Consider the following 57,671-nt stretch of genomic DNA (forward strand, 5'->3'; position numbering starts at 1 on the left):
ACGGATAAAAGGTACTCCGGGGATAACAGGCTGATACCGCCCAAGAGTTCATATCGACGGCGGTGTTTGGCACCTCGATGTCGGCTCATCACATCCTGGGGCTGAAGCCGGTCCCAAGGGTATGGCTGTTCGCCATTTAAAGTGGTACGCGAGCTGGGTTTAGAACGTCGTGAGACAGTTCGGTCCCTATCTGCCGTGGACGTTTGAGATTTGAGAGGGGCTGCTCCTAGTACGAGAGGACCGGAGTGGACGAACCTCTGGTGTTCCGGTTGTCACGCCAGTGGCATTGCCGGGTAGCTATGTTCGGAATAGATAACCGCTGAAAGCATCTAAGCGGGAAACTAGCCTCAAGATGAGATCTCACTGGGACCTTGAGTCCCCTGAAGGGCCGTCGAAGACTACGACGTTGATAGGTTGGGTGTGTAAGCGCTGTGAGGCGTTGAGCTAACCAATACTAATTGCCCGTGAGGCTTGACCATATAACACCCAAGCAATTTGACTACTCGAAAGAGCATCAGATTGCGGTGTGTGAAGACGAAACGAACCGAAAGTTCGACTCTCACAAAACACCGAAAGCTATCACATACCCAATTTGCTGAAGCGAGGCCAGCTGGCCACGACTCAGTACCCGAATTTCTTGACGACCATAGAGCATTGGAACCACCTGATCCCATCCCGAACTCAGTAGTGAAACGATGCATCGCCGATGGTAGTGTGGGGTTTCCCCATGTGAGAGTAGGTCATCGTCAAGATTAAATTCCAGAACCCCTGTTTGCTTACGCAGACAGGGGTTTTGTTTTAGTAGAAGTCCACGAATTTCACTGGGACGTTGCCAACGCAACGGTCTGGTACACAGAATTTCTTGACGACCATAGAGCATTGGAACCACCTGATCCCATCCCGAACTCAGCAGTGAAACGATGCATCGCCGATGGTAGTGTGGGGTTTCCCCATGTGAGAGTAGGTCATCGTCAAGATTGAATTCCGAAACCCCTGTCTGCTAGCGCAGACAGGGGTTTTGTCGTTTAAGGCGTTTGCTTTGGCCACACATCCGCTCAGATAACCCGCGGCCTATGATCAATGGCCACCCTTCTTGAAAGACCGCAAGACTTTGCAGTTTCGGGCGCCTTACTGGGACCACTGGTCGGTTTCCCACTCAAAAAGAGGATCTTTCTCACAAAACCTTAAGATTCCACTTCATTTGGCCGAAAGCCTGATGAGCCATGCGTGCACCGATTTAGGGCGACCCAAGCGTCCACCTATGCGTTACATGGAATGTTCCACCCAGCACGCTCCCCCCCTTTGGCAAAAGAAGTCGATGAAATGAATCTAAAGTTCAGTCATAAAATTCTGTTGGCCGCGTCAGGCGTCGTCGTCCTGGCTTTCGCGTTATTCACGCTGTACAACGATTATCTGCAACGCACCACCATCAAGCAAAACCTGGAGTCGTCCATCCAGCAATCCGGTGAGCTCACCGCAAGCAGTGTGCAGAACTGGCTCAGTGGCCGTGTGTTGGTACTCGAAAACCTCGCGCAAAACGTGGCTCATCAGGGGAGCGCTGCAGACCTTCCTGGCTTGGTGGATCAACCCGCGCTCACCTCGAACTTCCAGTTCACTTACGTTGGCCAAACCAGCGGCGTGTTCACCCAACGCCCCGACGCAAAAATGCCCGACGGTTATGATCCGCGCCAGCGCCCGTGGTACAAGCAAGCCGTGGCTGCTGACAAAACCATGCTGACCCCGCCTTACATGGCTGCTGTTGGCGGGCAGATCGTGACCATCGCCATGCCGGTGAAAAAGAATGGCGAGTTGCTGGGCGTGGTCGGCGGTGACCTGAGCCTGCAAACGCTGGTGAAGATCATCAACTCGGTAGACTTCGGCGGCATCGGCCATGCGTTCCTGGTCAGCGGCGACGGCCAAGTCATCGTCAGTCCTGATCAGGACCAGGTGATGAAGAACCTCAAGGACATCTACCCAGGCACCCGCGTAAGCATCGAGAAGCTAAACCAGGATGTTGTCCTCAACGGCCAGGATCGCATTCTGTCCTTCACCCCTATCAGCGGTTTGCCGGGCGCAGACTGGTACATCGGCTTGTCGATCGATAAAGATAAAGCCTACGCCCCCCTGGGTAAATTCCGCACGTCCGCGCTGATTGCCATGCTGATTGCCGTGGTGGCGATTGCAGTGCTCTTGAGCTTGCTGATCCAAGTGCTGCTACGGCCGCTGACAACCATGGGCGTTGCCATGCAGGACATCGCCCAGGGCGAGGGTGACCTGACCCGCCGCCTGAATGTGACCAGCAAAGATGAGTTTGGCGAGGTAGGCAGCGCGTTCAACCAGTTCGTCGAGCGTATCCACGCCTCCATTTCCGAGGTGTCCTCGGCAACGCGCCAGGTGCATGACCTGTCCCAGCGCGTAATGGCGTCGTCCAACGCCTCGATCATCGGTTCTGACGAGCAGAGTGCGCGCACCAACAGCGTCGCGGCGGCAATCAACGAACTGGGCGCCGCTACCCAGGAAATCGCGCGTAACGCAGCCGATGCCTCCCAGCACGCCAGCGGTGCCAGCGAGCAGGCTGACGATGGGCGCAAAGTGGTGGAGCAAACCATCCTGGCGATGTCGGAACTGTCGCAAAAGATCAGCCTGTCCTGTACCCAAATCGAGACTCTGAATGCCAGCACCGATAACATCGGCCACATTCTTGATGTAATCAAAGGCATCTCCCAGCAGACCAACCTGCTCGCGCTCAACGCCGCGATCGAGGCCGCCCGTGCTGGGGAGGCTGGCCGTGGGTTTGCCGTGGTCGCCGATGAAGTACGCAACCTGGCTCACCGTACCCAGGAATCGGCCGAAGAAATCCACAAAATGATTACTTCGCTGCAAGTGGGTTCGCGGGAGGCGGTGACCACCATGAACGCCAGCCAGACCTCCAGCGAAGAGAGCGTCGTCGTCGCCAACCAGGCCGGCGAGCGCCTGATCAGCGTGACGCAACGGATTGTTGAAATCGACGGCATGAACCAATCGGTCGCCGCAGCCACCGAGGAGCAGACCGCCGTAGTGGAAACCCTCAACGTCGATATCAACCAGATCAACCTGTTGAACCAGCAAGGCGTGGTCAACCTCAACGAAACGTTGAAAGACTGCGACGCACTGTCCCAACAGGCCAACCGTTTGAAACAACTGGTCGACAGTTTCAAGATCTGACCCCGATGGCAGAGGAGTGAGGCCTCTCGCTCCTACTGCTTAGCCAAGCATCTGTCGGACATTATCCAATGCGCCGTCGGCGAAGCTCTGCATAAAGTGTTCGAACCCTTCCTGCGCGGTATCGACCGGTTCGCCGATGAGCGTCCAGGTCGCCCTGGAACAGCCTGAATCCAGTGCTTCCACACGCATTGCCGCCCACAAGCGGGCCACGCCCAAGGTGTTGTAGACGGTGGTCCAGGTCATGTACATGGCCTCTTCGTCACGACTATTGAGTTGCTCCACCGCACAATGGCCATCGTGGAAATACTTCGTGCGCAAAGCGCCTACACCGGCGCCGATTATTTCAATGTGCGACAAGGCGGGAATGAACGCATCAAAGCCTGCAAATTCCCCCACCAAGCCCCACAGCCGGGCGGCCTCGCAGTCGACTACGACGGAGGCCACCACTGGCGTGCCCTGGGGGTTGCGGATCAATGTATCGGGTTGCAACGGTTTCATGAGGTTGTCCTGAAGCGGTTCAAAGAAAGCCGATGGCCTTGAGGTAGTCGCAGCCTTTGCCTAACAGCGCGGGGCATTTCTCGGGGTACGTTGTGCCCATTTCTTCCACGCCCCGGCGTGCATTGTCGTGACGGATCATCGACGTATCGCCGATGTCTTCACCCAACCCGTCCAGGTAAAACCCCAGCACGCCAAACAGTGCGTTTTCGCGGCCCACTGTTCGCAGTTGCCGTTGCCATTGCGCAACACTGACCCGGTCGAATGTGTAGCCGGCGTCGCTGAATGCATCGAGGTACTGCTCCCAGCTCAAGGGTTGTGGGTTATGCAGGTTGTACACGCTGCGCCCGGCTGCGAAATGGGTGCAGTGGCGCGCGAGAAAACGCGCAAAAAAGTCCACCGGCATCAGGTCGAAGTTCACCTCTAAACGGGGAACCAGGCCCAATTGCAGCGAGCCCTTGAGCATCAGCATCAGGCGATTTTTCTGTGGTTGGCAAACACCGCTTTGGCTGTTGAAGCTGATATTGCCCGGACGATAGATATTCACCCAGGCGCCTTGCTCCAGCGCGCGGCCCGATAGCCGTTCGGCCACCCATTTGGAGAGGTTGTAACCATTCTTGATGTAGATCGGCAGCGTTGCCGCAGCCGGCGACTCCAGGACCTGTCCCGTGGCGTCGATGGCGCTGCATGCCGACAGTGTCGAGATGAAGTTGAAGACCTTTTTGCTGTGGGTTTCACACAGGCGCAGGCATTCCAGTACAGGGTCGACGTTGTCTTTCACCAGCGCCGCGTAGTCCATCACATGATTGACCCGCGCCGCGTTATGCACCAGCACGCCAAAGTCCCTGGCGAGGCGCTCGTACACCTCACCTGCCAAGCCCAGGCCAGGCTGGCTGATATCGGCGGCGTACACCCGCACCCGGCTCTGGTCCAGATGTTCCAGGCGGTATTCATGCAACGCCTGGGTGAACCGTACCGTTGCCGACTGGTTCGGCAGTTCCCGCACCAGACATGCCACTTCCGTAGCACCGCCGGCCAGCAAGGCTTCGACGATGTGTACCCCGATAAAACTGTTGGCTCCCGTCACGATCACTTTGCGGCGGTCACCGGCGCAGGCCTCGGGTAGCACCTCAAGCGCCGGTATGCGCTGTGCGTCTTGAACCGCCTGGCCGGAGGGTGCATCGGCACGCGGGCCGCCCTCCAGCAGCGTCGAGAGTGTACGAATGGTCGGCATATCAAAAAAACTGTTCAGGGGCAGACTGCGACCAAATTGTTCGCGAACCCGTAGCAGCAGGCTCGACAGCAGAATGGAGTGGCCGCCGACGTTAAAGAAGCTGTCATCGATGGACAACGTCCCTGCGGGAAGCTGCAACAACTCACTCCACAGCCGCACCAGTTCAACCTGCAGCGGCGTTTGCGCGGCCTCTGCGGTGCGATTCGACGCGGGTTGCGCCGGCAGTTGCAACAAGGCCTGGCGATCGACTTTACCGTTGCCCGCGTAAGGCATGCCGGCTAATTCGATCCACCGCTCGGGTTGCAGGTAGTCAGGCAGCCACTGGCGTGCATACTGCTTGAGGGCGTCTATCGTGGCGCCAGGTTCCGGTTGGGCGACCACACCGCTAATCCTGCGATCACCGTCGATCACCACCGCCACCTGACGAAACAGCCGGCTGGCGCGCAGGCATTGTTCGATCTCCTGGGGCTCGACTCGAAACCCCCGAATCTTCACCTGCTCGTCCCGACGCCCGCCCAACTCGATGCCGTCGCGGGTCCACTTGGCGCAATCACCGCTGCGGTAGGCACGCAAGGGCTGGCCGCCCGGCAATGCCAGTTCGACAAAAGGGTCGTCGTGCCGTTGTGTTGCGTTCAAGTACCCCAGGCTCACGCCGGGCCCGACGATGTACAACTCGCCCATCACCTGCTCGTCCACCGGCTGCAAGTGCTCATCGAGTATCAGCACCTGGCTGTTGGCGATGGGGCGGCCGACGTTGCGATTGCTGTCCCCTGGCCGCAACGTCCGATGGGTGACCAGTACCGTGGCTTCGGTGGGGCCATAGAGATTGTGCAACTGGCACTGGCCGGCCAGTCGTTCGATCACGTAGGGCTCACAGGCGTCGCCGCCGGTCAGCAGGTGCGCCAGGCCCAGCGGTTGATCCAGCGGCAGGATGCTGAGCAGCGCCGGCGGCAGGAAGGCATGGGTGATACGTTGCTGGCGGATCAGTTCCAGCAGTTGCTGCGGGTCGCGTCGTTGCGCCTCGCTCGGGACGATCAACTCGGCGCCGGCAATCAGGCTGGGGAAGATATCCATCACCGAGGCATCGAAGCTCAACGCAGCGAACTGCAACACCCGGCTCTGCTCGTTCAGCTCCATGCAACCGCCGAACCAGGCGGTGAAATGGGCCAGGTTGCCCTGGCTCAGCAGCACGCCTTTGGGGCGGCCGGTGGTGCCCGAGGTGAAGAGCGCCATGCACGGTGCATCGGGGTTGGGGCGATGCCGCAGCAGCGGCGGCAACGTATCGCGCTGATCGATTGCACTGACATCCAATGAAACGAAGCAATCGCGCAGTGGGTGGCGACCATCATCCAGCAACACCCTGGCTCCTGCGCTGTCCAGCATGGCCTGTTGGCGTTGCGGTGGATGGTCAGGGGCCAGTGGCAGGTAAACCGCGCCGCAGCCCAGCACCGCAAGAATACTGGCGTACAACGCGGTTGTTTTTTCCAGGCACACCCCGACCACCGGCGGTGCCCCGACGCCTTCCAGCAGTGGAGCGAGCCGTTGCTGGATTGCCCGTGCTTGAGTGTGCAATTGCCGATAGGTCAGCGCACGGCCGGCAATGTTCAGCGCCGGCCGTGTGGCGAAGGTGAGCAGGCTGGCCTGCAATCGTTCGATCATTGGCACCTGTGCCGCCTGCAGCAGGTGTACATCGGTCGTGTGATTGAACCGATGCACAAACGCCAACGCCTCCAGCCTTTGCAAACCGTGTTCGGGCCAGGCATTGGCGCCGGCCCCTGTGGGAAAATACTCAGGGTCGCGGGCGAAGCCGCTCACCAGTGCAGCGAGCCATTCCACCAGCGCAGTTATCGCTCGCAGGCGCAGTCGCTGGCCATTACCGCTGGGCTCTTCGGCAAGGTCCAACACGACCCCCCAGCGTTGGCCAGCGTCATACGCGCGCAACTGTAGCTGCGGCAACCCGTACTCCGTCAGCGGGCCGACGCCCAGGCGCAGGTTGATGCGTGGGGCGGTGGCCAGGTATGTCGGCAGTGACGCGCTACCGTCCTCAATCACCAGGTCGGCAGCGTCATGACCCGACAGATGACCATATTGCTCCAGCTCCAGCCTCAGCGCATCGAGGGCATGGCTGATACCGAACCATCCAATTGTCAGTCGTCTCATGCCGCTCTCCCTGCCACTGGCAGATAGTCGGCCAGTGCCTGGGCTACGCTCGGTGTCTGCAGCAAGCCGCTGTGCTGCAGAAAGCCCATGATGTTGCCGATCAGCGGGTGGTGGCGGGTGATGGGGAAATCCAGTGCCGCCATGTCGGCCCTCAGTGCATGGCGAACGTCAGTGCTCACGTCCAACTGATCGATCAGTTGCAGGTCGAAGGATTTTTGCAGCTCGTTGGTCAGGTAGTGCTGCAGGAAGATGGGCAAGACAGGGGCAATGCTGTCGCGCTCATCCGGGCTTGCCGCCTGCCAATAGAGGCGCACCAGGCGCGTCCAGAACTGCCCATGGCGCCCTTCGTCGAACAGGTGATCGGCCATCAAGCCACGGATGGAGGCCTTGACGCTGTGGTCCTTGGAAAACGCCGCCACGTCATGGGTCACGGTGTTCTCGGCGATGGCCACGCCAATCAATTCCACCGCATCGCGCAGGTGCGCCGGGACCTGTGCCTGCGCCACCGGCAGGGCGTGGCTGAGTTCGATTTGCAGGGGCAGGTCCAGTGGCGGTATGCCGGTCATCTCCACGGTCTGTTGCAGGAAGTCCAGCGCGACCAGGGCGTGATAATCCTCGTCCACCACGACGGTCATCGCGTCGTAGCGACACACAAGGGGGAAGGGCAGGGCGAAACGGTTTTTGGCAATGTTGCGCGCGGTTTTGTCGACGATCTCGGTTTCGAAAATCACCACGTCATTGATGAACTTGTAGAAGCTTTGCAGCAGCACGAAGTCGCGCCACTGCCGGCAATGCTCAAGAAAGGTCGTGCTGAGGACCAGGGGCTGGCGGCACAGCGGATAGATCAGCTTGTCGTCGTTTTCCAGCAGGCGGCGAGGGCGCGTGCGGATGGTGGCGCGGCGTTCCCAGTCTTCGGCGATGGAGCGGTAGTCGGCGACGTTCATGGGCGCACCTGTTGCAGCGAGGTACGCACGTCGTCCCAGAGCTTGATGCGGTTTTCCACGGCGTTGATCGCGGTTTCAACGGCTTGTTGCTGGTACTCGGGAGCGCTGAGGGTCAGGCCTTGGAGCATTCTCTGTGCCGCTGGCTCATGGCCTTGGGTGTCCAGTTCGATATGGCGGTTGAGGTAGTAGCCCAATGTAGGCGCCTGGCGATCGATGATTTCACTGCCCTGCAACAGCCGTTCGAACATGCTCGGGATAATACTTTCGCGGCCGTGCAGGAAGGCGGCGGCCACACAGTGGGTGGGCGCATTCAACGCAATGTGCAACGTGCTCGCGACGAAGCGGGCCACGCTGGGCAGGATATCGACCTGACCCAAGGCGGCATTGGCCTCGACGCCCCGCCGTTGCAGCGTGATGAAGGTATCGATGGCGTGGGTACTGGCGCCCACTTCGAGCATGGCCTCCCGGTACAGCTCGAAGTGACTGCAATGACCACGCCTGGGATGTTGGTCCGACTCCTCGCCCAGCACGATTTCGTTGATCAGGCGGGCGGCTTGCGGGTCGCTCGGTGGGAGCCAGGGCAACTGCGTACACGTCAGGTCCCGTTGCAGGCGTTTGGTGAGGGTCATGAAGTCCCAAACGGCAAATACATGGTTTTCCATAAAAAGTTGTAACTTGCCAAGTGAAGTTATTTCTTCAAATAACGGGTGACTGCATAACTGCAGCTTTTTTTGTTTAAGTAGAACTTGATACATGGTTGATGCCTATAAGTTGTTGCGACTGCTCTGAAAACAGTGATGGGCTTTTGCAGCCAAAAAGCAGACAGGTAACGGTTTAGCCAAGACACGCGCGCAGCACTGCCCAAATAGGGGGTCGTGCAGGCGGTTGAGGTGTTTGGTTTGTTGAATAATGATAATAAGCCGATTAAACGTTTGGGCGAGCTTATAAATGTATTAGATGTTTTTTCGAAAAGATTCCGGTTGTGAGTAAGTTGTATTATTAAATGTGGGAAGTTTCCCGGGCATTAGCAGGCATTACGCAGTCGAATAGTTTTAACCGGGGCATCTTGACGCGGGGCTTTCCCAGGAGGGAAGGCAGCCCCGCAATACTTAAAGGGTGAATCCAGTGGAAAACCTTACTTGCCGGCCGCCTCAAGGCCCTTTAGGTAAGTGCTGATGACCTCCATGCCTCGCATCAGGTGATTGCGCAGCGTCAGGATGCTTTCGGCGACCTTCTTCTGCGCCACCAGGCTCAGCAGTTCGCGGTGATCTTCCTGGGACGTCTCGCCCAATCCCATCGCCTCAAGGTTGAAGCGCAGGAAGCGCTCCTCTTCATTCAAACCGTGTTCGACCAACGTGAGTAGTCGCCGGTTGGGCGCCTTGCCATACAGCGCCATGTGGAACAGGCGGTTGAGCCGGCCAATCTCGGTATAGTCTTTCTCCTGCTCCAGCGCCGTGATGAAGGCATCCGCCTGGGCAATGTCGTCTGCGGTGAGCAACGGAATCGACAACCGCAGCGCTTCGGATTCCAGCAGCATGCGCAAGGCGTAGGTTTCGGCTGAATTGTCTTCGATCAGCGGTGCAACCACCGCACCCTTGTGCGTCACGACATGCAGCAACGACTGGGCTTCCAACTGCCGAAGGGCTTCACGCACGGGCATGCGGCTGACGCCGAACAGGCTGGCCAGCTCTTGCTGGCGCATGGCGGTACCACAAGGCAACCGGCCATCGAGGATGGCATTGCGCAAGGTTTCTTCGATTACGGAACGAGCAAGATGGGCGGGAATAGGCCCGCTGACCTTGATACTACTCAAAGGGCTCGGCTTTTGCGTCACGGCTACGCTAGCCTCCTTATAGAATGGGTATGGCTTATTGGATCCAATGCACACTAGAGATTGCCTACAGGCTTGTCAAACACGCAAGGTTTTCGGCTTGTAAGCGGCTAAACACGCGACTCTGAGCGCCCACAACATGCTTTGCGGTGTCTTACACACCGGTGTCAGATTGCGCTGAATTGAACACTTCACCGCCCTCGTTTACTCCATTGCCAGCGCCCGGCGCAGGTGATCGGCGCTACATTCCCATCTATGCATATTCACTAACGGTATTTAAAATGCCGTTCTTATGCCTATAAAGTCACTCTCCTGTCCGACCGGGAGTGAATTCATGTCCGCCACCTCTACTGTTCCAACCGCGACCTCTAACGCCCAAACCTTCGAGATTCGTCCGCTCCCCGGCAGCGTGGGGGCCGAGATCATCGGCCTGGATGTGTCCCGCCCGGTCAATGATGAGGATTTCGCCCGCATTCACCGCGCGCACCTGGCTCAGCATGTGGTGATCTTTCGCGACCAACGCATCACCCCCCAACAGCAAATCGCCTTCAGCCGCCGCTTTGGCGTGCTGCAGATCCATGTGCTCAAGCAGTTCCTGCTGGCCAACCACCCGGAAATCCTGATCGTCTCCAACATCATCGAAAACGGCCAATCCATCGGCCTGGGCGATGCGGGCAAATTCTGGCATTCGGATCTGTCCTATAAAGAACTGCCCAGCCTGGGCTCGATGCTGCACGCCCAGGAACTGCCAGCCGAAGGCGGCGACACCTTGTTTGCCGACATGCACAAGGCCTGGGACCAACTGCCCGCGCACCTACGCAAAGCCGTACACGGCCGCAGCGCCGCGCACTCCTACACCGCGCGTTACAGCGAAAGCAAATTCGAAGGCAACTGGCGCCCGACGCTGACCCCCGAGCAGCTCGCCCAAGTTGCCGAAGTGGTCCACCCGATTGTGCGCACCCATCCGGAAAACGGCCGCAAGGCGCTGTTCGTCAGTGAAGGCTTTACCACCCGCATCATCGGCCTGCCGGAAGACGAAAGCCGCGACCTGCTGGCCCAGCTCTACGCCCACAGCGTGCTGCCGGAAAATATCTACCGCCATCAATGGCAGCCCCACGACCTGGTGTTCTGGGACAACCGCTCGCTGATCCACCTGGCGGCCGGTTGCCCGAGCCATCTGCGCCGCAAGCTGTACCGCACCACCATCCAGGGCGACGCGCCTTTCTGATTCGGAGCATGACCATGTCCAGGAACATTCCATTTGCACGGCTGGCCGCAACGCTCGGCCTGGGTATCAGCCTGTTGGCCGGCAGCCTCGTCGCCCCAGCGGTTGCGCAGGCTGAAGGTGAGATTCGCATCGCCGAACAGTTCGGCATCGTCTACCTGTTGCTCAACGTGGTGCGCGACCAGCACCTCATCGAAAAATACGGTAAACAAGAAGGCCTCGATATCAAGGTCGACTGGACCCAACTCTCCGGCGGCGCGGCCGTCAATGATGCGCTGCTCTCCGGCTCCATCGACATCGCCGGTGCCGGCGTCGGCCCGCTGCTGACCATCTGGGACCGCACCCACGGCAAGCAGAACGTCAAGGCCGTCGCCTCCCTCGGTAACTTTCCCTACTACCTGGTGAGCAACAACCCCAAGGTCAAGACCATCGCCGATTTCACCGATAAAGACCGCATCGCGGTGCCGGCGGTGGGTGTGTCGGTGCAGTCGCGCTTCCTGCAATACGCGGCCGCCAAGCAGTGGGGCGACAAGGAATTCAATCGCCTCGATCAGTACACCGTCGCCGTCCCGCACCCTGACGCCACGGCAGCGCTGATCGCCGGCGGCACCGAGCTGACCGGGCACTTTTCCAACCCGCCGTTCCAGGACCAGGCCCTGGTGAACCCCAATGTGCATGTGGTGCTCAACACCTACGACCTGCTGGGCCCGAACTCGCCGACGGTGTTGTTCGCCACTGAAAAATTCCGTAACGACAACCCGAAAACCTACAAGGCATTCGTCGACGCGCTGACCGAAGCCGCGCAGTTCGCCCAGAACGACAAAGGCGCCGCCGCCGACACCTACATCCGCGTGACCAAGGCCAAGATCGACCGCGCCGAGCTGCTGAAAATCATCGACAACCCGCAATTCGAATTCAGCGTCACGCCGAAAAACACCTACCCGCTGGCGGAATTCCTCTACCGCGTCGGCGCGATCAAGAACAAGCCTGAATCGTGGAAGGACTACTTCTTCCAGGACGCCAAGCCCCTGCAAGGAAGCTGAGATGAACGCGCCCTTGCAAGGCCACGCGGCCAGCAACCTGTCCGCTGCCGCCGCGCTGCTGGCGGTGGATAACGTCAGCCTCGAATACCGCACCCCCGAGCGCGTGGTGCGGGCCACGCACCAGGTCAGTTTCGAAGTCGACCCGGCCGACCGCTACGTATTGCTCGGCCCGTCGGGTTGCGGCAAATCCACCTTGCTCAAGTCCATCGCCGGGTTTATCCAGCCTTGCGAAGGGGAGATCCGCCTGCTGGGGCAGAAGGTCGAACGCCCCGGTCCTGATCGCATTGTGGTGTTCCAGGAATTCGACCAGCTGCCGCCGTGGAAAACCGTCAAACAGAACGTGATGTTCCCGCTGCTGGCGTCAAACACCCTCAAGCGTCGTGCAGCCGAAGAACGCGCGCTGCACTACCTCGACAAAGTCGGCCTCAGCGCCTTTGCCGACGCCTATCCGCACACCCTCTCCGGCGGCATGAAAGCCCGCGTGGCCATCGCTCGCGCCCTGGCCATGCAGCCGAAAATCCTGCTGATGGACGAACCCTTCGCCGCCCTCGACGCCCTGACCCGCCGCAAGATGCAGGAAGAGTTGCTGCGGCTCTGGGAGGAAGTGCGTTTCACCTTGCTGTTCGTCACCCACTCCATCGAAGAGGCGTTGGTGGTGGGCAATCGCATCCTGTTGTTGTCGCCCCATCCGGGACGGGTGCGCGCGGAAATCCACAGCCATCAATACGACCTGCACAGCCTGGGCGGCGTGGAACTCCAGGCGTCGGCGCGAAGGATTCATCGCCTGCTGTTCGATGAAGCGCCCGAAGCCGAACGTGAGTTGGGCTTCGCCGATATCCGCATCGCTTACTGAAGGGGCCCGCTCATGCGCCAGGAATATGAAGTCACCCTTGAACCGCTGCTCAGCGTCCCCGTGGAACGCGAACTGCCCCTGCGCCAACGCCTGTGGCAACAAGGCTGGTTGCGCAAGGGTTTGATCCTGATCGTGCTCGCGATCCTCTGGGAAGCGGTCGCGCGCTACCAGAACAATGACCTTTTGTTGCCGAGTTTTCTGCAGACGTTTCACGCGCTCTACGACGGCCTGCTCAGTGGCGAGTTGTTGAGTAAAGTCGGCATCTCGCTGGTGGTGCTGATCAAGGGCTACCTGATCGGCATCCTGCTGGCATTTGCCCTGACCACACTGGCGGTGTCGACCCAACTGGGCCGCGACCTGCTCAGCACCCTGACCTCGATGTTCAACCCATTGCCGGCGATTGCGCTGTTGCCGCTGGCGCTGCTGTGGTTTGGACTGGGCCAGAACAGCCTGATTTTCGTGCTGGTGCATTCGGTGCTGTGGGCATTGGCGCTCAACACCTACTCGGGGTTTCTCGGCGTGTCCGAAACCCTGCGCATGGCCGGTCGCAACTATGGGTTGAAGGGCATGCGCTTTGTGCTGTTCATCCTGATTCCAGCGGCACTGCCGTCGATCCTCGCCGGCCTGAAAATCGGCTGGGCATTCGCCTGGCGCACGCTGATCGCCGCCGAACTGGTGTTTGGCGCCACCAGCGGCAAAGGTGGCCTGGGCTGGTACATCTTCCAGAACCGCAATGAGCTGTACACCGACAAGGTATTCGCCGGGCTGGCGGTGGTGATCCTGATCGGCTTGCTGGTGGAAAATTTGCTGTTCGACACCTTCGAGCGATTGACCGTCAAGCGGTGGGGCATGCAACGCTGAGGCTGGCTTGATCAATGAGTGATCAGACTTGCTCCCGCCGGAGTGTAGGAGCGTTCCTGATTTTTGTCCCGTTGAACGATCAACAAGCCCAGACATTAACCTTTCGACGGTTAACCTTAAGAGACTTCGTTATGTCCGTCGAAAATCCCTACGCTGCGCCACTGGCCGATCTGAGTCAGTCAGCCGCTGATCAACCGATGTTCTTTGTTGTTGCGCCGCGCAAACTGTTGCTGATGGTGTTGCTGTCCCAAGGCTTGTACATGGTTTATTGGAGTTACAAACAGTGGGCCTATTATCGCCAGGCAACCGGTGCCCGCATTTGGCCTTGGGCCCGGGGCTTGTTTGCGGTGTTTTTCTTTTACTCGTTCGCGATGAAGGTGCGACGAACGCTTGAATTGACCAATACGCCGCATCGCTGGTGGCCACGGTGCCTGGCGCTCGCAATGATCCTCAGCGCACTGCTGCCACAGGCCTATGTCTGGTTTGTAGCGCCGATGACGGCACTGAAACTCAACGTCTGCCTTTTGATCGTCTATGCAGCCCTGGCGGTGCAGCTTCAGCGTGCGGTGAATCGTGTTGAAGACGACATGGAGGGCAACGCCAACCATCGCCTGACCTGGGCCAATGGCATCTGGATACTCATCGGGACGAGTTTCTGGGCGCTGACGACATTTTTGGCGCTCAACCCACCCGGGCAGTACTGAGTTTTTTGGTGGGCTAAACACGTGTCCATGCACGGTGGACACGTGTTTCTAAAGGGCATTTTCCAGACAAGCGTCTTCAGGGATTCTGCAAAAACACCACATACCCCCGAAACCACTCACTCCCCTTCAAATACCCCGGCGTCTCCCATTCTCCGCCCTGGATCAAGCCGATCTTGAACGGCAGCCCCAGCCGATTCATCCGTGGCAGATACGCGGCGTAATCCGGGATGCTCTGGCGCCCCTGGTACGTCTGCACCACCACTTCATCCACCACGCCGTTGAGCTGGGCGATGGCGGCCGGGTCGGCGTTGCTGCTCCAGTCCATCAGGCCGGTGATGCTCAGGCGCAGGTCGGCGGGCAGGCGTTGGCGCAGGTCGCGCAGGAAGCCGGCGTATTCGTGCAGGTACTGGGTGCGGGCGTCGAAGTCGATCTGGATGCCGATCACCGGATTGCCGGCGTCGCGCCAGCGTTGTACCTGGCCGAGCAACTGGGTGTAGACGCGGTCTGGCCAACGCAGGGTGTGGGCGCGGTAGACCAGCCAGATGTCGCCCTGGGTGATGCGCGGCACGCTCATGCCCTGGGCGATCAATTGCACGCCGCGTTGGGGGGCGCGGCGGGTGGCGTTGATCTGGCCCTGGAGGATGTACAGGGTTTTCGCTTGCTTGAGCACCGGCTGTGGTGTGACGCCGCTCCACAGCCAGAAGGCGTCATAGTCGCGGGCGTCGACGGCGCCGAAGGCCGGGCTTGCCAGCAACAGCAAGCCGAGCCACAGCGGTTTCACCAGTAGTACTGCAGCGATTTGCCCCACTGCGTGTCGGCAAAGCCCGTCTTGAGCTGGCGGAACCAGGCCTTGCGCACGGCCGGCGCAACGTCTTCGCCGCCGCAACTGTTGTAGCCAGACGGCGCGTAGCAATTAAGGGCGCGGAACAGCGCGTAGGCTTTGTCGGCCTTAGGTGCCTTGGGGTTGCCGATCACCTGTTGGTAGCCGTCGAGCCGCGAGAAGGTGGCACCCTTGAAGTCCGATGGCGTGCTGCCCAGGCTGCCGGCGGCGCGCGCCTGTTCAAGCGGCATGCTATCCAGGCTGTTGCGCAGGATGAACTCGCCGAAACAGTTCAGGCCGTGGGGGTTTTTCGCGTCGTTCTGCAAGGTTGCGGCGGTTTGCGCAATGCTCGGGCAGGCGTAGCCGGATTCGGCCTTATCGCCGTTCCACTGAAACAGTTTCAACGTCTGGCCGGCGCCGTAGACATAACCCAGGCTGGTGCCCAGCTTGTCGTCCGGGGCCGACGCCGGCAGTTGCTTGAGGTCGTCGTCGAAGGTGGCGAACTGGCCGCGCAGCAGGTCTTTATAGAGCAGCACGAATTGCGCGGTCTGGCGCTCCAGCGGGTCGTGCGCCTGGGCGATCTGCTGGCGCAGCAAGTCCGGCCCGGCGCTGTTGCGCAGCAGGATGTAGCGCACCTGTTTGGCGCTGATCGGCGAATCGGCGGCGAACACCTTGGCCAACTGGCCGCTGCGCTCGTAATTCATCGCCAGTGCCAGCTCCAACTGGTCGCGTTGCAGCGGTTGCTTGGCCAGCGGCAGCAGTTGCAGCCAGAGTTTTTCGGCGGCTTTCCAGTCTTGCTTGGCTTCCAGGGCCAGGCCGCGCAGGGTCTGTTGGCTGAAGGCGAAGTAATCCGGGTTCGACGGCACGTCCTGGGGCAGATGCTTCAACGCGCTGTCGGGTTGATGCTCGACGTACAGGGCATACGCCGCTTGCAGGTAGTCGAACAGCGCCGGTTCGTCGGCAAACACGGCTTTTTGCCCATCGAGGTCGGCGCGGGTGAGGGTCGGCGGCGTGTGTGCGCGCATCAGCATCAGGTCGCTGACGAGCAGGATCATCGGGTTCTTGACCGCCTTGCCGTTGACCATCAGCAGCTTGAGGTCGGCTTCGGCCACCAGTTCATCCACGGACACATTGCGCTGGGCGTCGGTGGCCTGGGTCAATTGCCAGGCATAGGCCTCGGCGAGCTTGGCGTGATCGTCCGCCAGCCAATACACCCGGCGCAGCAGGCCACGGGCGGAGGCGACGTAATCACCTTGTGGATAAGTCTTCAGGTAACCGAGGAAGCCCTCTTCGGCATCGCTCAGGGCGGACTTATCCACATGCTCGAGTTGCGGCATGCCGTATTCGTCGAAGGCGTCGGCCTGCGCCTGGTTCAGTGATGTCCGCGCGGTCATGTACAGCGCGGTTTCCTTCAGCCAGGGCAGATGACTGCTGCTGGCGCCGGCAAAACCGCGCTCGGCGTCACTGAAGCGGCCGCTGTAGAAGTCGGCGGCGGCTTGCAGATAGGTGCGAAGCAGTTGGCCTTCGGTGGATTGGATCTGCTGTGCGTCCACCACTTGGCCGTCCCAGGAGCACGCCGTGAGCAATTGCAAGCGCGCCTTCACCAGCAACTCGCGCTCGGCCGCCGGCATGTCGGCCTTGAGCACCTGACGGATAAACGCGGTAGCGCTGTCGTCGTCGTTGCTGCGACAGCGGCTGCCTTCGCCATTCAGGAAGTCAGCACCCGCGGATTTGTATTCGTCACGCTGGATGCCCAATGGCTGGAGCAGGGTGTCGAGTTCGGCGCTGGGTGAAGCGTGCGGCGTGCTATCCGGTTCGGCCGGCGTGGCGGCGATCGGCACCAGGCGGTACACCGGGAACGGCACCGGACCGAAGCCTTGGGACAGGTCGTCGTCGCTCAAGGCGTTTGGTGCCAGGGGCGCGGCTTTTTTGTCGGCCAGCAACAGGCGCAGGTTGGTTCGGCTGTCATTGCCGGGGCTCAGGAACGGCAGGTTGTTGCACGTGTCCAGGCTGTCCCGCGAGACCCTCCAGTCGGGGTAGCACGAGTCGTCGGAGCTGGCGCGTGCCGGCTGGGAGAGACCGGCGAGCAGTGCCAGTGCCAGGGGTGACAGAAAACCGATGCGCATGACGTGTCCTTGATCCTGAGTCCTTGGAGGGCGCCAATCATAACGTGATCCGGCGAAGGCTTCGGCAAAGGCCTACAAAAATTGCTGATTTGTCTGACTGGGGGTAGTGGCAATTTAACTCCGCTGCCCTAGACTGCGCACATCGTCAGGGAGGTCGGGTATATGAAGCAGTTATGTAGGTCGGTACTGGGTTTTTGCTGCTTGGTGAGCCTGACGCCGATGGTCATGGCGGACGATCCGCTGTTGGACCACGCGCCCGCCGCCGTCAGCGCCGATAGTGAAGCCCGTGGCGTATTGCGTGCCCGTGACCAGGCGATGCTCGCCAGTGAATTGTCGGGCCGTATTGTCGAGTTGCCGTTCAGTGAGGGCGAGTCGTTCAAGAAGGGCGACACCCTGGCGCGTTTCGATTGTTCGGCCTACCAGGCTCAACTCAATGCCGCCTCGGCTGCCAGTCGTGGCGCCGGCGAAGAGCTGGCCCACAACAAACAACTGGCCGCGTTGAATTCGGTCGGCCGGTTTGAAGTGGCCCGCGCCGAAGCCAAACTCACCGAAACCCAGGCCCAGTCCCAGGTCTATCAGGTGCAGGTCAAGCGCTGCAGCGTGCTGGCGCCGTATGACGGCCAGGTGGTGCAGCGCAAAGTCCAACGTTATGAAAGCGTCTCGGCCGGCGCGCCGCTGCTGGAAATCGTCGACAACCGCAGCCTGGAGATCCACTTGCTGGTGCCGTCGCGCTGGATGAGCAAACTCAAGCCCGGGCAGACGTTCAGCTTCACTCCCGACGAAACCGGCCAGGCATTCAGCGCCACCGTCAAACGCCTTGGCGCCCGCATTGACGAAGGCAGCCAGACCCTGCTGTTGGTCGCGACCTTGCCCAATGCCAGCGGCTTGATGGCAGGCATGAGCGGCACCGCTCACTTTGCACAACTGCAATGAACGCACCGATGACGGGCAATGCCGAGCGGGTATTCGCGCAGTTTCTCGAGTTGGAACGCCAGACCCGCGCGGCCCACAGCACTGAGCAATTGGCGTATAGCCTGGTCAACGATGGGCAACCGTTGTTCGGTTACCGCCATGCGGCGCTGTTGATCGCCGGCAAGGTGCGGGCGGTGACGGCGGTGAGCAGCGTCGACCCGAATGCGCCGTTTGTGGCCTTCGTCGAGCAGGCCGTGGCGCAATTGCACAAACACGGGCTAGGTCAGACCGCTCGGGAAGTGCCGGCTGCGCAATTGAGTGAGCAGGTCCAGGCCGACTGGCAGAGTTTGTCCGCTGGCCATGTGTTCTGGTTGCCCTTGATCGACCCGCAAGGCCGCGTATTCGGTGGTGTGTGGCTGGCGCGAGATACCCCCTGGAACCCGGCCGAGCAGGTGCTGCTGGCGCAGTTGGGCGATACGTACAGCCATGCCTGGCGCGCCCTGCAACCGCGCCAGCCGTGGCGGCTGCGCCTGACCCGCAAGCGTCAGGTGCTGGTGGTGGTCGCGTTACTGCTGATGCTGCTGATTCCGGTGCGCCAATCGGTGCTGGCGCCCGCCGAAGTGGTGCCGTTGGCCGGCCAAGTGGTGGCGGCGCCGCTGGACGGGGTGATCGCCGAGTTCCTGGTCAAACCCAACCAGACGGTGAAAACCGGTGACCTGCTGCTGCGCTTCGAAAGTACCACCCTCACGGCCCAGGCCGATGTGGCGGCGCGTGCCCTGGGTGTGGCCGAAGCGGAGCTCAAGGCCAATTCCCAACGCGCCTTTGCCGATGCCGAGTCGAGTTCGCGTATCGACTTGCTCGCCGCACGGGTCGAGCAAAAACGCGCCGAGCGTGACTACGCCCGTGAACTGCTCAAACGCAGCGAAGTGCGCGCCGAGCGTGACGGTATCGCGGTGTTTGCCGACGCCGAACGCTGGACCGGCAAACCGGTACAGACCGGCGAGCGTCTGCTGCAGATCGCCGATCCCGGCCAGGCAGAGTTGCGCATCGAACTGGCGGTGGGCGATGCCATCGCATTGGCGCCGGACGCCCAAGTGGCGTTGTTCCTCGACAGCGACCCGTTGCAGCGTCACCTCGCCACCTTGCAACGCGCCGCCTACGAGGCGCAGCCCACACCCGGCGGGCAACTCGCCTATCGCCTCGATGCGCGGTTCGATGAGGCACCGCCACGCATCGGCCTGCGCGGCACCGCCAAGCTCTTCGGTGAGCGCGCGCCCCTGGCCCTGTACCTGTTGCGTCGGCCACTGGCTGGCCTGCGCCAGAGCGTCGGCCTCTGATGAACCTGCCCCCACTGCGTGAAGACCTGCAACTGTCCAGCGCCGGCGCGGCCCTGGACGGCTCGCCGCGCTGGACCCTGGCCGACCCGGTGCGCGGGCGTTATTTCAAACTCGGCGCCACCGCCATTCGCCTGCTGCGCCATTGGTCCCTGGGCGATCCGCAACACGTCCTGCAAGCCGCCAACCGTGAGCCGGGCCTGCCCCTGAGCGACAGCGAAGTGGATGAGCTGCTGAGTTTCCTGCGCGCCCATGACCTGATCGCCGCGCTGGACCCGCAGCAACGTGCCAGTTACGCCTTGAAGGCCGCCGCCCGTAAGCAAAGCCTGTGGCAAATCCTGCTGCATCAATATTTGTTCTTCCGCATCCCGCTGTGGCGCCCGGATGCGTTTCTCAACCGCGCCTGGCCGTGGCTGGCGCGGTTCGGGCCGGGGCTGTTGCGCTACGGCTTGCCGCTGACCCTGGGCCTGGGCGTGTTTCTGGTGGCGCGCGACTGGCAGCGTTTTCTGGCGACGTTTCCGCACCTGTTCAGCCTCGGCGGTGCCCTGGCATTTGGCGCGGCGTTGTTCTTCGCCAAGCTGTGCCATGAGTTCGGCCATGCCTTTATGGCCAAGCGTGCCGGGTGCCGGGTGCAAAGCATGGGGGTGGCGTTCATGGTGTTGCTGCCGATGTTCTACACCGATGTGAGTGACGCCTGGCGCGTCAATGATCGGCGCGCGCGGTTGCTGATCGGCGCCGGTGGGGTCATGGCCGAGCTGTTGCTGGCTTGTGTGGCCTTGCTGGCCTGGTCGCTGTTGCCGGACGGCGCGACGCGCACGGCGGCGTTCATGCTGGCCAGTGCGACGTGGCTGACCACCCTGGCGATCAACCTCAACCCGTTCATGCGCTTCGATGGTTACTTTCTGATCAGCGACCTGTGGGGCGTCGACAACCTGCAAGGCCGTGCCTTTGCCCTTTGCCGCTGGCGCCTGCGCGAGTGGTTGTTCGGCTATGGCCAACCGGCGCCGGAACCCTGGGCGCCGAACATGCAACGGCGCCTGCTGTGGTGGGGTTACCTGGCGTGGTTGTGGCGGGCGGCGCTGTTCCTGGGGATTGCCCTGGCGGTGTATCACCTGTTCTTCAAGCTGCTCGGGATCTTCCTGATGCTGGTGGAACTGGTGTGGTTCATCTGCCTGCCGATCTTCAAGGAGTGGCGCGAATGGTGGAGTCGCCGCAGCCAGGCCCATGCGCCGCGAGTGCTGCTCAGCGGCCTGGGCCTGGTGTTGATCGTGCTCGCCTTAGTGGTGCCGTGGCGCAGTGCCGTGGAGCTGCCGAGCATGCTCGAGGCCGGGCGCGCCAGTGCCTTGCACGCGCCGGTGGCGGCGCGGGTAAAACAGTTGCGGGTGGTGGATGGGCAAGTCGTGACCCAGGGCCAGGTGCTGATCGAACTGGAATCGCCGGATTTGGACGCACGGCAAAGCATCGTGCGCCGCGAAGTGGAAATTTTGCAGTTGCAGATGCGTCGCCAGGCCGGACGCAGTGAAACCGCGGCCGACGCCGGGATCAACGATCAGCGTCTGTCCCAGGCCTTGGCCGAATACCGCGGGCTCGCCGCCCAGCGTGAACGCCTGCTGTTGCGCGCGCCCCATGCCGGCACCGTGCGCGACGTGCTGCCGCAATTGAGCGTGGGCCGCTGGCTGTCGCCTAAAGACCCGTTGGCGCAAGTGGTCGAAGAGGGCGCGCGCCTGCGCGGTTATCTGGAGGAGTCCGAGTTGTGGCGGGTGACACCGGGGGCGAGTGGGCGGTTTATCGCCGATGACCCGATGCGCGCCGCCATCCCGGTGGTGTTGACCGACATCGATGCCAACGGCGTGGCCTATCTGGACCAGGAAGCCCTGACCTCCGACCACCATGGGCCGATTGCTGTGCGTCGTGACGAAAACCAGCGCCCGGCGCCGGTGCAGGCGCAATACGGTGTGCGGTTGCGCAGTGCGCAACCGATCGCCACCCCCCATCAACCGCTGCGCGGCGTGGTGGTGTTGCAAGGGCGCAGCGAGTCGGTGCTGGGCGTGGCCTGGCGCCGAGCGGCGGCCTTGGGCGTGCGGGAAAGCGGGTTCTGACAGGAGTGCAAAGGCATGTTGAACAAGGACGGCGCTTTGGCGCAAGGCCTGGCGGTGCGCCCGTCACGGCCCACCGACGGGCCATTTCTGCAAAGCCTCTACCGCTCGGCGCGTGCCGATTTGCAGTGGATCGACGGTGAGCAGGGGCTGGTCGAGGCGGTGATCGCGCAACAGTTTCAGGTGCAGGAAAACGGTATGGGCGAGCATTTTCCCGGCGCCTTGCATTATGTGATCGAAAAACTCGACACGCCCATTGGCGCCCTGAGTGCCGATTTTGGCCCGAATGAAATCCGCGTGCTGTACCTGGCGTTTATCCCCGCCGCCCGAGGCCTGGGTTTTGGCCGCGCGATACTGCAAGGCGTGCAACGGGCCGCGCAGCAGGTGTGTTGCCCGGTGGCTACGGTTGTGTGGGCGAGCAACCCCCATGCGCGCCAGCATTACCTGGCGCTGGGGTTTCGGCTGGAGGAAGAGACGCCCGCCGCGCAGCGGCTGGTGTGGTACCCGTCTCAGTTGAACACGATGCAGAAATAACCGCGTGCGTTGTCGCGGCCCATGGCGGGTTCGCGGGACACAAACACCTGCTCCAGGCAGGTCTGCCCCAGCGGCAAACGGCAGAGGCCGTCGACGAAATCCGTCGGCTCCAGGCTGTCGAGCAACACGCTGAAGGCCGTGCGCGGGCTGCCCGGCAAGCTGGCTTTGGGCGCAGCGGTCACCTGTTGGATCTGGATCGGCAGCGCCGACCCATCCGGCAGGTACAACATACTCGTGCGCGCAAGCAGAGGGCGAAAGTGCTCGGGGGTGACCAGGTTCAACATACATCGGCTCCGTGTCAGAGAGGCCGAGGCCCAAGCGCCTCGGCCCAAGGGCGGGTCAGTCGCGTGACGGAAAGACCCCGTTCAGGGCAATGCTGAAGTTGATCACCAGGAACGGGTTCATCGTGTTCATGGGCAACCCCTGGCCGGCCGAGGCCAGCGTGCCGGTCAAGCTCGTGCTGACGCCGTTGAGCGGTACCGGGCTGGCGCCCTGTTGGTCGGAGAAGATTGAGGCACTGCCCGGCCCGCCGCCGGAGGCGCCGATAAACGCGTGGGTGGCGGTCGGCGCTGTGACCGGGTTGCTGGCGGTGGCGGCCAGTTGTACCGCCGCGCTGACCGCCAGCGCCGCCGTGCCATGGGTGTGCGTGGGTAGGTTGGCCTGGGTAGCCATCACGCTTTCGACGCCGTCGACGTCGCCGATGAACCGCTGCGACAGGCCCGGGCCATTGCCTTGGCCGATGGGCAGGCGACCTTGCAGGTCAGGCAGCTTGAAGGTTTGCGTGCCGTCCCCGCCATATGTCGTGCCGATCAGCGCGAACAGCGCCTGGTATTGGCTGATGGGCAGGAGCTGGCCGGCGCAGAAGGCCCAGTTTCTTGGGGCGAAATTAAAGGCGAAAGGTTGGATGGTGCCGATGAATACTTCCATGAATCGTTCATCCTTGTGTGAGCTGTTCAAGGGGATATAAAGCCAGTCGATCCGGCTTCATCGCAGAGCGTAGACGCAGGTTTTGAGCGCTGCCTGCCGGTTGCGAAACAACGAGCGAATCCGGGGCTTTTGTCCTAGAGTGGCGCCTGTTTGCGCAAGCGCAGGGTTGGCCCTGAAAACGGGCAGTGGCAGGGGAATTGGGGTGCGACGGTCTGTGGTAGAGCAAGACGACAAGGTTGGGGCAGTTTCTGCTGTCAATCGCCTCGCGGGGGGCCGGGAAGGTAAGGGTTGGTTACGCCGCCTATGGTGGGTGCCGATTCTGGCGCTGGCGCTGGCCGTGCGTTTTTATGGCCTGACGGCCGCAGCGATCTGGGGCGATGAAGGCTCGAGCCTGCTGCTCGCCCAATATGCGGCGGTCGACTTGTGGTTTCACGCCGCCCACGATGTGCATCCGCCGCTGTATTTCTTCCTGCTGCGCGGCTGGATCGCGCTGTTCGGCGATGGCATCTGGTCGATTCGCAGCATGAGTGCGATTCCCGGCGTGGTCGTGGTGGGCCTGGGCATCTGGCTTGCGCGGCAACTGTCCACCCGTCGCGCCGCCGTGCTGGCCGGTGTGCTGCTGGCGCTGTTCCCCAGCGCGGTGCGCTACAGCCAGGAAGTGCGCATGTACTCGCTGCTCGGCGTGTGGCTGCTGGGCGCGACGCTGGCGTTGGTGTATTGGGTGCGCCAACCCGAGCGCACGCGCTACCTGCTGGCGTATGGGCTGCTGATGGCTGCCGGTTTCTACACCCATTATTTCACTGCGTTGTGTGTGTTGGTGCATTGGGTCTGGCTGGGGCTGTTGAGTGCGTCCCAGCCACCCGGCCGGCGCTTGATCACGCGTCCGGCCTGGTGGGCGGTCAACGTCGCGATCGTACTGGCGTATCTGCCTTGGCTGCCGAATCTGGTGGGGCTGGTGCAGCATGTCGAGCAGCTCAAGGTCGGTGGCGACATCGGCTGGGAAGCGCCGGTCAGCCTGCTCTCCGTGCCGTCGATGATCTGGCAGTTCATGTTGCAGGACGAAGGTCTTGGCTTATGGCCGGTGCTGTTCTGGTCTTTCCCGCTGCTGCTGGTGACCGTGGTGGGCGTCAGCGCCTGGCGCGATCAGGCGCGCTACCGGCCGGCCGTGCTGCTGGCGTTGTTTTTTTTGCTGCCGCTGCTGTTGGTGTACGGGGCGTCGTTCATCTCGCCGGTGTTTATCGAACGTTACCTCACCGTCTATGCCTTGGCCTTGCCGATCCTCCTGGCGCTGGCCATCGACCGCCTGCCCAGGCGTCTTTCATGGCTGGGCGCGGCATTGTTCGTGCTGTGCGTCGGTGTGGAACTGCTGGGGGTGAAGAACAACGCCACGGTGGATGTGGATGATCAGTTCAACGTGCCGGTGGAGTTCGTCAATCGTAACTACCAGGAAGGTGACCGCATCGTCCTCAGCGACATGCTGTGGTACTTGAGCTACGTGTATTACGACCAGACCGACGCCCAATTGCAGCTTTACACCCCGCCCAAGCCTGATGGCACACCGACGCGGCCGAATGCCTATGGCTTCGGCACCCTGGTGGATCAGGACGGCGGGCGTATTTACCTCGACCGTTTGTCGGCATTGCCGGCCGATACCCAGCGTGTCTGGCTGATCAGCAGCAATGAAGCACCGGACGATTTTGCGCCGCTACCGGACGGATGGCGTCAAAAAATGCAGCAGGACGGGGGCGGAGCCAGGGCGCGATTATTCGTACTATGCCTCGGCCCAGAGCCATCGCAGCCAGAGGCTTGTCGCTAATATCCATTTAGAATGAAGGGAATATCAAAACAGTGGCATTTGACCACTAGTGGACTTTGTAATCATCAGTTACGATTCGCTTACAAATGGATTCTTGTCCTACAAAAGTGGTGAAGGGATGCAGTATCACTTTATCTCCGGCTTACCCCGTTCTGGCTCGACGCTGCTGTCTGCGATCCTTTTGCAGAACCCGCGCTTTCACGCCGGCATGAGCAGCCCTGTGGGCACCCTGTTCAACGGCGTGCTGGGGCAATGCAGTGCCGGCAGCGAGTTTGGCTCGGTCATCGATGCCAATACCCGGCGCCGCTTGCTGCGCGGCTTGTTCGACGCCTATTACGCCGACCGCGCTCCTGTCCCTGTAGTGTTCGACACCAACCGCCAATGGTGCGCCCGCATGCCGGCGCTGCACGACCTGTTCCCCCAGGCCAAGGTGATCGCCTGCGTGCGTAATGTGGCGTGGATCATGGACAGCCTCGAGCGTGTGTACCGCGCCAACCCCTTCGAAAACACCAAGCTGTTCAACGACGACGTCGAGCGCAACACCGTCTATAGCCGTGTCGAAACTCTCGGCCAGCGCAATCGCCTGGTGGGGTACGCCTGGTCGGCGCTCAAAGAGGCGTACTACGGTGAACACGCCGACTCGATGCTGGTCGTCGACTACGACTTGCTCTCCCAGGCCCCGGAACGGGTCATGCGGCTGGTCTACGAATTTATCGGCGAGCCCTGGTTCGAGCATGATTTCGAGCACCTGAGCTACGACGCGCCGGACTTCGACGACGCCCTCGGTGTGAGCGGTTTGCATCGGGTCAAACCGAAGGTGGAACTGCAGCCGCGACGGACCATCCTGCCGCCCGATCTCTTCGAGCAGTTCGCGCATATGTCTTTCTGGCGTGATGGCACCTCCAGCGCCGCCAATGTGATCCGTACCAAAGCCGATGCCGCGATCAGTTGATCGCGGTTTTTTTCATTGCGGGAATCAGCATTCGACCGACGGGTGAGCAGCATGTGGTGGAACAACCTTAAGGCACGGCCAGCAACAACCAATGCCAGCACCCTGGCGACGCCGATGATTATGTCGCTGGAACCGCGCATGCTGTTCGACGGCGCAGTGGCCACCACCGTGGCCGATGCTGCCCTGGCTGACAGCCATGCCACCGCAGAAGCGGCCAAGGCGCCGACCACCGAACACGCCGCCACCGGCAGCGAAAGCCACCCGCAGTCCGACGCGCCCGCCACCCCCGCACCGGTTGCCGTGCCGGGGCAGACCGTGGTGTTTGTCGATGCCCGCGTAAAGGACTCCGCCGATCTGCTCAAAGGCGTCGCCCCCGGCACCCAAGTGGTGCAACTGGATGCGAGCAAGGACGGCCTGCAGCAGATCGCCGATTACCTGGGCAGCCATCAGGGCGTCAGCTCGGTGCAGATCATCGCCCACGGCAATGCCGGTGATCTGTGGCTGGGCAATACCTATTTGTCCGCCGACAACGTTGCGGCCCGCAGCGAAGTGCTGGCGCAGATCGGCCAGGACATGAACGTGGGCGGCGATATCCTGATCTACGCCTGCAACACCGCTGCCGGCGACAAGGGCATTAACTTTGTCGACTCGCTGGCGCAACTGACCGGACGCGATATTGCCGCGTCCACCGACCGCACCGGCCTGGGCGGCGACTGGACCCTGGAAATCGCCACCGGCTCCATCGAAAGCCATACCGCGTTGTCGTACCAGGCGATGTCGGCGTATCAGTACGGCCTGGCGACCATTACCGTGACCAGCAACGCTGACAGTGGCGTCGGTTCACTGCGCTCGGCCCTGAGCAGCGCGGTGGCGGGTGATATCGTCACCTTCAACACCAGCATGACGGTCAACCTGAATTCACAACTGGTCATCAGCAAGAACCTGACCGTCGAAGGCGACCTGAACCTCGATGGCGTTGCTGATGTGACCCTCAGCGGGCAATACAAGACCCAGGTGCTCAAGGTTAACAGCGGTGTAACCGCGACCCTGGACGGCTTGGTCATCACCCAGGGCCTGGCGGTTGGCAACGGTGCCCAGGCGGGTACCGACGGTACCGCGGCGATGGGCGGTGGTATCGTCAACTTCGGTACCCTGACCTTGAATAACGTCACGGTGACCAGCAACGCGGCCTCGGGCGGCGGCGGTGGCGGTGGCGTCGTTGCACCTTACGTCGGCGGTTATGTCGGTGGCGGCGGCGGCGGCGGCGGTGCCCTTGGCGGGCAAAATGGCGGCCATGGTGGTATCGCCGGCACTGGTTCAGGGGCTTTTTACGCCGGTACCGCCGGTAGTGCCAACACGGGTGGTACCGGTGGTACCTATAACCTCAACTACATGGGCGGCAAGGGCGGCAGCAGCGTCGGCGGCGCGGGTGGTATCGGTAGCTTCAACTACAGTAACGGCGGCGCTGGCGGCACGGCGAACAATGGCACTATCTCCATCGGCGGCGGCGGCGGCGGCTCCGGTTGGGACCGGCCGGGTCGGGCCGGTGCATCGGCCAGTGGCGGTATCTATAACGGCAGCACTGGCACCCTGACCGTTGTCGGCACCTCAGTGATTTCCAATAACCTCGGTGCCGGCGGTGGTGGCGGTGGTGGCGGCGGCCAGGGCGGTTCCGTCGACTCCGGTGGCGCGGCCGGCAAAGGCGTCGGTGCGATCTGGAACAAAGGCACGTTGTTGATGACCGCCGCCAACTTCGCGGCGATGACCGGCAACGCCGGCGGCAGCGGCTCGGGTGGTTCGGCACTGGGTGGCGGCAGTACGGGCGCTGCTCTGGCGTCGGTAAACAATATCTTCAACGACGGCGGCACGCTCAACACCGCTTATGTACCGCCACCGACCGCGACCATCTTGGTCGGCAATGCCTCGCAGCATATTGGCAGCACGTCGCAGGTGACCATTACCTTCAACCAGGCCGTGACCGGCTTTACCAGCGCCGATCTGACGATCAGCAACGGTACCCTGGGCACCCTGACTACCAGCGACAACATCACCTACACCGCGACCTTTACGCCGAACGCGAGCGTGACCAGCGCCACCAACCAGATTGTCCTCGACAATACCGGCGTCACCGGCACATCGACGGGGACACCGGGGACCGGCACCTCCTCGTCCAACAACTTCACCATCGATACCGTGCGTCCGAGCGCGACTGTCTCGGTGGTCGCGCCGACGCTGAACACCACGGTCAACTCGACGGTGAACATTACCTTCAGCGAGGCGGTAAGCGGTTTCAGCCTTACTGACATGTCGGCGTCCAACGGCACCCTGAGCAGCCTGAGCACCAGCGACAATATCCACTGGACCGCGACCCTGACGCCGACTGCCGGCAATACCAGCAGCGGCAACGTCATCACCCTGGATAACACCCTCTATACCGATGCCGCGACCAACGCCGGTACCGGCACGACCACGTCCAACACCTATGCGGTCGACACGGTGCGGCCGACCGCGACCATCGTGGTGTCCGATACCGCACTGAACATCAGCGGTAACACGTCCCTGGTGACCATCACCTTCAGCGAGGCGGTCAGCGGGCTCACCGCCGGCGCCTTCACGGTCGCCGACGGTGCCCTGAGCGGCTTGGGCAGCAGCGACGGCGGTATCACCTGGACCGCAACCCTGACAGCGACCGCCGGGGTCACCCGTACCGGCGATGTCATCGCACTGAACAACACCCTGGTCAGTGATGGCGCGGGCAACGCCGGCAGTGGCACCACCAACTCCAACACCTATGCCGTCGATACCCAGCGGCCGAACGCGACTGTCGTGTTCGCCAACAGCAACCTGGGCATCGGCCAGACCTCGCTGGTGACCATCACCTTCAGCGAAGCCGTGACTGATTTAACCAACGCGGACCTGACGGTTAGTAGTGGCACCCTGAGCGGGGTGCAGAGCACCGACGGTGGCGTGACCTGGACCGCGACCTTCACCCCGACAGCGAGTACCGTCAGCGCGAGCAACCACATCACCCTGGACAACACCGGGGTCCAGGACATGGGGGGTAACGCCGGCAGCGGCACCACCACGTCGAACAACGTCGTCATCGACGGCGTGCGCCCGACCGCCACGGTGGTGGTCGCCAACAGCACATTGGCGATAGGCCAGACCTCGCAGGTCACGGTGACCTTCAGTGAAGCTGTCGTCGGTTTCACCAACGCCGACCTGACCATCGCCAACGGTACGCTGAGTGCGGTGAGCAGCAGTGACGGCGGTATCACCTGGCACGCGACCTTCACCCCAACGGCTAACATCACCAATACGTCCAACCTGATTACCCTGGACAACACCGCCTACAGCGACACCAGCGGCAACATCGGCACCGGCACCACCGACTCCAATAACTACGTCATCGACACCGTGCGCCCCACCGCGACCATCGTGGTCGCCGACCCGGCGCTGACCGCGGGCGAAACGTCGCTGGTGACGATCACCTTCACCGAAGCGGTGACCGGTTTCACCCTGGCCGACCTGAGCGCGAGCCACGGTACCCTGAGCGGGCTGAGCACCAGTGACGGCGGCATCACCTGGACCGCGACCTTCACCCCTGGGACGAACACCAACAGCGCAAGCAACATCATCACCCTGGCCAACACCGGCATCGCCGACCTGTCCGGCAACGCGGGCACGGGCACCACCAACTCGGCGAATTTCACCATCGATACGGTGTTGCCCTCGGCGACCATCGTGGTGGCCAACCCGTCGCTGAGAATCGGCGGTTCCTCCCTGGTGACGATTACGTTCAACGAGGCCGTGACCGGCTTCAGCAATGCCGACCTGACGATTACCAACGGCACCTTGGACGCGGTCACGAGCAGCGACGGCGGCATTACCTGGACCGCGACGTTCACCCCGAGCAGCGCGCTCAGCGACGCCACCAACCAGATCACCCTGGACAACAGCGGCGTCCAGGCGGCGGTGTCGGGTAATGTCGGCGTCGGCACCAGCAATTCCAATAACTACGCCATCGACACCCAACGTCCGACCGCGACGGTGGTGGTGAACAACGACCACCTGGGGATCGGCGGCTCGTCGCTGGTGACCATCACTTTCAGCGAAGCAGTGACCGGGTTCAGCCTGGCCGATCTGACCACTGACAACGGCACCCTGAGCAGCCTGAGCACCAGCGACAACATCACCTATACCGCGACGTTGACGCCTGTGGCAGGCATCTCTCAGAACAACAATCACATTGTCCTGGACAACACCGGCGTGGTCGACGGCGTCGGTAATGTCGGGTCCGGCACCACGTTGTCCAACGCCTATGCGATCGACAGCGTGCGGCCAACGGCGACCATCGTGATGGCCGACCCTGTATTGAGTGCTGGCGAGACCACGTTGGTCACGGTCACGTTCTCGGAAGCCGTCAGCGGTTTTGACAACAGCGACCTGAGCGTGCTCAACGGCACCTTCTCGGCAGTCAGCAGCGCGGATGGCGGCATCACCTGGACGGCGACTTTCACACCGACCGGCAACGTCCGCGACACCACCAACCTGATCAGCCTGAACAACGCCGGCTACACCGACCTGGCCGGCAACGCCGGCAGCGGTGTCACTAACTCAGGCAACTTCACCATCGACACGGTGCGGCCAACCGCAACTATCGTCGTCGCGGACAATGCCCTGAAAATCGGCGACACCTCGCCGGTCACCATTACCTTCTCCGAAGCGGTCAGCGGTTTTACCAACGCCGACCTGACGATCACCAACGGCACGCTGACCTCCGTCAGCAGCAACGACGGCGGCATCACCTGGACGGCGACTTTCACGCCGAGCAGCGCGATCAGCGACACCAGCAACCTGATCACCCTGGACAACAGCGGCGTACAAAACGGCTCTGGCAACAGCGGCAGCGGCACCACCGCTTCCAACAACTACGCCGTCGACACCGTGCGCCCTACGGCCACCGTCGTGGTCGCGAATCCGGCCCTCGGCGTGGGTGGCAGCTCAGCGGTGGTCATCACCTTCTCGGAGGCGGTGAACGGGTTCAGCAACGCTGATTTGACGGTCAACAACGGCACCTTGAGCGCCGTAAGCAGCGCAGACGGCGGCGTGACCTGGACCGCGACGTTCACCCCGACGTCCGGCATTACCGACGCGAGCAACGTGATCACCCTGGACAACACCGGCGTCGCCGACCTGGCGGGCAACGGCGGCAGCGGCACCACCGATTCCAACAACTACGCCATCGACAACCAGCGGCCGACGGCGACCATCGTGATGGCCGACCCTGTATTGAGTGCCGGCGAAACCTCCTTGGTCACGGTCACGTTCTCGGAAGCCGTCAGCGGTTTTGACAACAGCGACCTGAACGTCGCCCATGGCACCCTGAGCGCGGTCAGCAGCAACGACGGCGGCGTCACCTGGACGGCCTTCTTCACGCCTGCGGCGGGCATCCGCGCCGCCAGCAACGTGATCACCCTGGCCAATACCGGCATTGCCGACCTGGCGGGCAACGCCGGGGCGGGAACGACCGACTCGGCCAACTACAGCATCGACACCGTGCTGCCGACGGCGTCCATCGTGGTCGGCGACACCGCCCTCAAGGCCGGCGAGACCTCCGCGGTGACCATCACCTTCTCCGAGGCCGTCAGCGGTTTCACCCTGGCCGACCTGAGCGTGGCCAACGGCGTGCTGAGCAACCTGGGCTCCAGCGACGGCGGCGTGACCTGGACCGCGACCCTGACCCCAACGGCCGACGTGACCGACACCAGCAACCTGATCAGCCTGGACAACAGTGGCGTACAAACCGCCGCCGGCAACGCGGGCAGCGGCAGCACCGACTCCAACAACTATGCGATCGACACCCAGCGCCCGACCGCGACCATTTCGGTGGCCAACGGCAGCCTGGGCATCGGCCAGACCACCACCGTCACCATCGGCTTCAGCGAGGCCGTCACGGGCTTCACGCTCTCAGACCTGAGCGTGGCCAACGGCGTACTGTCCAACCTGGCCAGCAACGATGGCGGCAAAACCTGGACCGCCACCCTGACCCCGACGGCGGCGATTACCGACGCGACCAACCTGATCGTGCTGGATGCCAGCCAGGTCAGCGATGCCGCCGGTAACGCCGGCAGCGGCATTGCGATCTCGAACAACTTCGTGATCGATGGCGAACGCCCGACGGCGACCATCAGCATTGGCAACCCGAACCTGACCGTCGGCCAGACCACCACCGTCACGTTTACCTTCAGTGAGAAAGTCAGCGGCTTCACGCTGGATGACCTCAGCGTGGCCAACGGCACCTTGTCCAACCTGGCCAGCAACGACGGCGGCCAGACCTGGACCGCGACCCTCACGCCGACGGCCAACCTTAACGCCCCGAACAACTTCATCACCCTCGATAACGGCCTGGTGAGTGACCTGGCGGGCAACGCTGGCAGCGGTCATGCCAATTCCAACAACTATGGGATCAACACCATTGCCCTGACCGGCGACCCGCTGTTCCGCGTCACCGACCCGGCACCGCCAGCCGGCGCGCCGGATGTGCCGCTGCAACCGATCGTGTTTGGCCGGCCCGTGGGCGACCTTGGCTCGCCCATCGGCTTCCCGGCGTTGTTCGAACAACGTGAAATGGGCGCGGGCTTGCCGCCTATCGGCAGTATCTTCATTCGTAACGGCGCCTTGGCGCCCAGCTTCATTGCCCAGGTGTTCAACAGCGACAGCGGCGGGGATGGCAGCGCACAGGGCTTCCTCGGCTTTGGTGGCGGCGATGGCGGGGTGTTTGGTTCAAGCACCTTGTCGGGGTTGTTCAACCGTGAGAGCAGCGGCGGGGACAGTGGCCTCAAGGCGTTCGACAGCCGAGCGATCCAGGGCGGCGGTGACGCGGCCCAAGGCCTGCGGGGCGTGTTCGGCGCCCCGACCCTGGGCCAGCAATTGCAGCAGATCAAAGACGTGGAACAGCGCCAGGTGATGGACCTGGCGCAGGCATTGCAACAGGTCGGCATCAGCGAAATGCAGGCCTGACACACTTAAATCAAGGCGCAGTAACAGGGGCAGTCCACGGATGAAAACAGTTCATAAGTTGTTCGGCGCCAGCCTGCTGGCGTTGGCGATCAGCGGTTGTGCGGTCACCAGCGAGCCGATTGAGCGCAGTGTCAGCGAGCAGCGCGCCCGCAGCGACCTGCACGGTATGTACAAGGATCAGGAGCCATTGAGCGGCCCGTTGACACTGCACGAGGCCATGGCCCGGGCGGTGAAATACAACCTCGAAGGGCGTTTGAAGATCATGGAGGAGGCCCTGGCCAAGCGCCAACTCGACCTCGCCAGTTTCGACATGCTGCCGCGCATGGCGTTGTCCGCCGGTTACGCCGGGCGTAACAACACCAACGCCTCCAGCAGCCAGAGCGTGCGCACCGGCACCCAGTCCCTGGAACCGTCGACGTCCCAGGACCGCGACCGTCGCGTGGCCGACCTGACTATGGTGTGGAACGTGCTCGACTTTGGCGTCAGCTACATCAGCGCCAAACAGCAAGGCGACCAGCGCCTGATCGTCCAGGAGCGGCGCCGCAAGGTGATCAACACCATCGTTCAGGACGTGCGCTCGGCCTATTGGCGGGCGGTCGCGGCCGAACGCCTGCTGACCCAGATCGACAGCCTGATGGCGCGGGTCGACCAGGCCCAGACCAACAGCCAAAGCATGAGCGAGCAACGCATCGGCGACCCGATCCAGGCCCTGGGCTACCAGCGCTCGCTGATCGAAGCCACGCGCCAATTGCAGGAACAGCGCCGCGCGCTCTCCCTGGCCAAGACCGAACTGTCGACCCTGATCAACCTGCCCATGGGCACCGACCTCAAACTGGCCACGCCGGACGACTACACCGTGCCGCAGCTCAAGGTCAACTTCGCCAGCCTGGAACAGGAAGCCCTGGCCAACCGGCCTGAACTGCGCGAGCAGGACTACCAGACCCGCATCAGCGCCGCCGAAACCCGCAAGGCCATGCTGCGTCTGCTGCCGGGCCTGGAATTCTCGGCCGGCGGGCATTACGACAGCAACTCGTTCCTGGTGGACAACCGCTGGGCCGACTACGGCGCCAAGGTCACCTGGAACCTGTTCAACGTGCTCTCCGCGCCGGCGGCCATCGACGTCGCCAAGGCTGGCGAAGAAGTTGCCACCGCACGGCGTCAGGCCATGTCCATCGCGGTGCTGGCGCAACTCTACGTCGCCAACGCGAACTTCCAGGACGCCGTGCGCCAGTTCAAGACCAACGAACAACTGGCCGACATCGACGGGCAGATCCTCACCCAACTGCGCAACCGTCACCAAGCTGCGGGCCTGGGCGAACTGGACCTGATCCAGGGCGAACTCAATACCCTGCAAGCCGACCTGCGCCGCGACCTGGCCTACGCCGACCTGCGCAACGCCTACGGCCAGATCTTCGCCAGCGCCGGGCTCGACCCGCTGCCGGAGCAGGTCGATTCCGACCGCGTGCAGTCCATCGCTACCGCGCTGGCTGGCCGCGAATCGGCGTGGGCCGCCGGCAACATCGCCGCCCCGGTGCCCCGTGCCGTCGCCAAGTAACCTGGTGGCACCGACCGCGAGCATCACGCGTGATCAGCGTGAGGCTCGCAACGGTCATCGCGGCGTGGCGATCCTGCTGACCGGCTTGCCCGCGTCGGGTAAATCGACCCTGGCCCAGGGGCTGCAGGCTGCGTTGTTCGAACAAGGCCGACACAGCATCGTGCTCGACGGCGATGCCTTGCGCGGCGGCTTGAACAAAGACCTGGGGTTTGCCGACAGCGACCGCCTGGAAAACATCCGCCGCGCCGCCGAACTGGCGGCGTTGCTGGTGGACAACGGGCAAATCGTGATCCTGGCGCTGATCGCGCCGTTGGTCGAACTACGCACGGTGCTCGCCGACCGCCTGGGCGCGGACTACCGGGAAGTGTGGTGCAACGCCAGCCTGGACATCTGCGAACGCCGCGACCCCAAAGGCCATTACGCCCGCGCCCGACGCGGCGAACTGCCGGGGTTCACTGGCATCGGCTCACCCTACGAACCGCCGCCGCAAGCCGCCCTGGTCCTGGAGACCGGCCAGCTCTGCGCGCAGCAATGCGTCGCACAACTGCAGGCCTGGCTGCAAACCCTCTAGCGCAAGCTCGCGCCTGCCGTGGGTGAGGGCTAGACTCGGATAAACCCACCTATCCGGAGCTCATCATGCAATCGCCTGAACACAGCTTGCCCTCCCTGTTCAAACAACTCGGCCTGGCCGACGACCCGGCCGGCATCGAGCAGTTCATCACCACGCATTCACCGCTCAAGCCGGAGCTGCAACTGGCCGACGCGTTTTTCTGGACCGATAGCCAGAAGGCGTTTTTGCGTGAGGAAATTCTGGAGGATGCGGATTGGGCTGAAGTGGTGGATGAGTTGAACCTGATGTTGCGGCGAGGTCGAGAGGTGTAAAAAAATCTTTGCTGAAGCGCGGCAATGTAAAAAAAATGGTGTGCGGTAAAAAAACTGGGCTGTAAGCGGCCCAGTTAATTTTTTCTGGAAAGCTTCGCACCATGGCAATCGACCTGCGTGCTGGGACGGGTGATACACGAGATTGGGAAATTTCCTATCGACTAAAAGGAAGTGGATGATAGCGGGCAGAGTGAGGAACCCATATTTACAGGCGTTGACCACTTCTTAGTGAATACAAGGATGTTAAAAAATGACGCGCAAGCAGATCTTCTGGTTTTGGGGGACCATGGATGCCCTTTATCTGATTCGCTATGCAGTGGCCAGCGCAATAGAGGGAAGGACTCCTTATTTAAGCGATCTTGAAAATGCTTTGTGGATACTGCGTGAGCATAGCGTTGTGCAGTTATACATGTTCGGCTTTGCCATGCTGCTGCAAGTTTCCATCGTGATCTCGTGCCTGCTGTTCTTTCTTGGACGTGAACAGGTGAGGTGGATTACTTACCTTCAAACACCCTTGCGATTGGCTTTTATTGTGCCTTCTGTTTCGCTGTTGCTAGTGGGTGCTCAGCTTGTTCCTAACTACAACGTGGTGTTAATGGCTGCGTTAGTTGTTGTATCCGAGGCAGTGAAAGTCTGGAGCGTCTGGCGGTGGAGCAAAAGGTGCTGATATTTTCCGGCAGAGCCACTTAGGAGACTGAGCGGTCAATAAGCCGGTTGCACAGCAATCCTGAAGCCGACACCGATCCAAATGTGGGAGGGGGCTTGCCCCCGATAGCGGCAGATGAGTCAACCATGTGTTGCCTGAACCTCCGCTATCGGGGTGTACGGACGGAGACATCCTTTACAAACGAGACCGGGGACATCCTTTACGTTTCTGGGTGCTGGATAGCCGGCTTGCACCGCTGTCTAGCCTACCCAGTGGATAGTTACATAGGTACATGTCCCACACGTTGTCGTCCACTTCTCGCAGTCCAACGGACTCTCCTACCAGTGACTCACTCAAAAAGATCATCCTGCCCCTCCACTTCATTGACCCGTCTGTTCTGACCTTGCGTACCTCCATATCCGCTCCATATTCGGCAGGAGGTACCCAGCCTGTATAGATCCTTGGCGATTTATCGTACAGATCGTTCGGCACCTTCATGTCTAACGCCTCGTGCGGCCGATCATGATTGAATTCCTGTCGAAATCGTTCAAACGCCAACTGCTGCTGCACCATATTGGCTTCTGGCGTCTTCAGTAACGCGGCCTTGAGTGAGCGATGCATACGCTCATGCCGCCCGTTCTGATCGGGTCGCCCCGGCTGAATACGCTCTGGGTAGATACCCAGTCGTATCCACCAGACGGCCAGACTCGAGAGCCTGCTGAGACCGGTTGAGGCGAAGGGTGAACCGTTGTCAGTCCGGATGACATCAGGCAGACCGTACTCGCGAAAAGCCCAGTCAAAACCCTCGCGGGCCCCAGCCACACTGGGCTGCGCACGACACAACAATATGAATCTGCTGGCCTGATCCGTGAGTGTCAGCGGGTAACAGCGTCGGCCATCCGCCATTAAAAAGTCGCCTTTGAAGTCAGCGGCCCACGTTTGATTGGGGAGATCTGCCGGGCGAAGTTTGACGGGGCCGGTAGGCGGGCGATTGCGCTTGCGCCGCTCTTGAACCAGTCCCGCTCGTTTGAGCCATTCCCCTGCCGTGCTGGGTGCCGGCCAATGACATTCCGGATAGCGATTGGAAAGGACCTTGACCAGCTTTTTGGGGCCCCAGTCATGGTGTTGATGCTTGAGCTCGATTAGAGCAGCAATATGCGCATCGCACGTTTGAAAAGGGCTTGAGAGTGGACGGCGTGAGGCGTCCTTGAGCCCGTCCAGGCCAGCAGTGGCATACCGTTGCAGCCACTTGTCCAAGGTCGGTCGACTAATGCCGTAGCTCAATGCCAGTTGACGTTTTGAATAGGCGCCGGACAGCCAGTCGCCTATCAATCTGACTTTTTGATCCATCGGGGACTCTCGATTCCATGACATGGCCAGTTACCTCCTGGCCATGATTAATACATGTAAACGATGTCTCCGGTTTCAAACGTAAAGGATGTCTCCGGTCTGTACCGGGGCAAGCCCCCTCCCACATGGGTCATGCGGCGTTGCGGCTATCGCTGAAACCCGCTTTACTTACCCACGCGCAGCCTGAACGGCAGGCTGCACAGCGATCCTGAAGCCGACACCGATCCAAATGTGGGAGGGGGCTTGCCCCCGATAGCGGCAGATGAGTCAACCATGTGTTGCCTGAATCTCCGCTATCGGGAGCAAGCCCCTTCCCACATGGGTCATGCGGCGTTGCGGCTATCGTTGAAGATCCAACCCTCACACTGAAAGCCGCTTTACTTACCCACGCCACGCATCCGCTAAAATGTTTCAAAACTTGACGCATTCAGCGCCATCCACCATATTGTTAGTTAGCAAACTAACTGTATGTGAATGATCCAGTGCCCAAGACCCTCGAACAACTCCAGATGAACCTCAGCAGCAGCATGGTGGTGGGCGCCCGTAATTGGCGCAAAATCTGCCAGAGCACGCTGGTGAGCTACGGTATTTCCGAAGCCTGCGCCGTGCCGTTGTTGATGATCGGCCGCCTGGGCGACGGCGTGCATCAAGTCAAAGTGGCCCAGGCTTCGGGGATGGAAAGCCCGTCGCTGGTGCGCCTGCTCGATCAACTGTGCAGCGGCGGCTATGTGTGCCGCGCTGAAGACGCCCACGACCGCCGCGCCAAGGCTTTGAGCCTCACCGTGCGTGGTCGCGAGCTGGTGCAGGCGGTGGAGGCGCAACTGGTGCGTCTGCGCCGCGACGTGCTGGCCGATATCGCGCCTGCCGACATGGAGGCTGCGTTGCGTGTGTTGCGCGCCTTTGAAGCCGCCCATCAACATCATGCGGTTGCGGCATCTTGAGGGGATTTTTTACCGGCATGCCGCCGGCCAAGGACTGGTTCTACGGGGCACGCACGTTCGCTGCGTCGATGATCGCGTTGTACATCGCCATGCTCATGCAAATGCCGCGTCCGTACTGGGCGATGGCCACGGTGTACATCGTCTCCAGCCCGTTTGTCGGGCCGACCAGTTCCAAGGCGCTGTACCGCGCCATCGGCACCTTCATGGGCGCGGCGGCGGCGGTGGTGTTCGTGCCGATGTTCGTGCAATCGCCCTACCTGCTGGTGGTGGTGATTGCGTTGTGGACGGGCACCCTGCTGTTTCTCTCCATGCACCTGCGCACCGCGAATAACTACGCCTTGATGCTGGCCGGCTACACCTTGCCGCTGATCGCCTTGCCGGTAGTGGACAACCCCCTGACGGTGTGGGACGTGGCCGAAGCGCGCACCGAGGAAATCTTTCTCGGCATCGCGGTGGCGGCGGTGGTCGGCGCGATGTTCTGGCCACGGCGCCTGATGCCGGTGTTCGATGGTTCGGTGGCCAAGTGGTTCAGCGACGCCCAGGTCTACAGCCAGCGCTTTCTGAGCCGCAACGTGGCGCCGGCGGAAGTCAGCGCCTTGCGCGGCGGCATGGTCGCCACCTTCAACACGTTGGAGTTGATGATCGGCCAGTTGCCCCACGAAGGCGCCCGGCCGCAGACGGTGCGCAACACCAAGGAATTGCGCGGGCGGATGATCCACCTGCTGCCGGTGGTGGATGCGCTCGACGATGCGCTGTACGCCATCGAACACCGTGCGCCGGAGTTTCTCGAAACGCTCGCGCCGTTGTTGGAGGCGACGGATCAGTGGCTGCACAGCACCACCGAATCGGCCCCGTTGGAACGCTGGCGCACCCTGCGTGACCAACTCGACGCGCTGCAACCGGCAGGCGAAGCGCTGGACGATCGCCACATGCTGCTGTTCTCCAACGCCCTGTATCGCCTGGGTGAGTGGATCGACCTGTGGCAAGACTGCCGCAGCCTGCAGGCCGCGATCCAATGCGAAAGCCAGGACACCTGGCGCGCCGTGTACCGCCACTGGCGCCTGGGCCGGCTGACGCCGTTTCTCGACCGAGGCCTGATGCTCTACTCGGCGTTTTCCACCGTCACCGCGATCATCGTCGCCTCGGTGCTGTGGATTCTGTTGGGCTGGACCGACGGCGGCAGCGCCGTGATCCTGGCGGCCGTCGCCTGCAGCTTCTTTGCGTCGATGGACGACCCGGCGCCGCAGATCTACCGCTTTTTCTTCTGGACCGCCATGTCGGTGCTGTTCGCCAGCCTGTATCTGTTCCTGGTGCTGCCCAACCTGCACGATTTCCCCATGCTGGTGCTGGCGTTCGCGGTGCCGTTTATCTGCATCGGCACACTCACGGTACAGCCGCGTTTCTACCTGGGCATGCTGCTGACGCTGGTGAACACCTCGTCGTTCATCAGCATCCAGGGCGCTTATGACGCCGACTTCCTCAACTTCGCCAACGTCAACCTGGCCGGGCCTGTGGGCCTGCTGTTTGCCTTTGTGTGGACGCTGATCGCGCGGCCCTTCGGTGCCGAGTTGGCCGCCAAGCGCCTGACCCGTTTCACCTGGTACGACATCGTCGGCCTGACCGAACCGGCGACCCTGGCCGAACACCGGCACCTGGCCGCGCAAATGCTCGACCGCCTGATGCAGCACCTGCCGCGCCTGGCGATCATCGGCCATGACACCGGGGTCGCCCTGCGCGATTTGCGCGTGGCGCTGAACCTGCTCGACCTGCTGGCCTACTCGCCACGGATCTACGGCGTACCGCGGGTGTTGCTCGGCCAAGTGGTGGAAGGCGTCGGCGCTTACTACAAGGCCTGCCTCAAGGCGGGTCGACGCTTGCCCTCGCCCAGCGGCCTGCTGATGATCCTCGACCGCACGCGCCGCGCCCTCAACGGCCAAGGCCTGCAAGACGAAGACGACACCCGCCTGCATCTGTTGCATGCCCTGGCGGGCCTGCGCCTGGCGCTGTTGCCCGGCGTGGAATTGATTGGCGGCACCGAGACCGAAGCGCCGCTGCCTGATGGAGCGCCTTTATGATCGGTGATCTGGATATCAGCGGGGTGTTCCTGCCCACGTTGCTGGTGCTGATGGGCATTGCTTACGTGTTGTTTTTGCTGGTGCATGGGTTGTTGACCCGTCTGCACTTCTATCGCCTGGTCTGGCACCGGGCATTGTTCAACGTGGGGCTCTACGCGCTGTTACTGGGCGCGGTGGACTCACTCAGTCGATACCTGATGACATGAAAAAACCTTTTTTGACCATCGGCCGTGTCGTCCTGACGTTGTTGATCGTGAGCTTCGCGGTCGTCGTCGTATGGCGCATGGTCATGTACTACATGTATGCGCCCTGGACTCGTGACGGCCACATCCGTGCCGACATCGTGCAGATCGCCCCGGACGTGTCCGGATTGATCCAGCGGGTCGACGTGCGCGACAACCAACTGGTGAGCAAAGGCCAAGTGCTGTTCGCCGTCGATCAGGACCGCTTCAAGTTGGCCCTGCGCCAGGCCCAGGCCGCCGTGGCCGACCGCCAGGAAACCCTGGCCCAGGCCCAGCGCGAGTACAAGCGTAACCGTGGCCTGGGCAATCTGGTGCCGAGCGAGCAACTGGAAGAAAGCCAGTCCCGCGTCGCCCGTGCCCAATCGGCCCTGGCCGAAGCGCAAGTGACGGTGGACTCGGCCCAACTCAACCTCGACCGCTCGGTGATCCGCAGCCCGGTGGACGGCTACGTCAACGACCGTGCGCCGCGCACGCAGGAGTTCGTCACCGCCGGGCACCCGGTGCTGTCGGTGGTGGACAGCAACTCCTTCCACATCGACGGCTACTTCGAAGAGACCAAGCTCGACGGCATCCACGTCGGCATGGGCGTCGATATCCGTGTGATTGGCGACGGCGCCCGCCTGCACGGCCATGTGCAGAGCATCGTCGCCGGTATCGAAGACCGTGACCGCAGCAGCGGCGCCAACCTGCTGCCCAACGTCAACCCGGCGTTCAGTTGGGTGCGCCTGGCCCAGCGGATTCCGGTGCGCATTGCGTTTGACGAGGTGCCGGCGGACTTTCGCATGATCGCCGGGCGCACGGCGACGGTGTCGATCATCGGCGACAAGCCCAAGGACGGAGCCCAGCCATGAAGCAGATTGTGGCAACCGCTGCGCTGGGTGTGCTGTTGTCAGCCTGCCAGGTGGTCGGCCCGGATTACCGACTGCCGGACACGGCCGCGATGAACCGTGGCGACCTGCAAGGGCAACTGGCGGGCGAGGGCGCCAACGTGGTCTCGGCGCCGGTGCCGGCCGACTGGTGGAAGCTGTACAAAGACCCGCGCCTGGATGAACTGGTGCGCCAGGCCATGGCCTCCAACACCGACCTGCGCGTCGCCGCCGCGAACTTGCAGCGGGCGCGCTATCAGGTGCAGGAGGCTCAATCTGTCGGCGGTTGGAGTGCCGGCGCCAAGGCCGAGGCCCAGCGCCTGCAAGAGTCCGGTGAAGCGTTTTTGCTCTCGGAAAAAGTCCCGGTGGGCAATATCGGTAGCGTGGGCATCACCACCTCGTATCAATTCGATCTGTTCGGCACCCTGCAACGCGGCATCGAAAGCGCCCAGGCCAGCGCCGATGCAACCCAGGCCGCAGCCGATATTGCGCGGATCACCCTGGTCGCCGATGTGGTGCGTTCCTACACACAGGTTTGCGCGGCCAACGAAGAACTGGCGATCGCCAACCAATCCCTCGACCTGCAAGCCCAGAGCACGACGCTGACCCAGCGCCTGCGCGACGCCGGGCGCGGCGATGAAACCCAGGTCACCCGCTCGCAAACCCAGTACAAATCCTTGCGCGCCGATATGCCGCGCTACGAAGCTGCGCGCCAGGCCGGGCTGTTCCGCCTGTCGATGCTGCTGGCCAAGCCGGTGGACCAACTGCCGGCGGGCACCGGCACGTGCGCCGAACTGCCGCACATCGCCCAACTGCTGCCGGTGGGCGATGGCGCGACGCTGCTTAAACGTCGCCCCGACGTGCGCCAGGCGGAACGCCAACTGGCCGCCGCCACCGCACGTATCGGCGTGGCCACGGGCGCGCTGTATCCGGATATCAGCATCGGAGCCAGCATTGGCACGGTCGGGCTGCTCGACAACCTCGGCACGCCCGCCGCCAACCGCTGGGGGTTTGGCCCGATGATCAGTTGGACCGTACCGACCAATGGCGCCCGTGCGCGCATCCACGAGTCCGAAGCGGCAACCCAGGGCGCCCTGGCGCACTTCGACGGGGTGGTGCTCAACGCCATCCGCGAAACCCAGACCGGCCTGGCGCAGTACACCGCGCAGTTACAGCGCCGCGATGCGCTGGCTGAAGCCGACGCATCGGCCAAGGAAGCCGCCGACCAGACCCACCGCTTCTTCCAGGCCGGCCGTGCGTCGTTCCTGGCCGACCTGCAAGCCACGCGCACCTACACCGATGTGCGCGCGCAACTGGCGGCGGCCAACACCCAGGTTGCCATGAGCCAGATCGATCTGTTCCTGGCCCTGGGCGGCGGTTGGGAAAGCGGACGAACGCAAGCCTCACAGCCCGGCAAACCCTGAGCAGGTAGCTATGCTTTGTCAGGCGGGCCGCCATGTTTTTTGACCGACAGGGGGCTCGCCTGACACAGCTCGCGTTTGCTCATGGGGATTCCAATAATGAAAAACCCTTATGCTCCCGCTTTCTGGTGCGTGTGCTTCGCACTGGTGTTGTTATCGGCGGCCTACTTCTACGGCGTCATGCTCGCTCACCGAATCGACACGGCCATGGTGTTTCTCGACAGCGCCTGCCTGGTGATCGGCACCTTGTCCATCGGCGTCGTCGCCTGGGCGTCCTACCAAAACCAAAAGGTGAAGAAAAAGCTCCTCGAACAAGGCAAGACCCGCGTTGCGATCTGGGACACCAAGGTCGCCCTGCGCCGGGTCGAAACCGTGTTCGACCGCTATTTCTGGGGCAGCTATTGGCAGCCCGGGCGCACCTTCCAGGAAGTCATGGGCGACCTGACCGGCACGCCGCTGGAAAAAAGTCTCGAAACCCTGAAAAAACAATGCGTGCTGCTCGATCGACAAGTTGCCGAGGGTAGGCATTGGCTGAATAACGCGCGGGAATTGTCCGATGTCGCCACGCAGATGGCCCGAGAGCGCTACCAATTGGACTTTTGTGATCCCAAGGTCGATACCCCCGGCAATGCCGTGATACACCGTGAATTCGAGGTGTTGGTGTACACCTGGACCGCCCGTTTGAAGAGTTTCGACCACCAGTTGGACGAGATCGAAATGGAATACTCCTGAACTTGTGTAGAACTGATCCCTCTGAAAGTCTGGGCCGTTCGCGGCCCCCAGTGCTAATCTTCCCCCCGTTTTTCGGCGGGCTTGAGCCAACCTCACTTGGGGTTCAAGGAAGACAGCCCACTTCTCACAGGATTTGATCAGGTCACTTCATGAATAAGCCAGCAGTCGTTCTTTTGGGTTTCGTTGTCGCCGTTGGCGTCGTCAGTGCAGGCGGCGCCTGGTTCACCGGTAAACAACTGGAACCGGTGCTGCAAACCGCGATCCAGAACGCCAACAAGGAACTCAAGACCTCCATGGCCGGTGTCGACGGCACGATGGCCCTTGAGCTGGTGTCCCTGGAACGTGGCGTATTCAGCAGCACCGCCCATTACCGCCTGAAAGCACAAGGCGCGGTCTTCGGCGAAGACAACCCGAACCCTGAATTGCTGTTCGTCGACCATATCGAACACGGCCCGCTGCCAGTCTCGCGCCTGGTCACGCTGAAATGGCTGCCGGTCATGGCCACCAGTCACTATGAGCTGGAAAAGAACCCCACCACCGAGAAGTGGTTTGCCGCCGCCAAAGACGTGTCGCCGCTCAAGGGCGTGGCCAACATCGGCTACAGCCTTTCGGTCAACGGCAACGTCGAATTGCTGCCGCTGGAGTTCAAGGACGATAAGTCTTCCGTGAGTTTCTCCGGCGCCAACCTGAACTTCGACGGCAGCGCCGAAGGCAAGAAGGTCAAGGCCGACGGCTACATGAACAGCCTCAAGGTCGCCGTCGTCGACGCCAATGGCGCGCCGTTCGAAGCCGAACTGGCCGGGCTGACCGTGGCCAGCAACCTGGATAAATCCACGTTCGGCTTCTACACCGGGCAGAACACCGTGGAACTGAGCGACACCAAGCTCACCATGGGCCCGCAGAAGGCCGTGCTGACCCTCAAGGGCTTCGAGCAGAAAGACACCAGCGAAACCAAGGACAACAACCTGGCCGGCCGCGTCGACTACAAGATCGACGAGATCGGTTACCAGGGCAAACCCGTGGGTTCAGCCGCCATGGCCCTGAGCATGAAAAACGTCGACGTGCCGTCGATGCTGGTGCTGACCAAGCTCTATCAGGACAAAATGGCGCCCGTGCAGGCCGCCGCTGCCGCCGGTGAACCGGTACCCGAGCTGCAACTGAGCGACGCCGAGCAAGCCCTGGCCGATACCAACGTCAACCAACTGCTGGCCGCCAAGCCGCAAGTGGCGGTGGAAAACCTGTCGCTGAAAACCACCCGTGGCGAAAGCAAATTCAACCTGATCGTGGACCTGGCCAAGCCGAGCAGCATGGAACTGCCGCCGATGGAGCTGGGCAAGCAGATCATCGCGTTGCTCGATGCCAACCTGAGCCTGTCCAAGCCGATGATCGCTGACGTTGCCGCCCTGCAGGCGCAGCTCGCCGGTGTGACCGAACCTGAAGCAATCGAGCAGCAATCCCAGTTGGCCAGCGAGATGGTCAGCGGCGTGGCCGTCGGCACGCAACTGGCGACCCTGGTCGGCAGCGACGTGGTGTCCAAGCTGCACTATGCCAACAACGAAGTGACGTTCAACGGCCAGAAGATGACCGTTGAACAATTCCTCACCTTCCTCATGTCCAAAGTCGGTGCGATGAGCGGCGCGCAGTAATAATTGCGGCACCGTTAAAAAAAAATCTGCGGGGGCGGAGTTGCGGGTGATACGGGTCAAATAGTCGCCATGGCGATTGGCTGATACCTCGTTATCTCCGGCAAGTCCGCCCCCGTATTCATTTTTTTAGTGTGTCGGGCAATTCTGAACAATTGTTCTGAATTGGACTTTTTCCTATTTTCTTGAGGGATAGTTCCCACAGGAAAGCTAGGCCGGGTCCCGAGACGCCGGCACCCTGCAGCAAATTGCTCAGGACCACCTATCGTTACAGCTTTCCGTGTGTAAGGAAGCTCACGATATGTTGCCAAACCCACCACTCAGTGCATCAGGCCGGTTGCGACTGCTCGTCGGGGTCGCCTTGTGCAGTCAGTTGCTGATGCCCACCTTTGCCGTGGCCGACCCGGCCTATGACGCGCTGATCATCCAGGCGCGCAACGGCAACTTCACCCCCGCGCTGACCCAACTGCGCCAGCTGTCTGCCGAACGCCAGACGCCGGGGCAGGTCAGCGACCATCTGGTGATCGCCGGGTGGGCCGGCCAGGACGCCGAAGTGCTGAAGGTGTATGAAGCCCAGGGCAAGAATCGCAACCTGAACACCCAGGCGCTCGCCACGGTGGCACGCACTTATCGCAACCAACAGCAGTGGGCCAAGGCCGAGGCGGTGTATCGCCAGGCATTGCTGCGTGAACCGAACAATACCGACCTGCAACTCGGCCTGGCATTGACCCAGGCCGACGGCGGCCAAGCCAGCGAGGCGGTGCAGCGCACCCGCGCAATGGTCGCGGCCAAGCCCGACGACCCCAACCGGCGCATGGCCCTGGGCTACGCGCTGACCCGCGCCGGTTTGAACTACGACGCTTTGTTCGAGTTCGACCAAGCGTTTATCCGCGCCGGCGACAAGCCCGAAGTCGCCCGCGAATACATCGTCGCCCTGCAAAAGGCCCGCCTGCCGGAGCCGGCCTTGCGTCTGGCGGCCCAGCGTCCGGGCTTGGTGGACGCCGTCACCCAGCGCCGCCTCGAAGGCGACCTGGCCGCCGAGCGGGTACGCATGGCCGAGTTCGCTACGCGCACTGAAAAAGAACGCTACGTCATCGCCGACCGTGCCCTGCAGGACTATGACAAACTGCTCGCCCGCTGGACCCCCGACGCCAGTGCCCATGACGACGTGGTGCGCTGGCGCATCGACCGCCTGGGCGCGCTCAAGGCCCGGGCGCGTACCGCCGAGGTGATTCGCGAGTACGAAACCCTCACGGCCGAAGGCGTGCAACTGCCAACCTATGCGGTGCGCTGGGTGGCGGCGTCCTACCTCGACCAGCGCCAGCCGGAAAAGGCCGAGCCGCTGTATCGTCAGGCGCTGAGCGCCACCGACGCCGAGCCCGATGATCGGGTCGAAGACAGCACGGCCTTGTTCTACGCCCTGCAGGAAAGCGACAAAGGTCTCGAAGCCCGCAAGGTTGCCACTACCCTCGCCGACAACCAGAAACCGCGGGTCGAACTCAAAGGCCTGCCCATCGGCAACCCCAACGATGCATGGATGGATGCCCAGCAACTGTCGGCGCAGTCCGGCGTGTACGGGGGCGATCTGCCGGGCAGCGAAGCCGGCCTGGATGCCCTGGTAGCACGGGCTCCGGGCAACGTCGGCCTGCGCCTGGCCCAGGCTGACATGTACCGCGCCCGCGACCTGCCACGGCGCGCCGAAGCGATCCTCAAGGAAACCGAAGCCCAGGTGCCGCGCGACATCAGCCTGGAAGTGTCCCAGGCCTACACCGCCATGGATCTGCAGGAGTGGCGCCAACTCGACGTGCTCGCCGACGACGTCATCGCCCGCAATCCCGACAGCCGCCAAGTGCAGCGCCTCCAGCGCCTGCGCAGCGTCCACGACATGGCCGAAGTGCGCGTCGAGGCCTACACCGGCAAAAGCTATGGCGGCGGTAATAACGGTGACGTGGGGGCTGTCACCGGTAGCCGTGACTGGGGCATTGAAAGCGTGATCTACACGCCGCCCATTGATGAAGACTGGCGCTTGTTCGCCGGCGCCGGCTACGCCACCGCCGACTTCTCCGAAGGCACCGGCCAGCACCGTTGGCAGCGTGTGGGGGTGGAGCGGCGGACCCGCGACATGACCCTGGAAGCCGAGGTGTCCAACCACTCCTACGGCTTTGGCTCCAAACAGGGCGCGCGCGTGTCGATCGCCCGCGACATCAACGATAACTGGCAATACGGCGCCAGCCTCGATTACCTCTCGGCCACCACACCGATACGTGCGCTGAACGCCGACATCACGGCCAACGGCGGCAGCGGCTTCATCCGCTGGCGCGCCAATGAAAGCCGTGAGTGGAAGCTGTCCCTCAGCCCGTCGCACTTCAGCGACGGCAACGACCGCATCGAAACCTTGCTCACCGGCCGCGAGGGCATCTACAGCTCGCCGGGCGTGCAAGTGGACCTGGGCCTGGAAGTCAGCGCCAGCCACAACAGCAAGGCCGACACGGTGTACTTCAACCCGAAGTCGGACTTCAGCGTGTTGCCCACTGTCACCGTCAACCATGTGCTCTATCACCGCTACGAGACCCAGTGGAGTCAGCAGTTCCAAGTCGGAGCGGGTACGTATAGCCAGAGGGATTATTCCACCGGCGGTGTCGGCTTGATCGGTTACGGCCAACGCGTTCGCTGGAACGACGTTCTCGAAGCCGGCGCCAACCTGAGCCTGATCAGCCGACCCTATGACGGTGATCGCGAACGCGATCTGCGCCTGCTCGTCGACCTCACTTACCGTTTCTAGAAGAGCCTGACCATGACTGTCCTCAGCCGTTGCTTGCTGGTCTTGGGTGTATTGCTGGCCAGTGCCTGTGCCCAGCAGCCCGCCCCTTTCACTCCACCCGCCGAGCGGCCGACCCCGGCCAACGAAGTGCCGTGGCCGAAAAACCATTTCCTGGGCATTGCCTACCACGACGTCGAGGATCGCGACCCCGACCAGGCGGTGGTGGCGGTGCGTACCGAACGTTTGATCGAGCAGTTGGCTTGGCTGCGGGAGAACGGTTACCAGGCGGTCAGTGTCGACCAGATCCTCGCGGCCCGCCGTGGCGGCCCGGCGTTGCCGCCGAAAGCCGTGATGCTCAGCTTCGATGATGGCTATTCGAGCTTCTATACCCGCGTGATGCCGATACTGCGGGCCTATCACTGGCCGGCCCTGCTCGCGCCGGTCGGCACCTGGATCGACACGCCGCTGAACCAACCGGTGGACTTCGCCGGCTCACCGCGCCCGCGAGGTGAGTTCCTGACCTGGCAGCAGATCCGCGAAGTGTCCCGCTCCGGCCTGGTGGAAATCGCCGCGCACACCGATGCCAGTCACAAAGGGATATTGGCCAACCCCCAGGGCAACCTGGAGCCGGCGGCGACCTCCCTGCGCTTCGATCCGGCCACCGGCCGTTATGAAACCCAGGCGCAGTTCGAGGCGCGGATGCGCGCGGATGTCGTGGCGATCTCCAACAAGATCCGCAGCGTCACCGGCAAGGCTCCGCGGGTGTGGGTATGGCCCTACGGCGCAGCCAAGGGCACCTCGCTGGCGATCGTCGGCGAGCAGGGCTATGAGATGGCCCTGACTCTGGAAGATGGCCTCGACAGCTCGTCCAACCTGATGAACAGCCCGCGCTTCCTGGTGGCGTCCGACCCGGACGGCGAACATTTCGCCAACAGCATCGTCGCGGTGCAAACCCAGGCACCGCTGCGGGTGCTGCATGTGGACCTGGATAACGTCTACGACCCGGACCCGGCCCAACAAGCGCGCAACCTCGACCAACTGGTGCAGCGCGTGGTGGACATGGGCGCGGGCACCGTGTTCCTGCAAGCCTTCGCCGACCCCAAGGGTGACGGCCTGGTGCATCAGCTGTACTTCCCCAACCGCCACTTGCCGGTGCGTGCCGACCTGTTCAACCGTGTCGCCTGGCAGTTGCACACCCGTGCCCATGCCAGCGTGTATGCCTGGATGCCGGTGCTCAGTTTCGCCCTCGACCCCAAGCTGCCGCGCGTGACCCGCTGGGACCCGGAGACCGGCAAGGTCGGCCTCGACCCGGATCAATACCAGCGCCTGTCGCCGTTCGACCCGCAGGTGCGCAAGATCATTGGCGAGATCTATGAGGACCTGGCCCGCAACAATGCCATCGACGGCGTGCTATACCACGACGATGCGTTGCTGTCCGACTTCGAAGACGCCAGCCCTGCGGCGCTCAAGGTCTATGCCGCCAACGGCCTGCCCGCCAGCATCGCGGCCCTGCGCGCCGACCCGGCGGTGATGCAGCGTTGGACGCGCTTCAAGAGCCGCTACCTGATCGATTTCACCCAGGAGCTGACCGCCAAGGTCCGCGCCATCGGTGGTCCACAGGTGCAGACCGCGCGCAATATCTTCGCCGAGCCGATGCTCAATCCGTCGAGCGAAGCGTGGTTCGCGCAGAACCTCGATGACTTCCTCCAGGCCTATGACTGGACCGCGCCGATGGCCATGCCGCTGATGGAAGGCGAGACGCTCAAAAATTCCAACGCCTGGCTGGAAAAACTGGTCGCCACGGTCAAGGCGCGTCCCGGCGCACTGGACCGTACCGTATTCGAACTGCAAGCCAAAGACTGGCGCACCAAGGCCGCGCCGGACCTGAACGGTGCGCAATTGGCCGAATGGATGGGCGTACTCAAACGCCAGGGGGTCACGAGTTTTGGCTACTACCCGGACAACTTCCTGGAAAATTCCCCGGACTTGAAAACCGTGCGTCCGGCCCTTTCCAACCAATGGAACCCTTGACCATGTTCGATAGAATCCTGGCTTTATTCGTACTGGCGTTGGTATTGGGCGTGCCCCTGGGCTTGATCTTCCTGATCACCGGGCAATTCCTGATGGACTTCGTGTTTTTCTACCCGCTGTTCATGTCGGCGCTGTGGATCGCCGGCGGCTTGTACTTCTGGATGCACTGGGAACGCCACTGGCCGTGGGAAGACGACACGCCGGCACCGACCCTGGCCGGCAACCCGCTGATCTCGATCATCATCCCTTGCTACAACGAAGGCGATAACGCCGCCGAGACCATTCATGCGGCGCTGGGCCAGTTGTACCCGAACATTGAAGTGATCGCCGTCAACGACGGCTCCAAAGACAACACGGCGGCGGTGCTCGATGCCTTGGCCTTGGAGCATCCGCGCCTGCGGGTGCTGCACCTGGCGCACAACCAGGGCAAGGCGGTGGCCTTGCGCATGGGCGCCGTGGCGGCGCGCAGCGAGTACCTGGTGTGCATCGACGGCGATGCGCTGCTCGACAAAAACGCGGCGGCTTACCTGGTGGCGCCGATGCTCGACAACCCGCGCCTGGGCGCCGTGACCGGCAACCCACGCATCCGCACGCGCTCGACCTTGATCGGCCGCGTGCAGGTGGGTGAGTTCTCTTCGATCATCGGCTTGATCAAGCGCACCCAGCGCGTGTTCGGGCGGATCTTCACGGTGTCCGGTGTGGTGGTGGCGTTCCGTAAAAAGGCGCTCGACCGCGTCGACTACTGGAGCACCGACATGATCACCGAAGACATCGATGTCAGTTGGAAGCTGCAACTCGATCACTGGAGCATCTTCTACGAGCCGCGCGGCCTGTGCTGGATCCTTATGCCCGAAACCGTCGGTGGCCTGTGGAAACAGCGCCTGCGCTGGGCCCAGGGTGGCGCCGAAGTGCTGTTCAAGAACATCCGAGGCATCTGGCAATGGCGGCATCGCTACCTGTGGCCGCTGCTGTTCGAATACTGCCTGTCCACCGGCTGGGCCTTCACCTTCCTGTTGTCGGTGATCTTCTGGGGGCTGGGCAAATTCATGGTCTTGCCCCAAGCGATTGCGGTGGACTCCCTGGTGCCGCCGGCGTTTACCGGGCTGGTGCTGGCGATGGTGTGCCTGGTGCAGTTTGCCGTGAGCATCCTGATCGACCGGCGCTACGAAAAGGACCTGTGGAAAACCCTGTTCTGGACCGTGTGGTACCCGATGGTGTTCTGGCTGGTCAGCTTGTTCACCACGCTGGTCAGTTTTCCCAAGGTGTTGTTCAAGCAGCATCAGAAGCGTGCGCGCTGGGTCAGCCCGGATCGCGGAATCAAACCTGTCAATAAGGACGCGAGATCATGAAACTGGTCCGAACTCGTCAAAACCCGGTGATGTGGGTTATCGATGTGGTGTTGACCCTGCTGGCCTGGGCCGGGCTGATTTGGTTGTTGGCGCGCGGCATTACGTCGATGCTGGACAGCCATGGTGGCCCGCGCCTGGAAGCGCCGATTTTCGCGGCGCTCAACACCCTGCAGATCTACCTGTGGATCGCCCTGTTCAACGCGGTGATCCTGATCAGTTGGGCGCGTTACCAGCAACGCAAGGGACGCAAGTTCGCCCAGCGCCGCGCCGAGGCCAATGCGCTCAGTGATAAGAACCTCAGTGAGAGCTTCAAGCTGGACGAGGGGGAACTGGAGCAACTGCGCAGGCCCGGTGTGCTGGTCATCCACAACGACGAGCACGGCGGCGTCGAGGACGTGAAGTCGCATGTCTCGCGCGACGTGGAACGCCCGCCGCTGACCCTGGTGCCCGGCCAGGAAAAAGGCAAGGACGTCGGCTGAAGGTCAAACCAAGCCGCTCTTTGTGGTCGCTGTGGAGCCCCGACGAGGCTCTACAGCGCCTCCAGCGGTTCTGCAGCATCAGGCTTGCCGCTCGTCGCCAATCGGCTTGCCCTGCAATGTCGATAAATGAGCCCTGGTTCACAAAACGCCTGCGAACTTTTCCGTCTTTCCCGGTACTAACCTAACTCGGCAATAACTTGATGGCCAAGTAGTGGCAATTAATAAGTTATTCGCTGAATCAACATCAAAATAGTTGCCGTTTGTCGGAATAATACTTCCGGTGAGCGCTTTCTTATCTGTTTTGATTATTTTTATGGTTATAAATCAGTGTGTTGCAAAACTATCTAGAACTTGCGTGCAACTGATCCAGTTCCTTGGATCAGCCGAAGTTCGATGTTAGTTTGCCGCGCCTTGATTTTCGACGGATCGAACATGTCTTTGTTATTGCCACGGACTCGGTATCTTCTGTGTACTTTGCTGCTCGCCTGGTTAAGCCTGAACAGCGCCACGGCCGCCCCCACGCCGGGCGATCAGGACCTGATCCGCGACCGCCAGAACCGCCTGCTCGACGAGCAGCGCCGGCGCCTCGACGAGCTCAAGGACCTGCCCGGCAAAGAAGCCAAGCCCCAGGCCCCGGCCACGCCCGCCGACAGCCGTTGCTTCCCGATCCGGGACATCACGCTCAAAGGCGCCGACAGCCTGCCCGCCACCGACCGCCAGCGCCTGCTCAAACCCTATGTCGGCCAGTGCCTGGGCGTGTCGCAGCTCAATGAACTGCTCAAGGTCATCACCGATTACTACATCGACAAAGGCCGGGTCACCAGCCGCGCCTACTTGCCGCAGCAAGACCTTTCCAGCGGCCACCTCCAGGTGTTGGTGGTCGAAGGCAAACTCGAAGGACTCAAAGGTGCCCAAGGCAGCAGCGTGACCGATCGCGAGCTGGCCATGGCCTTTCCCGGCAAGGTCGGCGAGGCGCTCAACCTGCGCGAAGTCGAGCAACTGGTGGACCAGCTCAACCGCCTGCCCTCCAAGCAGGCGCAAATGGAACTGACCCCCGGCACCCAAGTGGGCGGCAGTGACGTCGTGGTCAAGAACACCCCGCAAAAGCCCTGGCGCGCCAGCCTGTCGCGCAACAACGACGGGCAGAAAAGCACCGGCGAACAGCAATGGGGCGCCGGCCTGGAGTGGGACAGCCCGCTCGGCCTGGCCGACCAACTGGTGCTGCGCGGCGGCCACGATGCCGTCAGCGACCACCAGAAAACCTCGAAAAACAGCATGCTCTACTACAACGTGCCGTGGGGCTGGTGGAACTTCAGTTACACCTACAACGAGAGCGACTACCGCACCTTTGGCGTGACCAACGACTACAAATTCAAGCAGAACGGCGACAACCAGAATCACCAGTTGCGCGCCGAGCGGGTGGTCCATCGTGACGATGTGAGCAAGACATCGCTGAACGTCGGCGTGGCGCACCTGCGCACCAACAACTACATCCTCGATACCCGTACCGCCTCGAGCAGCAACCGCCTCAGCGAATTGCAACTGGGCTTCAACCACGGGCGCCGCATCGGCAGCGGGTTCGTCAACGTTGACCTGGGCATGCAGAACGGCATCGGCTTGCTTGATGCCCAGGCCCAGGACGAGCGCGATGACGCAGGCAATCGGCAGCCCAACGCGCGCTATCGCAAATACACCGCCACCGCCAGCTTCCTGCAGCCGTTCACGCTGTGGGGCGAGTCGTTCAGTTTTTCCAGCCTGGCCACCGGCCAACGCAGTGAAGACATCCTGTTCAGTCCGCAGCGCATCAGCCTCGGCGGCTCGGCCTCGGTGCGCGGCTTCAAAGACCAGCAACTGAGCGGCGACAGCGGCGCCTACTGGCGCAACGACGTGCGCTGGGCGCGCCCGGTGACGCTCGATTGGCTGCGCCCGGCCTTTGCCGAATACGGCGCCAGCGTCGGCTACGACCAAGGTGTGATCAGCCACGGTCGCTACAACGACGACGTGCACGGTCGGGTCTCGAGCAACTCCCTGGAGCTGTTCGCCCGGGGCAAACACGTCAGCGCCAGCGTGACGTTTGCCCATTCTCTGGAACGCCCGGCAGTGATGAGCGAGCGCGAAGCGCCGATCTACTTCCGCATGGATTTCTTCCTGTAATTCAACGCCCCGTTACATCGAGAATTTGAAAATGGATGTTCGCCAATTTGCCTTCCTGGCCCGCCAACCTTCTGCCGCCCTGAAGCCGCGCGACGCGTTCTTCGGCCTGCCCAAGCGCGGGCTGGCCTTGATCCTCGCCAACGCGCTGTTCTGGCAGCCACTGCTGGCCCAGGCCGAGGGCATCGTGGTCAGCGCGCCCGGCACCAGCGTCGGCGCCGCGGGCAATGGCGTGCCGGTGGTGAACATCGCCACACCGAACGGCAGTGGCCTGTCGCACAACCAGTTCAAGGACTACAACGTCGGCCCCAACGGCGTGATCCTCAACAACGCCAGCGGCGCGGTGACCAACACCCAACTGGGCGGCTACATCGTCGGCAACCCCAACCTCAAGGGCGGCGCGGCCAGCGTCATCCTCAACGAAGTCAACGGCGGCAACCCCAGCCAGTTGCGTGGCTACACCGAAGTAGCGGGGCAGTCAGCCAAGGTCATCGTCGCCAACCCCTACGGCATCAGTTGCAACGGCTGCGGCTTCATCAACACCCCCAACGCCACCCTGACCACCGGCAAACCCGTCATCGATCCGACCGGTCAACTGAAGAGCTACCAGGTCGACGGCGGCGCCGTGACCATTGACGGCCAGGGCCTGAACGCGAGCAACGTCGACCGCTTCGAAATCATCACCCGCTCGGCCAAGATCAATGCGCAGATCAATGCGCGCCAGCTCACCGTGATTGCCGGTCGCAATGACGTGGATGCACAAACGTTGAACGCCACCGCACGCGCCGATGACGGCAGCGCCAAGCCTGAGTTGGCAATCGACTCCAGCGCCTTGGGCGGCATGTACGCCGGGGCGATCAAACTGGTCGGCACCGAAGCCGGTGTGGGCGTGAAGCTCGACGGTACGTTGGCGGCCAGTGGTGGTGATATTCAATTGGACGCCAATGGGCGTTTGAGCATGGCGCAGGCAGCGGCCACCGGTAACGTCACGGTCAACGCGCAGAATATCGACCTCACCGATAGGGTCTACGCCACCGGCAACGTGCAAGTGACCAGCGCCCAGGCGTTGGTCAACCAGAAGAGTGTGGCGGCCGGTCAGCGTATCGAAATCAATGCGACGACAGTGACCAACCCCGGCATCATCGAAGCCGGCGTCGCCCCCGACAACAGCCGCAATGCCACCGGCGACCTGGTGGTCAACGCGCAAACTGTCAACACCACCGGCAACCTGCTGGCCAGCCGCACATTAGCGATCACTGTCGCGCAAACGCTGACCAATCAGGACGGCGTCATTCAGGGTAAAACCGTCAGCATCGATGCGGCCAAGTTGGTCAACCAAGGCAAAGCGGCACGGGTGTATGGCGTACAAAGCCTGGCGATCAATGCGCCGGCCATCGTCAACCTGGGCGGTTTGCTCCGCTTCGGTGAAGGCCAGGCGGCGACTCTCGACAGCGCGTCCCTGGACAACCGTCAGGGCCGTATCGAAATGGCCGGTGGCAGCCTGGTGCTGAGCAGCGCCGCACTGAACAACAGTGCAGGCAAGATCGTTGCCAGCGACTTGACGGTCAACGCAGGCAACCTCAATAACCAGAGCAGCCTGCTCGTCGCCAACACCGTGACAGTGACAGCCGACACGCTCGACAACAGCAACGGCACACTGGCCAGCCAACTCGGCAACCTGAAGCTGACCGTTAAAGCCCTGACCAACCGTGGCGGCAAACTGTTCGGCAAAGAATTGTTAACCTTCGACGGTGCCACCCTCGATAACAGCGCCAATGGCCAGATCAGCGGCAACCGACTGGACCTGACGGCTCGCGACACGCTCACCAACCGTGGTGGCCTGATCGAAGCCAGCCAGGGTCTGGCCCTCGGCGGCGGCAATCTCGACAACAGCGCAGGCGGACAAGTACGCAGCCTGGCTGGCACCAGCAGCAGCCTCGACTTCAGCGGCCAGGTGAACAACCAAAAGGGCATTCTTGAGTTCGGTAGCCAGGCCTTCAGCCTCGATGCCGGGCACTTGAACAACCAAGCCGGCCAATTGCAGCACGCCGGTAGCGGCCTGTTCCGCGTCAAAACCGCCAGCCTCAGCGGCAGCCAAGGCGACATCAATGGCCTGGGCACCGCCGACTGGTCCTTCGGCAAAGTTGATGGCCTGGGGCGCGTGCAACTCAATGAAGTCCTGACCTACAAAAGCACTCAGAACCTGACCCTCAAGGCCGGCGATCGCATGGCCAGCGGCAAGGGCCTGATCCTCGACGTAGCCAGCCTCGACAATGGCGGCGAACTGCTCAGCGACGGTGACCTGAACATCACGCTCAGCGGCGACATGACCAACAATGGCCGAGTATCGGCGCTGCAAAAGCTCACCGTGCAGGCCAATAACCTCAGCCAGAACGGCGGGCGCCTGGCGGGCACCACCACGCAATTGAAACTCAGCGGCACCCTCGACAGCCTCGGCTACCTGACTGCACGCCAGCAGTTGGATATCGCCGCGCTGCAGATCAACAACCGCGGCACCCTCGGCGCCCAGGGGCCGGTGAACCTCACGGCCGTCAACGGCATCAGCAATGGCGCGGATTCGCTGCTGTTCAGCGGTGCCGACCTGACCTTGCGCGGCAACGGCTTCAGTAACGTTTATGGCGACGTCTACACCCAGGGCAACCTGACGTTCGCCGCGCGCGATGGTGGTCAGGCGGGAGTGTTCAGCAACCTGTCGGGCACGGTTGAAGCCGAAGGCTCTATCGGCATCAACGCCGCATTCGTGGAAAACGCCAAGGCCGTGTTCGAGCTGGGGCGGACCGTGACCACCGGGAGTGTGTACTGGCAATGCGGCCAGCACTGCGACGGGGACTACTCGTACAAGCGCGGCGAGATACGCATCAACCAGACCTTCCTCGAATCCGCGCTCAAGGACTCGGCGCCCGCGCGCCTGGTCGCCGGCAAAGACATGCTGATCCAGGGCGACAACGTCCAGAACCGCTACAGCCTGCTGGCCGCCAACGGCAACCTCGGCATCGTCGCGAATAACCTGCTCAACCAAGGCGCGGGCACCCGCACTGGGCAGAACAGCATCGTTATCGGCACTCCGCGAAGAATTGACAAACATTACTGGGACCACGTTGAGTACGTCGAAGTCCCCGCGTTCAGCGCCGCCGTTGCTGCCGGTCACTTCGACCTGGCGACGTTTGAAGCGCTCAAGGCGCGCTCCAGTGACTCGCGTTTTGCCGAGGCGAGTAACGTCACTACCTGGACCGTAAAAGATGCGCTTGTCTACAACGCCACCCTGCAAGCCGGTGGCACCGTCGACCTGTCCAAAGTTGTCAACACCGTGCAAAACGGCACGCTGCTGGAAAACCAGAAAGCGCAACTGACCGGCACCCTCGACAACGACCAGACCGGCATCCCCGTCGGCGGCATTAACATCAGCCTCAGCCAGCAGGCCAGTGCCCCTGG

The 57,671-nt window shown here is 62.2% G+C and carries 40 protein-coding genes and 3 rRNA genes (2 of these 43 cut by a window edge); 33 read left to right on the forward strand and 10 right to left on the reverse strand.

Going from position 1 to position 57,671, the window contains the following annotated elements:
- The 4 genes from J2Y83_RS00025 to J2Y83_RS00040 all read left to right on the forward strand — a co-directional run.
- A 23S ribosomal RNA gene (locus J2Y83_RS00025) occupies window positions 1-479 on the forward strand; it begins 2,412 nt to the left of the window's first position.
- A gap of 157 nt (window positions 480-636) precedes the next feature.
- Window positions 637-752, forward strand: a 5S ribosomal RNA gene (gene rrf, locus J2Y83_RS00030).
- 109 nt (window positions 753-861) lie between these two features.
- A 5S ribosomal RNA gene (rrf, locus tag J2Y83_RS00035) occupies window positions 862-977 on the forward strand.
- A gap of 346 nt (window positions 978-1,323) precedes the next feature.
- Window positions 1,324-3,204, forward strand: coding sequence for a methyl-accepting chemotaxis protein (locus J2Y83_RS00040; protein ID WP_253392413.1), 1,881 nt, complete (start codon window positions 1,324-1,326; stop codon window positions 3,202-3,204).
- Window positions 3,205-3,243: 39 nt separating this feature from the next.
- Here J2Y83_RS00040 and J2Y83_RS00045 read toward each other — a convergent pair whose 3' ends face one another.
- The 5 genes from J2Y83_RS00045 to J2Y83_RS00065 form a co-directional block, all read right to left on the reverse strand.
- A complete protein-coding gene (locus tag J2Y83_RS00045) occupies window positions 3,244-3,702 on the reverse strand; it encodes an SRPBCC family protein (RefSeq protein WP_253392414.1) in 459 nt (152 codons plus the stop codon).
- Window positions 3,703-3,721: 19 nt separating this feature from the next.
- Entirely contained in the window at window positions 3,722-7,093 is a 3,372-nt protein-coding gene (locus J2Y83_RS00050; RefSeq protein ID WP_253392415.1) for an amino acid adenylation domain-containing protein, read from the reverse strand.
- On the reverse strand, window positions 7,090-8,037 hold the full coding sequence (locus tag J2Y83_RS00055) for a diiron oxygenase (protein ID WP_253392416.1): 948 nt from the start codon (window positions 8,035-8,037) through the stop codon (window positions 7,090-7,092). The genes J2Y83_RS00050 and J2Y83_RS00055 overlap by 4 nt, the downstream gene beginning before the upstream one ends.
- On the reverse strand, window positions 8,034-8,792 hold the full coding sequence (locus J2Y83_RS00060) for a DUF3050 domain-containing protein (protein ID WP_253392417.1): 759 nt from the start codon (window positions 8,790-8,792) through the stop codon (window positions 8,034-8,036). The genes J2Y83_RS00055 and J2Y83_RS00060 overlap by 4 nt, the downstream gene beginning before the upstream one ends.
- A 380-nt stretch (window positions 8,793-9,172) precedes the next feature.
- Window positions 9,173-9,871, reverse strand: a complete 699-nt coding sequence (locus J2Y83_RS00065; protein ID WP_253392418.1) for a GntR family transcriptional regulator — start codon at window positions 9,869-9,871, stop codon at window positions 9,173-9,175.
- Window positions 9,872-10,202: 331 nt separating this feature from the next.
- Between J2Y83_RS00065 and J2Y83_RS00070 the strand changes: the two genes are divergently transcribed.
- From J2Y83_RS00070 to J2Y83_RS00090, 5 genes are all read left to right on the forward strand, one after another.
- On the forward strand, window positions 10,203-11,096 hold the full coding sequence (locus J2Y83_RS00070) for a TauD/TfdA dioxygenase family protein (RefSeq protein ID WP_253392419.1): 894 nt from the start codon (window positions 10,203-10,205) through the stop codon (window positions 11,094-11,096).
- A 14-nt stretch (window positions 11,097-11,110) separates the two neighbouring features.
- Window positions 11,111-12,136: an ABC transporter substrate-binding protein gene (locus J2Y83_RS00075; RefSeq protein ID WP_253392420.1), complete on the forward strand. Its 1,026-nt coding sequence runs from the start codon at window positions 11,111-11,113 to the stop codon at window positions 12,134-12,136.
- A gap of 1 nt (window position 12,137) precedes the next feature.
- Window positions 12,138-12,989, forward strand: coding sequence for an ABC transporter ATP-binding protein (locus J2Y83_RS00080; protein WP_253392421.1), 852 nt, complete (start codon window positions 12,138-12,140; stop codon window positions 12,987-12,989).
- A gap of 12 nt (window positions 12,990-13,001) precedes the next feature.
- Entirely contained in the window at window positions 13,002-13,850 is an 849-nt protein-coding gene (locus tag J2Y83_RS00085; RefSeq protein WP_253392423.1) for an ABC transporter permease, read from the forward strand.
- A gap of 131 nt (window positions 13,851-13,981) precedes the next feature.
- Window positions 13,982-14,554 (forward strand): hypothetical protein, encoded by a 573-nt coding sequence (locus J2Y83_RS00090; protein WP_253392424.1) that lies wholly within the window; start codon window positions 13,982-13,984, stop codon window positions 14,552-14,554.
- A gap of 76 nt (window positions 14,555-14,630) precedes the next feature.
- Here J2Y83_RS00090 and J2Y83_RS00095 read toward each other — a convergent pair whose 3' ends face one another.
- Both J2Y83_RS00095 and J2Y83_RS00100 read right to left on the reverse strand, forming a co-directional pair.
- Window positions 14,631-15,335 carry a DUF3142 domain-containing protein gene (locus J2Y83_RS00095; protein ID WP_253392425.1) on the reverse strand — a complete coding sequence of 235 codons (705 nt, stop codon included), beginning with the start codon at window positions 15,333-15,335 and terminating at the stop codon, window positions 14,631-14,633.
- The gene (locus tag J2Y83_RS00100; RefSeq protein ID WP_253392426.1) at window positions 15,332-17,500 is read right to left on the reverse strand and encodes an outer membrane assembly lipoprotein YfiO; all 2,169 of its coding nucleotides are present in this window, start codon (window positions 17,498-17,500) and stop codon (window positions 15,332-15,334) included. The genes J2Y83_RS00095 and J2Y83_RS00100 overlap by 4 nt, the downstream gene beginning before the upstream one ends.
- Window positions 17,501-17,719: 219 nt before the next feature.
- Between J2Y83_RS00100 and J2Y83_RS00105 the strand changes: the two genes are divergently transcribed.
- From J2Y83_RS00105 to J2Y83_RS00120, 4 genes are read left to right on the forward strand one after another with little or no spacing between them, the layout of a single operon-like run.
- Window positions 17,720-18,433: an efflux RND transporter periplasmic adaptor subunit gene (locus J2Y83_RS00105; RefSeq protein ID WP_253400320.1), complete on the forward strand. Its 714-nt coding sequence runs from the start codon at window positions 17,720-17,722 to the stop codon at window positions 18,431-18,433.
- On the forward strand, window positions 18,430-19,749 hold the full coding sequence (locus tag J2Y83_RS00110) for an efflux RND transporter periplasmic adaptor subunit (protein ID WP_253392428.1): 1,320 nt from the start codon (window positions 18,430-18,432) through the stop codon (window positions 19,747-19,749). The genes J2Y83_RS00105 and J2Y83_RS00110 overlap by 4 nt, the downstream gene beginning before the upstream one ends.
- Window positions 19,749-21,845: a biotin/lipoyl-binding protein gene (locus J2Y83_RS00115; RefSeq protein WP_253392430.1), complete on the forward strand. Its 2,097-nt coding sequence runs from the start codon at window positions 19,749-19,751 to the stop codon at window positions 21,843-21,845. The genes J2Y83_RS00110 and J2Y83_RS00115 overlap by 1 nt, the downstream gene beginning before the upstream one ends.
- Window positions 21,846-21,860: 15 nt before the next feature.
- Entirely contained in the window at window positions 21,861-22,376 is a 516-nt protein-coding gene (locus J2Y83_RS00120; RefSeq protein WP_253392432.1) for a GNAT family N-acetyltransferase, read from the forward strand.
- Here J2Y83_RS00120 and J2Y83_RS00125 read toward each other — a convergent pair.
- Window positions 22,352-22,660 carry a hypothetical protein gene (locus J2Y83_RS00125; protein WP_253392434.1) on the reverse strand — a complete coding sequence of 103 codons (309 nt, stop codon included), beginning with the start codon at window positions 22,658-22,660 and terminating at the stop codon, window positions 22,352-22,354. The genes J2Y83_RS00120 and J2Y83_RS00125 overlap by 25 nt on opposite strands.
- Window positions 22,661-22,715: 55 nt before the next feature.
- Window positions 22,716-23,303, reverse strand: a complete 588-nt coding sequence (locus J2Y83_RS00130) for a phage tail protein (RefSeq protein ID WP_253392436.1) — start codon at window positions 23,301-23,303, stop codon at window positions 22,716-22,718.
- Window positions 23,304-23,505: 202 nt separating this feature from the next.
- On the opposite strand from J2Y83_RS00130, the gene J2Y83_RS00135 reads away from it, so the two are divergent.
- The 7 genes from J2Y83_RS00135 (at window position 23,506) to J2Y83_RS00165 (ending at window position 36,198) form a co-directional block, all read left to right on the forward strand.
- Entirely contained in the window at window positions 23,506-25,119 is a 1,614-nt protein-coding gene (locus tag J2Y83_RS00135) for a glycosyltransferase family 39 protein (protein ID WP_253392438.1), read from the forward strand.
- A gap of 118 nt (window positions 25,120-25,237) precedes the next feature.
- Window positions 25,238-26,071 carry a sulfotransferase family protein gene (locus J2Y83_RS00140; protein WP_017845533.1) on the forward strand — a complete coding sequence of 278 codons (834 nt, stop codon included), beginning with the start codon at window positions 25,238-25,240 and terminating at the stop codon, window positions 26,069-26,071.
- 51 nt (window positions 26,072-26,122) lie between these two features.
- Window positions 26,123-33,094, forward strand: coding sequence for an Ig-like domain-containing protein (locus J2Y83_RS00145; protein ID WP_253392442.1), 6,972 nt, complete (start codon window positions 26,123-26,125; stop codon window positions 33,092-33,094).
- Between the two features lie 40 nt (window positions 33,095-33,134).
- The gene (locus J2Y83_RS00150; RefSeq protein ID WP_253392443.1) at window positions 33,135-34,649 is read left to right on the forward strand and encodes a TolC family protein; all 1,515 of its coding nucleotides are present in this window, start codon (window positions 33,135-33,137) and stop codon (window positions 34,647-34,649) included.
- Entirely contained in the window at window positions 34,633-35,220 is a 588-nt protein-coding gene (cysC, locus tag J2Y83_RS00155) for an adenylyl-sulfate kinase (RefSeq protein WP_253392444.1), read from the forward strand. The genes J2Y83_RS00150 and cysC overlap by 17 nt, the downstream gene beginning before the upstream one ends.
- Before the next feature lie 65 nt (window positions 35,221-35,285).
- Complete coding sequence (locus J2Y83_RS00160; protein WP_253392445.1) at window positions 35,286-35,531, forward strand: DUF2789 domain-containing protein; 246 nt, start codon at window positions 35,286-35,288, stop codon at window positions 35,529-35,531.
- Window positions 35,532-35,781: 250 nt separating this feature from the next.
- Window positions 35,782-36,198: a hypothetical protein gene (locus J2Y83_RS00165; protein ID WP_253392446.1), complete on the forward strand. Its 417-nt coding sequence runs from the start codon at window positions 35,782-35,784 to the stop codon at window positions 36,196-36,198.
- A gap of 174 nt (window positions 36,199-36,372) precedes the next feature.
- On the opposite strand, the gene J2Y83_RS00170 is transcribed toward J2Y83_RS00165, so the two are convergent.
- Complete coding sequence (locus J2Y83_RS00170; RefSeq protein ID WP_425262813.1) at window positions 36,373-37,551, reverse strand: integrase core domain-containing protein; 1,179 nt, start codon at window positions 37,549-37,551, stop codon at window positions 36,373-36,375.
- Between the two features lie 485 nt (window positions 37,552-38,036).
- Between J2Y83_RS00170 and J2Y83_RS00175 the strand changes: the two genes are divergently transcribed.
- The 13 genes from J2Y83_RS00175 to J2Y83_RS00235 form a co-directional block, all read left to right on the forward strand.
- The gene (locus tag J2Y83_RS00175; RefSeq protein WP_253400321.1) at window positions 38,037-38,468 is read left to right on the forward strand and encodes a MarR family winged helix-turn-helix transcriptional regulator; all 432 of its coding nucleotides are present in this window, start codon (window positions 38,037-38,039) and stop codon (window positions 38,466-38,468) included.
- On the forward strand, window positions 38,465-40,543 hold the full coding sequence (locus tag J2Y83_RS00180) for an FUSC family protein (protein ID WP_253392450.1): 2,079 nt from the start codon (window positions 38,465-38,467) through the stop codon (window positions 40,541-40,543). Before J2Y83_RS00175 ends, J2Y83_RS00180 begins: the two co-directional genes overlap by 4 nt.
- A complete protein-coding gene (locus tag J2Y83_RS00185; RefSeq protein WP_046385111.1) occupies window positions 40,540-40,749 on the forward strand; it encodes a DUF1656 domain-containing protein in 210 nt (69 codons plus the stop codon). The genes J2Y83_RS00180 and J2Y83_RS00185 overlap by 4 nt, the downstream gene beginning before the upstream one ends.
- Window positions 40,746-41,636 carry an efflux RND transporter periplasmic adaptor subunit gene (locus J2Y83_RS00190; protein ID WP_247404227.1) on the forward strand — a complete coding sequence of 297 codons (891 nt, stop codon included), beginning with the start codon at window positions 40,746-40,748 and terminating at the stop codon, window positions 41,634-41,636. Before J2Y83_RS00185 ends, J2Y83_RS00190 begins: the two co-directional genes overlap by 4 nt.
- A complete protein-coding gene (locus tag J2Y83_RS00195; protein WP_253392452.1) occupies window positions 41,633-43,075 on the forward strand; it encodes an efflux transporter outer membrane subunit in 1,443 nt (480 codons plus the stop codon). The genes J2Y83_RS00190 and J2Y83_RS00195 overlap by 4 nt, the downstream gene beginning before the upstream one ends.
- A gap of 96 nt (window positions 43,076-43,171) precedes the next feature.
- Entirely contained in the window at window positions 43,172-43,804 is a 633-nt protein-coding gene (locus tag J2Y83_RS00200; protein WP_253392454.1) for an NADH:ubiquinone oxidoreductase subunit N, read from the forward strand.
- A 149-nt stretch (window positions 43,805-43,953) separates the two neighbouring features.
- Entirely contained in the window at window positions 43,954-45,450 is a 1,497-nt protein-coding gene (locus J2Y83_RS00205) for a YdgA family protein (RefSeq protein WP_253392456.1), read from the forward strand.
- Window positions 45,451-45,748: 298 nt separating this feature from the next.
- Entirely contained in the window at window positions 45,749-48,229 is a 2,481-nt protein-coding gene (pgaA, locus tag J2Y83_RS00210; protein WP_253392458.1) for a poly-beta-1,6 N-acetyl-D-glucosamine export porin PgaA, read from the forward strand.
- 12 nt (window positions 48,230-48,241) lie between these two features.
- The gene (pgaB, locus tag J2Y83_RS00215) at window positions 48,242-50,239 is read left to right on the forward strand and encodes a poly-beta-1,6-N-acetyl-D-glucosamine N-deacetylase PgaB (RefSeq protein ID WP_253392460.1); all 1,998 of its coding nucleotides are present in this window, start codon (window positions 48,242-48,244) and stop codon (window positions 50,237-50,239) included.
- Window positions 50,240-50,241: 2 nt separating this feature from the next.
- On the forward strand, window positions 50,242-51,588 hold the full coding sequence (gene pgaC, locus J2Y83_RS00220; protein WP_253392462.1) for a poly-beta-1,6-N-acetyl-D-glucosamine synthase: 1,347 nt from the start codon (window positions 50,242-50,244) through the stop codon (window positions 51,586-51,588).
- Window positions 51,585-52,067, forward strand: coding sequence for a poly-beta-1,6-N-acetyl-D-glucosamine biosynthesis protein PgaD (pgaD, locus tag J2Y83_RS00225; protein ID WP_253392463.1), 483 nt, complete (start codon window positions 51,585-51,587; stop codon window positions 52,065-52,067). The genes pgaC and pgaD overlap by 4 nt, the downstream gene beginning before the upstream one ends.
- A gap of 432 nt (window positions 52,068-52,499) precedes the next feature.
- A complete protein-coding gene (locus tag J2Y83_RS00230) occupies window positions 52,500-54,221 on the forward strand; it encodes a ShlB/FhaC/HecB family hemolysin secretion/activation protein (RefSeq protein ID WP_253392465.1) in 1,722 nt (573 codons plus the stop codon).
- A gap of 31 nt (window positions 54,222-54,252) precedes the next feature.
- On the forward strand, window positions 54,253-57,671 hold the 5' portion of the coding sequence (locus J2Y83_RS00235) for a two-partner secretion domain-containing protein (protein ID WP_253392467.1). 3,613 nt of this gene lie beyond the right edge of the window; 3,419 of the gene's 7,032 nt are visible here — the first part of the coding sequence; it begins with the start codon at window positions 54,253-54,255; its stop codon lies off the right edge, out of view.

The sequence above is a fragment of the Pseudomonas marginalis genome (assembly GCF_024169655.1).
Lineage (GTDB): Bacteria > Pseudomonadota > Gammaproteobacteria > Pseudomonadales > Pseudomonadaceae > Aquipseudomonas > Aquipseudomonas paraveronii.

What these genes read in the sequence shown, in the direction of transcription:
- J2Y83_RS00040 (WP_253392413.1), top strand. Translation starts at nt 1,324, where the DNA reads ATGAATCTAAAGTTCAGTCATAAAATTCTGTTGGCCGCGTCAGGCGTC.
- J2Y83_RS00045 (WP_253392414.1), bottom strand. Translation starts at nt 3,702, where the DNA reads ATGAAACCGTTGCAACCCGATACATTGATCCGCAACCCCCAGGGCACG.
- J2Y83_RS00050 (WP_253392415.1), bottom strand. Translation starts at nt 7,093, where the DNA reads ATGAGACGACTGACAATTGGATGGTTCGGTATCAGCCATGCCCTCGAT.
- J2Y83_RS00055 (WP_253392416.1), bottom strand. Translation starts at nt 8,037, where the DNA reads ATGAACGTCGCCGACTACCGCTCCATCGCCGAAGACTGGGAACGCCGC.
- J2Y83_RS00060 (WP_253392417.1), bottom strand. Translation starts at nt 8,792, where the DNA reads ATGTATCAAGTTCTACTTAAACAAAAAAAGCTGCAGTTATGCAGTCAC.
- J2Y83_RS00070 (WP_253392419.1), top strand. Translation starts at nt 10,203, where the DNA reads ATGTCCGCCACCTCTACTGTTCCAACCGCGACCTCTAACGCCCAAACC.
- J2Y83_RS00075 (WP_253392420.1), top strand. Translation starts at nt 11,111, where the DNA reads ATGTCCAGGAACATTCCATTTGCACGGCTGGCCGCAACGCTCGGCCTG.
- J2Y83_RS00080 (WP_253392421.1), top strand. Translation starts at nt 12,138, where the DNA reads ATGAACGCGCCCTTGCAAGGCCACGCGGCCAGCAACCTGTCCGCTGCC.
- J2Y83_RS00085 (WP_253392423.1), top strand. Translation starts at nt 13,002, where the DNA reads ATGCGCCAGGAATATGAAGTCACCCTTGAACCGCTGCTCAGCGTCCCC.
- J2Y83_RS00090 (WP_253392424.1), top strand. Translation starts at nt 13,982, where the DNA reads ATGTCCGTCGAAAATCCCTACGCTGCGCCACTGGCCGATCTGAGTCAG.
- J2Y83_RS00100 (WP_253392426.1), bottom strand. Translation starts at nt 17,500, where the DNA reads ATGCGCATCGGTTTTCTGTCACCCCTGGCACTGGCACTGCTCGCCGGT.
- J2Y83_RS00105 (WP_253400320.1), top strand. Translation starts at nt 17,720, where the DNA reads ATGGTCATGGCGGACGATCCGCTGTTGGACCACGCGCCCGCCGCCGTC.
- J2Y83_RS00110 (WP_253392428.1), top strand. Translation starts at nt 18,430, where the DNA reads ATGAACGCACCGATGACGGGCAATGCCGAGCGGGTATTCGCGCAGTTT.
- J2Y83_RS00115 (WP_253392430.1), top strand. Translation starts at nt 19,749, where the DNA reads ATGAACCTGCCCCCACTGCGTGAAGACCTGCAACTGTCCAGCGCCGGC.
- J2Y83_RS00120 (WP_253392432.1), top strand. Translation starts at nt 21,861, where the DNA reads ATGTTGAACAAGGACGGCGCTTTGGCGCAAGGCCTGGCGGTGCGCCCG.
- J2Y83_RS00125 (WP_253392434.1), bottom strand. Translation starts at nt 22,660, where the DNA reads ATGTTGAACCTGGTCACCCCCGAGCACTTTCGCCCTCTGCTTGCGCGC.
- J2Y83_RS00130 (WP_253392436.1), bottom strand. Translation starts at nt 23,303, where the DNA reads ATGGAAGTATTCATCGGCACCATCCAACCTTTCGCCTTTAATTTCGCC.
- J2Y83_RS00140 (WP_017845533.1), top strand. Translation starts at nt 25,238, where the DNA reads ATGCAGTATCACTTTATCTCCGGCTTACCCCGTTCTGGCTCGACGCTG.
- J2Y83_RS00145 (WP_253392442.1), top strand. Translation starts at nt 26,123, where the DNA reads ATGTGGTGGAACAACCTTAAGGCACGGCCAGCAACAACCAATGCCAGC.
- J2Y83_RS00150 (WP_253392443.1), top strand. Translation starts at nt 33,135, where the DNA reads ATGAAAACAGTTCATAAGTTGTTCGGCGCCAGCCTGCTGGCGTTGGCG.
- J2Y83_RS00160 (WP_253392445.1), top strand. Translation starts at nt 35,286, where the DNA reads ATGCAATCGCCTGAACACAGCTTGCCCTCCCTGTTCAAACAACTCGGC.
- J2Y83_RS00165 (WP_253392446.1), top strand. Translation starts at nt 35,782, where the DNA reads ATGACGCGCAAGCAGATCTTCTGGTTTTGGGGGACCATGGATGCCCTT.
- J2Y83_RS00170 (WP_425262813.1), bottom strand. Translation starts at nt 37,551, where the DNA reads ATGTCATGGAATCGAGAGTCCCCGATGGATCAAAAAGTCAGATTGATA.
- J2Y83_RS00175 (WP_253400321.1), top strand. Translation starts at nt 38,037, where the DNA reads ATGAACCTCAGCAGCAGCATGGTGGTGGGCGCCCGTAATTGGCGCAAA.
- J2Y83_RS00185 (WP_046385111.1), top strand. Translation starts at nt 40,540, where the DNA reads ATGATCGGTGATCTGGATATCAGCGGGGTGTTCCTGCCCACGTTGCTG.
- J2Y83_RS00190 (WP_247404227.1), top strand. Translation starts at nt 40,746, where the DNA reads ATGAAAAAACCTTTTTTGACCATCGGCCGTGTCGTCCTGACGTTGTTG.
- J2Y83_RS00195 (WP_253392452.1), top strand. Translation starts at nt 41,633, where the DNA reads ATGAAGCAGATTGTGGCAACCGCTGCGCTGGGTGTGCTGTTGTCAGCC.
- J2Y83_RS00200 (WP_253392454.1), top strand. Translation starts at nt 43,172, where the DNA reads ATGAAAAACCCTTATGCTCCCGCTTTCTGGTGCGTGTGCTTCGCACTG.
- J2Y83_RS00205 (WP_253392456.1), top strand. Translation starts at nt 43,954, where the DNA reads ATGAATAAGCCAGCAGTCGTTCTTTTGGGTTTCGTTGTCGCCGTTGGC.
- pgaA (WP_253392458.1), top strand. Translation starts at nt 45,749, where the DNA reads ATGTTGCCAAACCCACCACTCAGTGCATCAGGCCGGTTGCGACTGCTC.
- pgaB (WP_253392460.1), top strand. Translation starts at nt 48,242, where the DNA reads ATGACTGTCCTCAGCCGTTGCTTGCTGGTCTTGGGTGTATTGCTGGCC.
- pgaC (WP_253392462.1), top strand. Translation starts at nt 50,242, where the DNA reads ATGTTCGATAGAATCCTGGCTTTATTCGTACTGGCGTTGGTATTGGGC.
- pgaD (WP_253392463.1), top strand. Translation starts at nt 51,585, where the DNA reads ATGAAACTGGTCCGAACTCGTCAAAACCCGGTGATGTGGGTTATCGAT.
- J2Y83_RS00230 (WP_253392465.1), top strand. Translation starts at nt 52,500, where the DNA reads ATGTCTTTGTTATTGCCACGGACTCGGTATCTTCTGTGTACTTTGCTG.